The sequence below is a fragment of the Thermococcus sp. 101 C5 genome (genome assembly GCF_009372125.1).
GTDB classification, from domain to species: Archaea; Methanobacteriota_B; Thermococci; order Thermococcales; family Thermococcaceae; genus Thermococcus_A; species Thermococcus_A bergensis.
Genome location: NZ_WHIZ01000005.1, coordinates 1 through 45,801, shown reverse-complemented (window position 1 = coordinate 45,801; position 45,801 = coordinate 1). Strand labels below are relative to the sequence as shown.

The window sequence follows — 45,801 nt, the reverse complement described above, 5'->3', positions numbered from 1 at the left end:
TTCTCCCAGTTGTGGAGGGTTGAGTAGTGAATGTTTGCTCCGAAGAATTTTCTGCCGTAGTGCTGGGCGTCTCTGAGGGGTAGGTTGTAGTATTGTTTAAAGAGGAGTATTGCCAGTATTGTTTTTACTGGAAATTTTTTGGATTTTGGCAGGTTCTTCAGCTTTCCTTCTGATTCGAAGTCTGCTAAAACGTCAAGAATTGTGAATGCCACGCTTTCAGGGTCTTTGAGTCTGTGATCCCATCTGGGGATCACGGCAACCACCTGAAAGAATTCAGCAAAAACCCTAATAAAGGTTACTATAAACACGCCCTCTTGTTCCAAAAGATTTAAATATCCTAATATTAAGATAAAAGGCGATGCTTATGAGGGGGGATCGAGTTCTCCACAGCCTGGCACTCCTCTTATGCTGAGTCTATTAGTTGTCCCCCTAGCTTCGATTCTGAATTATTCTGGTGGCAAACTCTTTTAAAAGACACTTTTAACAACTCCAAGGAGGTTAGAATATGGTAGACTTCAAAGCTATTGAAGAAAAATGGCAGCATAAGTGGCTAGAAGAAAAAGTATTTGAGCCGCAAATAGATGAGAAGAAACCAAAGTTCTACATAACAGTTGCATTCCCCTACTTATCGGGCCACCTTCACGTCGGCCACGCGAGGACTTACACGATTCCCGACGTCATAGCGCGCTTCAAGAGGATGCAGGGCTACAACGTCCTCTTCCCGATGGCGTGGCACATCACCGGCGCCCCGATAGTCGGGATTGCGGAGAGAATAAAGAACCGCGACCCGAAGACCATACACATTTACCGCGACGTCTACAAGGTTCCGGAGGAAATACTCTGGAAATTCGAAGACCCCAAGGAGATAGTCAAGTACTTCATGAAGGCCGCGAAGGAGACCTTCATAAGGGCCGGCTTCTCCGTTGACTGGACGCGCGAGTTCCACACGACAAGCCTCTTCCCGCCCTTCAGCAAGTTCATCGAGTGGCAGTTCTGGACGCTCAAGGATCTCGGTTTAGTCGTCAAGGGCGCCCACCGCGTCCGCTGGGACCCTGTCGTCGGGACGCCCCTCGGAGACCACGACATAATGGAGGGCGAGGACGTACAGATACTGGAGTACGTCATAATCAAGTTCATCCTTGAGGAAAACGGCGAGACAATCTACCTGCCAGCGGCGACGCTCAGACCAGAGACGGTCTACGGCGTCACCAACATGTGGCTGAACCCCGAGGCCACTTACGTGAAGGCAAAGGTCAGGCAGGGCGACAAGGAAGAAACCTGGATAGTCAGCAAGGAAGCGGCCTACAAGCTCTCCTTCCAGGACAGGGAGATAGAGGTCATCGAGGAGTTCAAGGGCGAGAGGCTCATCGGAAAGTACGTGAAGAACCCGGTAACCGGGGACGAAGTCATAATCCTCCCGGCGGAGTTCGTTGACCCGGACAACGCCACCGGTGTCGTCATGAGCGTTCCTGCCCATGCGCCCTTCGACCACATTGCCCTCGAAGACCTCAAGAAGGAGACCGAGATACTGCTCAAGTACGACATCGACCCGCGCGTCGTCGAGGAGATAAGCTACATCTCGCTGATAAGCCTTGAGGGCTATGGGGACTTCCCGGCCGTTGAGGAGGTCGAAAAACTCGGCGTGAAGAGCCAGAAGGACGTGGAGAAGCTTGAAGAAGCGACCAAGAACATCTACAAGGCCGAGTACCACAAGGGCATCTTCAAGATAGAGCCATACGCCGGAAAGCCCGTCCAGGAGGTCAAGGAGCTGATAGCGAAGGAGCTCCAGGAGAAGGGCATAGCGGAGATAATGTACGAGTTCGCCGAGAAGCCGGTCATCTCGAGGTTCGGCAACCAGGCGGTCATCAAGATAATCCACGACCAGTGGTTCATCGACTACGGCAACCCAGAGTGGAAGGCTAAGGCGAGGGAGGCCCTTGCGAACATGACGATATACCCGGAGAGCAGGAGAGCCCAGTTTGAGGCCATAATCGACTGGCTCGACAAGAAGGCCTGCGCCAGGAAGGTCGGCCTCGGGACGCCGCTCCCGTGGGACCCCGAGTGGGTGATCGAGAGCCTGAGCGATTCAACGATTTACATGGCCTACTACACGATAAGCAGGCACATAAACATGCTGAGGGACGAGGGCAAGCTCGACCCCGAGAAGCTCGACAGGGACTTCTTTGACTACATCTTCCGCGAGCCCTTCAGCGAGGAGAGGGAGAAGGCGCTGGCCGAGAAGACCGGAATCCCGGCTGAGATAATACACGAGATGAAGGAGGAGTTCGAGTACTGGTACCCGCTCGACTGGCGCTGTTCAGCAAAAGACCTCATCCCAAACCACCTGACGTTCTTCATCTTCAACCACGTGGCCATCTTTGACAGAAAGCACTGGCCGAAGGGCATCGCCGTGAACGGCTTTGGAACCCTCGAAGGCCAGAAGATGAGCAAGAGCAAGGGCAACGTGCTGAACTTCATCGACGCCATCGAGGAGAACGGGGCCGATGTCGTCAGGCTCTACATCATGGGCCTGGCAGAGCACGACAGCGACTTCGACTGGAGGAGAAAGGAGGTCGGAAAGCTCCGCAGGCAGGTCGAGAGGTTCTACGAGCTGGTAAGCGAGTTCGCCACCTACGAGGCCAAGGAAAGCGTTGAGCTGAAGGACATAGATAAGTGGATGCTCCACAGGCTGAACAAGGCCATTGACGGGGCGACCAAGGCCCTTGAGGAGTTCAGGACGAGGACTGCCGTGCAGTGGGCCTTCTACTCCGTCCTCAACGACCTCCGCTGGTACCTCAGGAGAACGGAGGGAAGGGATGACGATGCCAAGCGCTACGTCCTCAGGACGCTCGCCGACGTGTGGGTTAGACTAATGGCGCCGTTTACTCCACACATCAGCGAGGAGCTGTGGGAGAAGCTCGGCGGAGAGGGGTTCGTCAGCCTCGCGCCCTGGCCTGAGCCGGTTGAGGAGTGGTGGAACGAGACCGTTGAGGCGGAAGAGGAGTTTGTCAAGAACCTCATCGAAGACATCAAGGAGATCATCAGCGTCGCAAAGCTCGAAAACGCGAAGAGGGCCTACGTCTACACCGCCCCGGAGTGGAAGTGGAAGGTCGTTGAGGTCGTCGCCGAGAAGAGGGACTTCAAGGCGGCGATGGCCGAGCTGATGAAGGACCCGGAGATGAGGAAGCACGGCAAGGAGGTCAGCAAGCTCATCCAGCGCCTGATAAAGGAGAGGGCCTTCGAGGTGAAGAGGATCGACGAGGAGAAGGCCCTGAGGGAGGCCAAGGACTTCATCGAGAAGGAGCTCGGCATCGAAATAGTCATCAACCCGGAGGAGGACAAGGGAGGGAAGAAGAAGGCCGCGATGCCGCTGAAGCCCGCAATATTTGTGGAGTGAGTTCTGCTTTTTTCTACCTCTTTTCTCTTAGGAGGTTCTAAAAAGGAGAAAAATCGACATTAACGACTAAGTTCAAAGTTTCCAAATTAGGAATTTACCCGAAGCTTTTTTATCGTGTCAATGTAAAACGGAGCTGTTGCAAATACAGAGACGAGCTCGGGGATTGCTACTCCCTTTGGAATATTGTATGCAAAATGAAGGAGCCATGCTAGTATTGCAACTGTCATGGCTGGAATGGGGAGATAGCTTCTAAAGTAGATTCCATAAGCAACAAGAAACAGCGCAAGTGAAAGGAAGAACGCCACCGAGACTTTGAAGTGCAGCCCACTGTAGATTTCATCAAAAACAGCCACAAGAGTTAATGTAAACCCAACTAAGAACCCCACAGCAGAGAAGACCTTGCTGCTTTTGTAAAGACACAGCGCGGAGGTGTAGATGATAAGAGCGCCTCCAAGACTTAAGCCAAAGTTAAATATCGGTGCAACTGAGCTTTTTGTGGCATGTCCAAGGTCGCTTAGGGCGTTGTTTGTGATGCTGAACCAATCTGAGAGAAGTATTGCTATTGCAATTGATATTAAAGGCACCGTTATTGAGAGTTCTGCCAAAAATAGGCAGGGGTTTTTGTTTATTGCTTTCATGTTCTTAGTTTGTCGCTTAACATAAATAAGGTTTTTTCTGAGAAAGTTAGGGGAACTTTATCATGGGGGAATGTTTAACACTACAGAAACGCCGGAGAAAGTTTTGGCGCCCGGGTCGGGATTTGAACCCGAGTCGCGGGAGTGACAGTCCCGCATGATGGGCCTGGCTACACCACCCGGGCAATTTGAGTGGCCGGCGGCGTCCCCGGTTTCCCGCCCCCTCTCGGAGGGCAGTACACCCGGGATCGCTGGCGGGCTTAACTTCCGGGGTCGAAACGAGTCCGGGTGTGACCCCGCCGCTATGACCGCCGTACCACTAACAACTCCCAGTGTTGGGTTTATAAATTTTGCGGTGGTGCAGAAATCACAGCCTCTGCTTTTCAGGGTGCAATGTTTAGATACACTTCATTTAGTGAAAGACTTAAATAGTAAAAAGGCTTCTTACATAAAAGCGGTGATGAAAAATGAAAGTTAAAAACCTTATGACTTCCAACCCAGTAGTAATTGAGCTTCCGGCAACGAGGAGCTATGCAATGGATCTTTTTAAAAAATATAGGGTTAGGTCTTTTCCTGTGGTGAAAAAAGGCACAAAAGAGCTTGTAGGTATAGTCAGCATAAAGAGTGTTCTTTTGCATCCTGATGAAGATCAGCTTGCAATGCTTGTTAAGAGGGATGTTCCTACTGTACGCCCCAATGATACTTTGAAAAAGGCCGTTAAGCTGATGCTTGAACATGATTACAGACGAGTTGTTGTGGTGGATGAGCAAAACCGTGTTGTTGGTATTCTGACGGTGGGGGATATAATAGGGGGATATCTCTCCAAAAACGAAAAAATGAAGAATATAGAAATTGAGCCGTATTATCAGAGATACGTGAGTGTTGTCTGGAAAGGAACACCTTTAAAGGCTGCGTTAAAATCACTTCTGCTTTCAAACGCTATGGCTTTGCCTGTAATAGATGACGACGGAAACCTTGTAGGTATTGTTGATGAGACAGACCTCCTCAAGGACAGTGAAGTTGTAAGGGTTATGAAGAGTGCTGAGTTAGCGGCTTCCAGTGAAGAGGAGTGGATACTGGAGAGCCACCCGGTGCTTCTGTTTGAGAAAAAAGAACTTCAGCTCCCCAAGAAGCCAGTGGAACAAATCATGACAACCGAATTAAAGCTTGCGACTCCCCATATGAGTGTCTATGAAGTAGCAAACATAATGGCGAGGGAGCACATAGAACAGCTGCCCGTCGTCAAAGGAGAAGGGGAAATAATAGGATTAATCAGAGATATTGACCTCATAAAGGCAATAGTGAACAAGCCATGAGGGAAATTTCCCTCTCTCTTATTGGTTTTGGAAACGTTGGAAAAGGCGTTGCTGGGGTAGTCCTAAATAAGCAGCAGTACTTTAGAGAGAAATACGGGCTTGAGATTAAAGTAGTGAGCATTACTGATTCTACCGCCACGATATGGGATCCAAACGGAATAGACCTAAAAGAAGCCCTTGAAATTAAGAAAAGCGCTGGTTCTCTTAAATTCTGGGGAAATGAGTATGAAATTTATGAGCTGAAACCTTCCGAAGTGGTTAAAGAAGTCGATAGCGATGTGGTGGTTGATGTCACCAACGACAAAAACGCTGCAGAATGGCATTTGGAAGCTCTGAAGAATGAAAAGGCCGTTGTAACTTCTAACAAACCACCCGTGGTTTTTAGATATGGAGAACTCATCAAGGTATCATCTAAAAAAGATGTGCCCTACCTTTTTGAGGCCACAGTAATGGCAGGGACGCCTATAATACACCTCCTTAAAAGTGCTCTCCCCGCTGATTCTATAGAGAGGATCTGGGGAGTTCTCAACGGCACGACGACATTCATTTTGAACGCTATGGAAGATGGCATGGGCTTTGAAGAGGCCCTTAAAAAAGCTCAAGAGCTCGGAATAGCGGAGAGAGACCCCTCAAATGACATTGAGGGAATTGATGCAGGCTACAAGGGGGTTATTTTGCACAACGTAGCATTTCACCAATTTGACTTCAAAAAGGCCCACATAGAAGGTATAGAGGGAATATCAGAGAAGAAGATCAGGGAGAACTTCAAAAGGGGAACAGTTACGCGACTTGTTGCTCTTGTGGAAGATGGAAGGGTGGAGATAAAGCCCAGAGAACTGCCCATTAACAGTCCTTTAGCTGTCAGAGGCACTTCAAACGTTGCTTTGATAGAGAGCGATCTATTGGGGGAGTTAGTTATTAAGGGGGCTGGGGCAGGGATCAAAGAGACCGCTTCTGGAGTTGTGAGTGACATAATAAGGGCATCTCTAAAAACCAAATATTTATAATTCATTCCCAGATTTTTGAGTCGGTGAGAGCGTGAAGCATGTAATAGCCCTTCATCAGGTCTATGGAGAGCTGATATTCAGAGGGCTTAAGTATCACGAGATAAGGAAAGCTCCTGTTTTTAGGGAAGGGGACACTGTCTTTCTTTACATTGCGAGAGGAGACCTAGGTGTCTTAAGAAGGACTCTAGGGAAGCTTGGCCTTACTGAAGAACAGGTTTTGACCAAAAGGGGCAGCATTGTGGGGGGATTTGAAGTTGGGGAGGTAATAAAAGCGGATTTTGAGACACTATGGGATTTAACGAAGGACACCAGCGGCCTTAGGTTTGTCTATGGGGAGGAAGAGGGTAAGAAATGGCTCAAGCAGTATATAAATGAGTACGGCTACGCCTTTACCATAGAAAAGCCGTTTCTCTTTAAAGAGCCCCTCACAAGAGAAAAAATGAAAGAGCTCTATGGAGTTCATGTTGAAGGGATAATCCACCTTTCAAACAGGACAAGGAAGCCGTGGGTTAAAAGCCTCCTTGAAGACCTTACGGCGAGAGAAGTTCAGTATATTTAGTTCTTCTCTTCACCTTCTTCGGGGTAATACACTACATAAGGCCCTGTGCTGAGCTTTTTGATTTCTTCTTTTGTGAGAAGCCTGCTCTTGACTTTTTCACCTATTAGCGCACTGTTTCCAAAGGGATCCATGATCTTTACTGTTAGAGGCTTTTTACCTTCCTTCACGTCTTCAATATAAGCGAGAAGCTCATCAATCTTTTTCACGCTTTCCTCATCATTTTCTTGGTTTTTAAAGTCCCTGGCCATTAGCAGGGTTTCTCTGGTTCTCTCAAGCACACCCTCCACGTTCGTCACAAACCCCTGACTGGCAGGTCCGGGCTCTATTTTGACCCCAATCTCTTCGAGCTCAATGGTACCGCTTTTGCTCCTCACAACCCTGGTAAAGAGGTCTTTTTCTTCCTCGACCTTGACAGTGTAGAGCTTTGGCTCTTTCTCTTCGAGAACCATTACGTCTGCGTTTCTGTACCCGCACTTCTCGCATATTATTGTGGACTCCATTACCTTGCCAAAGTATGGGATCTCGTGAATGTGATTGAGAGCCTTTAATGTGTTCTTTCCCCCGCATATTGGACAATCGCCAAGCTTAACCTCGTGTATCTCATTTGTCTCGTTCATCCCAGCTCACCGGAACTAAAAAGAAGAATAGGATTTATAAAGGTTAAAGAAGCTTCAACCTTTGTATATCTTAATGTCTGATGGAGTAATGAGAATCTTAATCTCGTGTTTTGCTATTTTTGCTGTCTCTCCACCAAGGGCATGGGCAATTCCCTTTAGTTGTTCAACGACTTTGGCAAGCACTTCTGGCTTTGATTCTAACGGCGTTAAATCGGCGATAATAATGTTACCTGCTTGTATTTCTTCAGAAATTTTTTCTAAATCAGTATAACTGGTGACAACAATCTTCTTAATATACCTGATCTCCGGCTCAACAATGGTCTTCGCTATAAGATCCTCCTCCAGAGGAACAACGTCAATATCATGTCTAATATCTCTCTTTTTTCCTGTTCCAAGTTCTTTCTTTGTTTCTTCTTTCTTGATAATCTTGTCAAACAATCCCATATTTTTCACCTCAAAAACATTCTTGACTAAGTTATCTTTTCGTATTAGGTCTTTATATTTCTTATGGATGAGTTCGCTAATAAGTGGCGAAGAGGGGATGTACGAAATAGTAGAGGTACGTCTTTTGTCGATCAATAAATTAAAATAAAATATGTCCCCTAATGGACTATCAAAAAATCATTATGGGCAGTATGACGCATAGCACCCCCTACCTAGGTAAGCTCCCAGATTCTATTGAGTGTTCATATAGAAAAACAGTTTCGAAAGATATGACACATACCTTCTCCCATAGATAGTTCCAACGTATTTATGAGAAAATGGGGGATGAAAAGAGCCAAAACGACTGTTTTTATCGAAAGATTTATATACCTTTAATTCAAAAAATAAGAATGAAGAATTTCCTAAGGAGGTGTTGTGAATGGCTGAGTTGCCAATTGCCCCAATTGACAGATTGATTAGAAAGGCTGGTGCTGAGAGAGTTAGTGAAGAGGCCGCCAAGATACTCGCCGAGTATCTCGAAGAATACGCAATTGAGCTCGGAAAGAAGGCTGTTGAGTTCGCCAGACACGCTGGCAGAAAGACCGTCAAGGCCGAGGACATTAAGCTCGCAATCAAGGCTTGAAGGCCTTTCCCTTCTTTTTTCTATTATGGATATCTCCACTGTGTTTCCCATGGCTTGTAAATGTTGAACCTGAAGCGTTCTCCCGTTATCTTGCCAACGAGAAACGTTGGGTCACTCATTCTTGGAACCGTTGGGGAGCCGGGATTGAGGAGGTGCACTTCTTTTCCCATGTACTCGTAGCTCTTGTAGAAGAACCTGTGTGTATGGCCAAAAATTAGCAAATCAACATCCATGTCAAGGGCTTTGTATTTGAGGCTCTGTTCATCTAAGCTGAGAAACTGATGACCGTGTAGGACTCCTACTTTCAAGTCCTCAATTTTTAGAACTTTTTCTTCTGGAAAAATTGGTTTGTCCAAATTCCCTCTAACGATAATCACCGGTGCTATTTCTTTAAAAATCTCAAAAAGCTCGGGGGATGTTAAATCCCCTGCATGGATTATTAACTCTACCCCTTCTTTCCTAAAAACGTCAAAAATCAAATCTGGAAGATAGGAAGTCTTGTCGGGATAATGCGTGTCGCTGAGTATTCCTATCTTCATTTCCTCTCCCACTTGTCTAAGTGGGGATGCGTATATTAAGTTTATCCACGAGTTCTTTGTATCTGTTCCTTACTGTAACCTCAGTTACTCTTGCAACTTCGGCAACTTCTCTCTGGGTGAGCTTCTCTCCTTCAAGGAGACTTGCTATGTAGATAGCAGCCGCAGCTATCCCTGTGGGACCTTTTCCGCTTGTGAGTCCCTTTTCAATAGCTTGGTTCAGTATCTTTATCGCCCTTCTCTTTGTCTTTTCACTTACTCCCAGCTGGTCCCCAAATCGTATGACGTAATCAATAGGGCTTGTTGGTTTTAGGCGAAGATGGAGCTCTCTCGCCAGATACCGGTAACTTCTCCCAATTTCCTTTTTACTAACTTTTGACACATCTTCTATCTCGTCTAAGGTTCTGGGTGCATTTGCGATTCTACAAGCTGCGTAAAGACAGGCGGAAACCATCCCTTCTATAGATTTTCCCCTAACAAGCTTGTTTATGACTGCCTTTCTGTACAAAACTGCTGCAATTTCCCTTATGTTCCGGGGAAGTCCCAGCTGAGAGCCCATCCTATCAAGCTCACTCAAAGCGAATGCAAGGTTTCTGTCCACAGAGTCGCTTATTCTCATTCTTCGCTGCCACATTCTAAGACGGTAAATCTTTGCTCTCATACTTCCTGAAATGTCGCCCCCGTGGATGTCTTTGTTTCTCCAATCTATATCTGTAGAAAGTCCCTTATCATGGAGCATTACAGTCTCTGGTGCCCCCACTCTAGAACGCTTTTCCCTCTGTCCAGGTTCAAAAGCCCTCCACTCTGGCCCCAAGTCCATAATTTCTTCGTCCAAAACATATCCGCAATTGGAACAAACGATCTCAGCCCTGCCTGGGTCATAAATCAAACTTTCCGAACCACAGATAGGACATCTCCTAATACCCCCAAATTGAGCCAAAAATTCTCACCCCCTCTTTTGGGGGGCAGGGCGCTTTTTCTTGACATTTCTCTTATGCTTTTTATCTTTAGAAGGAGATTTTTTTCTGCGCTCATCGATGTATAAAACCTCTCCCACATATTTCTGAGGATCCTTAACACGAGGCTTTACGGCAACATATGGATGATTAACTGGACCAAAAACATCTTTGACAGTTCCAACAAGCTGAAGATTCTTATCTACTACAGGATCATTTAACGCAGGTGCGAATGTTGAACGGAGTATTAAGAAACCCTGTTTGGCATAATGAGAAACTTTGCCTAAACGCTTCATAGCCCCACCCCAATCGAAAACCTTTTAAATATATCCTCTTCGATCCTTTTAAACTTTTCGCAACACCAAAAGAGTGGTAAAGATTGGCAGAAAAGTTTTTAAGCATAAGCACCTTTTCCGGTGAAATTTCTTTCAACGTTAATCTTTTAAATTCTTGGTCATTTTAACTACAAACGGTTTCTAAAGAATTTGGGGGGTGAGGGGGAGATGCCGCTTGTTGAAGAAGTTGCAACCCACAGATTTGAGAGAATCGGCAGTCATTCTCACATAAGAGGGCTCGGATTGGATGAAACTGGTAAGGCCAAGTTCATTGCAGACGGGATGGTAGGGCAAACAAAGGCGAGAGAAGCAGCAGGTATTGCCGTTAAGCTCATAAAGAAAGGAAAGCTGGCGGGCAAGGGAATTCTACTCGCTGGTCCAACAGGAAGTGGAAAAACTGCCATTGCAATGGGTATTGCGAGAGAGCTCGGAGAGGATGTACCATTTGTTCAAATCTCTGGAAGCGAAATATACTCCGCTGAGATCAAAAAGACTGAATTCCTAAAGCAGGCTTTGAGAAGGGCCATTGGAGTTAGAATAAGCGAAGAGAGGAAAGTTTACGAAGGAAGGATAGAGAAGATACAGCTCAACAAGACGAAGCATCCCTTCAACCCGTACGTTGAAATCCCTGAATCCGTGGTACTTACCCTGAAAACCAAAGACGATGAGAAAACGATCAGGGCGGGGAGAGAGATAGCGTACCAACTTTTAGAAATGGGAGTAGAAGAGGGAGATGTCATTCAAATAGATGCCGAAACAGGCAGAATATCAAAACTCGGGACCACAAAGGAAGAAGAAGGGCTGTTCTTTAAGAAGAAAACAGAAATGCCAAGCGGGCCAGTGCTCAAGATTAAAGAGTTCACATACACAGTAACGCTCCATGATTTAGACCTCGTAAACAGCCGTGCTGGTGGAATATTCAGCCTCTTCTTTGGAGGGGGGCTTGAGATCACAGACGAAATAAGAGAAAAAGTTGACGAGATGGTGAAGCAGTGGATAGATGAAGGAAAAGCTGTTCTCGTGCCGGGAGTTCTCTTCATAGACGAGTGCCACATGCTCGACATAGAGGCGTTTTCTTTCCTCGCAAGGGCTATGGAGAACGAGTTATCACCTATTCTAATCCTGGCAACCAACAGAGGCATTACAAAAATAAGGGGAACCGATTTGGAGTCGCCCCACGGAATACCGATAGACATGCTTGACAGACTGCTGATAATCAACACTGAGCCCTACAAGAAAGAAGAGATCAAGGAGATAGTGAAAATAAGGGCCAGAGAAGAGGGCATAGAGATTTCAGAGGAGGCTTTAGAGTATCTGGCAGAACTCGGAGAAAAGACAAGTTTAAGATACGCAGTTCAGCTTTTAGCTCCCGCAAGTATCTTGGCTGGTGATAAGAAGGTAGAAAAGGATCACATTAAAAAAGCAAGACAATATTTCGCCGACATAAAGAGAAGCATAGAATATGTCCAAAATCTTGAGGGAATGCTTCGCTGAGCTTTTCTCATTTATAAACCTTTTTCAAGTCTAAATATTTTTAAATACTTCATGAATTTTAGTCATAAACTTGCTCAACAAAGCATATATACTCTGATTATAACTTATGAACTGCCCTTCCTCTGGATCATCTGCTTCCAGTGGAAACCTTTTAAACGATGTTAAAATTATTCCGAATTAAGATGAAAAATATAGACAATAAGCACAAAATTTGTGCTATAATGAAAATAAGAAAAACCACAATTGGTCAAATTGTCAAGTCATTAATGTATTTCCTATGGAGGGACAGGGAATGTTACAAGAAGGCCAAACCAATTTAGGATCACTCTTTGAAAAATATCTCCACAAACAGCGAATCTTTAAGAATAAGGATGTTTTGAGACATAGCTACACTCCCCGAGAGCTTCCGCACAGGAGGGAGCAGATAGAAACTCTCGTTCACATACTGGTTCCCGTCTTAAGGGGGGAGACACCTTCAAACATCTTTGTGTATGGGAAGACCGGAACTGGAAAGACGGTCACCGTTAGGTACGTAACTGAGGATCTGATAAAAATATCTCAGAAATATAATGTTCCAGTAGATGTTATCTATCTCAATTGTGAGATTGTCGATACTCAGTATAGGGTTCTGGCGAACATAGTTAACCACTTCAAGGAAGAGAGCGGAGTAGAGGTTCCTCTTGTAGGGTGGCCCACGGATGAAGTTTATGCGCAGTTAAAGAAAGTGCTGGACATGAGAGAGCGCTTTGTGATAATAGTTTTAGACGAAATAGACAAGCTGGTGAAGAAGAGCGGCGATGATATACTGTATTCCCTAACAAGAATAAACACGGAGCTTAAGAAAGCGAAGGTGAGCATAATAGGTATTTCAAACGACCTCAGGTTCAAAGAATACCTCGACCCTAGAGTTCTCTCAAGTCTAAGCGAGGAGGAGGTAGTCTTTCCGCCCTACGATGCCAACCAGCTGAGAGATATCCTTATGCAGAGAGCTCAGGAAGCATTTAATGAGGGTGTATTGGATGAGGCAGTCGTTCCTCTCTGTGCTGCTTTGGCAGCGAGGGAGCATGGAGACGCAAGGAGAGCTCTCGACCTGCTCAGAGTTAGCGGGGAGATAGCAGAGAGAGAAATGGCTCCAAAGGTTACCGAAAAGCATGTATGGAAGGCTCAAGAAAAGATAGAGCAGGACACCATGGAAGAGGTAATTAAAACCCTTCCACTGCACTCGAAGATTCTGCTTTATGCAATAGTCCTCCTTGACGAAAACGGGGAATTGCCAGCAAACACGGGCGATGTTTACTCCGTCTATAAAGAGCTCTGTGATTATCTCGACTTTGAACCTCTAACTCAAAGGAGAATAAGCGACTTGATAAACGAGCTGGATATGCTTGGTATCATCAATGCCAAGGTCGTCAGCAAGGGCAGATACGGAAGAACGAAAGAGATAAGGCTCAACATAACACCCTATAAAGTTAAAAACATCTACCGCTTTGAAGAGACATTGAGACCGTTAATATCTGTAAGCATGCTTAAGCAGAGGAGGTTGTTCTATGGATGAATTCGTGAGGGGATTGATGTCAAACAACTATCTGATAACTCCCCCGGCATATTTTCTTTTGTCTGAACACTACAATAGGGACTTCACACTCCCAGAGCTTATAAAATTCGCAAAGGCGAGAGGAACGTTCATAATAGATGATATTATTGCAGAAGAATTTCTGGAGTCTAAGGGAATTATAATAAGACCAAAACATCTTGAAAAGTTTATGACTAGTAAAAAACCTGAAGAGCAGTACTCGAAAGAATCGGAAGAAGGGCAGACGCTAGAACTTCCAGAAGCTGAAGAAACCTCAGAAACTCCAGCGTTTGCGGGAGAAATTACAAGCGAAGTCGCGGAGGATAATGCAGAAGTTGAAATTTCTGAAAGCCAAGAAGCAGTGCCCTCTGAAATTCCTGCTGCCGAAGAGCCCCCAATAGAGGAGAAGGATGAAGACGCCGTAAGTGAATTTGCAGAAGAAGTTGTAGAAGAAGTGGAGACAGTAGAGGAAGACGAAGAAGCTGTAGAGGAATTTGTAGAAGAAGAGTCAGAAGAGATGGAGGAGTCTTTTGACACCAACGGGGAAGAGAATGGAGAAAATGGGGAAGTTAAAAGGAAAGTCGTTTTTGAGGAGTATGGTGTTCCGCTCGTAGCTGAAGAAGAGGTGCCCGAAGAGGAAGAGAAGGCTTATTCTATTTATGCTGATTTTAAGGTTTCTCCAAAGGAAGGATTTGAGTTTATTGCCAAAGAGATAGAAGCGGACTTCAATGTTAAATTTGACGTAAGAAACGTTAAGCTCAAGCCCCCAATGGTTAAAACTGGTACAACTAAAGAAGGAGAGATTATTGTTAGAGTTTATGAGAACTACTTCAAAAGCAGGCTGAAAAAGATAAGAAAAATACTGCGCGAGAATCCGGAGGTTTCTGGCGTTATTGATATTGGAAAACTCAGCTACATAAACCCGGAGGGAGACGTAACAATCATAGGGCTTGTAAACTCAAAGAGGGAGACAAGAAACGGTTACATGTTTGAGGTTGAAGATGCAACAGGGATAGTAAAGGTCTTCATAGGAAAAGATAAGGAGGATTACAAAAAAGCCTTTGAAATAATGCCCGACAGCGTAGTGGCGTTTAAGGGAAGGTACTCAAAAAGAGGAATGTTTTTTGCAGAGCACATTTACCTCCCCGATGTGCCGATGTATAAGAGGGAAAAGCCTCCTCTCGAAGAGAAGGTGTACGCTGTTCTGATGAGCGATATACACGTTGGGAGCAACAAATTCTGTGAAAAAGCGTTCATGAAGTTTTTAGAGTGGCTAAACGGAAACGTGAACACGAAGGAAGAAGAGGAAATAGTCAGCAGGATAAAATACATAATAATAGCCGGCGATGTTGTTGATGGAATCGGTATATATCCGGGCCAGTACAACGAACTAAGCATACCGGATATTTTTGACCAATACGAGGCCCTTGCTAACTTGCTCTCCAACGTTCCGGAGCATATAACCATGTTCATAGGGCCAGGAAATCACGATGCTGCAAGAACTGCTTTGCCGCAGCCAGAATTTTATAGGGAATACGCAAAGCCCATCTATGACCTTAAGAACGCTGTCATAATAAGCAACCCGGCCGTTATAGATTTACATGGAAGAGAGTTTCTTATTGCCCATGGTAGAGGAATAGAAGACGTTGTGAGTTACGTTCCAAATATGAGCCACCACGAGCCTGTAAAGCCTATGGTAGAGCTTTTGAAATTGAGACACCTGGCGCCAACTTTTGGAGGAAAAGTGCCCATAGCCCCGGACTCAGAGGATTTGCTTGTCATTGAGAGCGTTCCAGATGTGGTTCAGATGGGTCACGTCCACGTTTTGGACTATCAAATATATAGGGGAGTTTTCTTAATAAACTCGGCAACCTGGCAGGGTCAAACAGAATTCCAGAAGATGGTTAATATCGTCCCAACTCCGGCTAAAGTTCCGATTATAGATATCGATACCGCCCGGCTAAAGACGATAGTTGACTTTAGCAAGTGGTGTGATGTTTGAGGTGAAATAATATGGAGCTTTACAGTGAAGAAATGAAAAAATATTTCGAATCCTTGCAGAGAGAGATTGATAAGGCCTATGAAATAGCTAAGCAAGCTAGAGCTCAAGGTAAAGACCCCGTGAGAGACATTGAGGTTCCCCAAGCGACCGATATGGCGGGAAGAGTTGAGAGTCTTGTGGGTCCAAAGGGTGTTGCGGAGAGGATAAGAGCGCTTGTGGAGGAATACGGGAAAGAGCTCGCTGCCCTCAAAGTTGTTGATGAAATAATAGAAGGAAAATTCGGAAAGTTTGAGAGCAAAGAGAAGCTTGCCGATCAATCCGTGAGAACCGCGTTGGCTATTCTTACTGAAGGTATTGTTTCCGCTCCGCTCGAAGGAATAGCTGATGTTAAAATAAAGAAAAATTCAGATGGAACTAATTACTTGGCAATCTATTATGCTGGGCCAATTAGAAGCAGCGGAGGAACGGCACAGGCTTTGAGTGTTCTTGTTGGAGACTACGTTAGAAGAAAGCTTGGTCTTGACAGGTTTAAGCCAACTGAAGAGCACGTGGAGAGATATGTTGAGGAGATAGACCTCTATCACAGGGCTGTTACAAGGCTGCAGTATCATCCATCACCGGATGAAGTTCGTTTAGCTGTTAGAAACATCCCAATAGAGATTACCGGAGAAGCCACGGATGATGTAGAGGTGAGTCACAGAAACGTCCCAGGAGTTGAAACAAATCATCTGAGGGGAGGAGCGATCCTTGTTTTGGCGGAGGGTGTCCTCCAGAAGGCAAAGAAGCTCGTAAAGTACATAGATAAAATGGGTATTGATGGCTGGGAATGGCTGAAGGAGTTCGTTGAGGCGAAGGAGAAGGGTGGCGAAGAAAAGAAAGAAGAAAGGAAAAGTGAAGAAATAAAACGGGAGACGACAGAAGAAAAGGCCTCTGTGAAAGTTGAGAAAGGCTTCTATTACGAACTCTACGAGAAGTTTAGAGCAAACATCGCTCCAAATTCAAAATATACAAAGGAGATAATAGGTGGAAGGCCTCTATTTGCTGAACCCTCAAGAAACGGTGGCTTCAGGCTTCGCTATGGAAGGAGCAGAGTAAGCGGATTCGCAACGTGGAGCATAAATCCAGCGGTCATGATAATGGTTGACGAGTTCCTAGCTGTAGGAACCCAAATGAAGACCGAAAGACCTGGAAAGGGCGCCGTTGTAACTCCAGCCACTACCATTGAAGGTCCTATTGTAAAGTTAAAAGATGGAAGCGTAGTGAGAGTTGACGATTATCACAAGGCCCTTGAGCTGAAGGATCAGGTGGAAGAGATTCTGTACCTTGGAGATGCGCTAATAGCTTTTGGAGACTTCGTGGAGAACAACCAGACACTTTTGCCTGCCAATTATGTTGAAGAGTGGTGGATTCAGGAGTTCGTTGAAGCGGTAAACAAAGTTTATGAGCTTGACCTCAAGCCCTTCCAGGAAAACGAGCGGGAAACCGTGGAAGAAGCTGCAGATTACCTCGACCTAGACCCAGAATTTCTGGCAAATCTTCTTTATGACCCGATTACCGTTAGGCCCTCAATTGAAGATGCCATACATCTCTCCCGCATCCTCAAGATACCCCTCCACCCATACTACACCCTTTACTGGAATACTTTGGAGGCTGAGGAGCTAATTTCCCTTCAAAACGCTCTAGTAAATGCCAGCATAGAGTGGGGAGAGTATAGAGGGTTCAAATACGCAAAGAGGGTTGAAATTTCCATAGACTCCCTTGGAAAAGCCAAGAGGTACCTGGAGCTCCTTGGGGTTGAGCATAAAGTCTCTAATGGGCTTGTTATAATTGAATATCCGTGGTCAGCCGCGCTGCTAACTCCTCTGGCAAATTTAGAGAAAAAAATCGAATTCAAAGAGTTCCACACCCCCATAGACTTGATAAACGAGATAAGTGAGGTTAAACTCAGGGACAGGGGAATCAGCTGGATAGGAGCAAGAATGGGGAGGCCGGAAAAGGCAAAAGAGAGAAAAATGAAACCCCCAGTTCATGTTCTTTTCCCGATTGGATTAGCAGGAGGAAATTCGAGAGATATATACAAAGCAGCCCAGGAAGGAAAAACAGCTGAAGTTGAAATAGCGCACTTCAAATGCACAAACTGCGGCCATGTGGATATCTACCCCACATGTCCTAAATGCGGAAGCGAGGCTAAGCTACTCTACCACTGTCCCAAATGCGGCTTTGAATCGACAATCGACACGGAATGTCCTAAGTGTAATATAGAGATGAGAGCATACCGCAAGAGAAAAATCAGCCCTTCAGAGCTTTTGAACAAGGCAATGCAGAATGTCGGAATTTATACCCTCGACAAGCTCAAGGGCGTAATGGGTATGAGCTCCGCCCATAAGATAGCAGAACCTCTCGAAAAAGGAATACTAAGGGCAAGAAACGACGTCTACGTCTTTAAAGACGGCACAATAAGGTTTGACGCCACGGATGCGCCAATAACCCACTTCAAACCCAAGGAAATAGGGGTAAGCGTTGAGAAGCTAAGGGAGCTCGGTTATACACACGATTTTGAGGGCAAGCCCCTTGTAAGCGATGAACAAATAGTTGAGCTCAAGGTTCAGGATATAATCCTCTCAAAAGAGGCTGGAAACTACCTTGTCAAGGTTGCTAAGTTTGTTGATGATTTGCTCGAAAAGTTCTACGGACTGCCGAGGTTCTACAACGTTGAGAAGATGGAAGATCTAATAGGACATCTCGTGATTGGTTTAGCCCCTCACACTTCAGCCGGAATTATTGGACGGATTATTGGGTTTGTTGACGCTCTTGTAGGCTATGCTCACCCGTATTATCACGCTGCAAAGAGGAGGAACTGCTTCCCCGGAGACACAAGAATAATGGTACAAATCAACGGAATTCCGCAGAGAATCACTCTGAAGGAGCTGTATGAATTATTCGAAGAGGAACATTACGAAAACATGACCTACGTGAAGAGAAAGCCAAAGGTCGGCATTAAAGTGTATTCCTTTGATCCCAAGGAAGGTAAAGTGGTTCTGACAGACATCGAGGACGTTATAAAAGCACCAGCCACCGACCACTTGATTCGCTTTGAGCTTGAGCTGGGAAGAAGCTTTGAGACAACCGTGGATCATCCAGTCCTTGTATACGAGAACGGAAAGTTCGTGGAAAAGAGAGCATTTGAGGTTAAGGAAGGGGACATGATAATTGCACCAAATACCGAACTTCCCGAAAATGAGATTGAATACTTTGACCTTCTTGAGGCATTTGCTACAGATGATTTCAAGAATTTGTGGAATAAAATAATGGTACGTGGGATTGCAAATTGGCTCTCTTCAATTGGAGCAAAAGTTAAATGGGACTATATAAGACGCGATTCCATTCCCTTGGCTGAGTTGATTAAAGTACTCCATGAGAAGGGACTCAAGTTTGAAGATGTTCCAGAATGTTACATCGGGTTCAAGCGAGATAAGGTCAAGATAAAACGCTTTATACCAATAACGTCCCTTATGAAAGTTCTTGGCTACTACCTCGCAGAAGGCTACGCGAGAAAAAGTGATAGTGTTTATCAGCTCAGCTTTTCAATTGCTGATAAAGAAGCAAGAGAAGACCTTAAAACAGCACTAAGAGAGGCTTTTGACGATGGCTTCGGAATATATGAAAGAAGAGAGAAAATTACAGTGAGCTCAAGAGTCTTATACCTCCTCTTTACTGAGGTTCTCAAAGCAGGAAGCAACGCTCACAACAAACGTGTTCCACCTATTGTATTCACCCTTCCAAAAGAAGTCGTGGCAGAGATGCTTAAGGCTTATTTTGAAGGTGATGGAAGTGCTCTAAAAACAGTGCCACGTGTCGTAGTTTATAGTGTGAACAAGACTCTCCTTGAGGACATTGAAACTTTATTGATATCCAAATTCAAGATAAGAGGGTATTACACTATTGACGAAAATGCAAACAGAGGGAACGCCCGGGCTAGAGTATATTATATTGAACGCGGTACCCAGCCTCCAGTTTCAAAAGTATATGCCCTTAACATCGCCGGTGGACATTACCACAGGTTCTTTGAAGAGATTGGCTTCGTGACTAAACGTAAGAACTTACCATACCAGCAGTATTCCTCAAGAAAGCCGAAAGGTGACAAGTACCTTCTTGGGAATGGGTGGGCAGTAAAAGTTAAACGTATTGAATATCGGAAACCAACTGAGGACTTTGTATTCTCTCTCAACGCTAAAAAATACCATAACGTGATAATTAACGAAAATATTGTAACACACCAATGTGACGGTGATGAAGATGCTGTTATGCTCCTTCTTGATGCTCTGCTCAATTTCTCGCGCTATTATCTCCCAGAGAAGCGTGGTGGAAAGATGGACGCTCCGCTGGTAGTTACAACTCGCTTAGACCCAAGGGAAGTTGATAGCGAAGTTCACAACATGGATGTTGCCAGATATTATCCATTAGAGTTCTACAGGGCAACTTACGAGTTTAAATCTCCAAAAGAGCTCGTTGGGGTCATTGCAAGGGTAGAAGATCGCCTGGGTAAACCAGAAATGTACGAGGGACTAAAGTTCACCCATGACACCGACGACATCGCCTTAGGCCCAAAAATGAGTCTCTACAAGCAGTTGGGTGATATGGAAGACAAAGTTAGCAGGCAGTTGGCTCTAGCGGAACGTATTAGAGCGGTAAACGAGCACCACGTCGCCGAAACTATAATAAACTCCCACATAGTGCCGGATTTAAGAGGAAACCTGAGGAGCTTTACAAGGCAGGAGTTCAGGTGTGTGAAATGCAACACCAAATACCGGAGACCACCTCTGAGCGGAAAATGTCCGAAGTGCGGTGGTAAGATAGTGCTTACAGTCTCAAAGGGAGCTATTGAGAAATATCTCCCGACAGCAAAGATGCTGGTTACCCGCTACAATGTTATAGACTACACAAGACAGAGAATCTGCCTGACGGAGAAAGACATAAAGACGCTCTTCCAAAACGTCTTCCCGGAAACTCAAAGAACACTCTTTGGTTTTGGAGCTGACATTTGTGAGAGAATGATAGCGGAAAGAACGGGAAAGGTAATAAAGAAGAATGGATATCTCGATGAGCTAAAAGAAAACGGTAAATTAAACAACTCCAAAAAGGAAGAGAACAAAAAGGAAAAAGCTGCAAAACAAGAAAGAAAAGAGGAAAAAGAAAAGCCCAAGCTCAAGAAAAAGACCAAGAAGGTCATTAGCCTTGAGGAGTTTTTCGGCAGCTAATTATCCATTATTTTTTCAATGTCTAGACAAAAAGGATAAATACTTCAAGTGACAATATCTTTTGAGAAAGATGAAATTAGTGCCTAGTGTGGCTTACCTTAGAATCCAGCGGCAGTTTTATGTGGGTTATTCGATGGCATTAGCCGGATGGATAGGGGAGCATCTGGTTATTCGTAAGGCCCTTCCGAAGCCTTCTTTTGTTGACAGGGCTTTGAAAAAGCTTGGCTTTTCTCTCGTGGGTGAAGACATTGGTGATGATGAATATTCCTATTTCTTTAAGAGAAAAGATATAGGAATTTCTGCATTTTTTGAACCCTCAAACGACCTGCTGTTTCTTCAGGTGTATCCCCTCAAAAAGAGGCTTTCCTCTGGTGTGAGCGTAAGGGCCCAGTACATAGAGTTCTACGACCAGTTCGTTGTTTCAATCGAGCCCGCACAAAAGCTTCCGCCTGGAATACGAAGTCTGGGCATTAACCCCTTGATCCTTGAGGACTACTACCCGGTATCAACCCCCTATTGGGGGATGGTGCACGAGGACTGGGAAAACGACTTAAAGATACTGGTTATGAGAGATGAGATATTCGAAGAGCTCGAGAGAAATGAGTACCGCTGTCCAATTTGCTTTTCTGAGCTGAGTGTGGAGGACAACTATCTAAAATGCCACACCTGCGGATTCCTATATACGGCCGAAAGCGAGTTTGAGAATGTCATATCAAAGTTCTCATTGGGTATTGGAGAGGAAGAGATTATCTTTTAGCTTTTCTTTTGCAGTAAAATTTATAAATGAGACCATAAAGTAGTGATTGGGTACAGCCCCGTGGTGTAGCGGCCAAGCATGCGGGACTTTGGATCCCGCGACCGGGGTTCGAATCCCCGCGGGGCTACCATACCATGGGCTCCAGACCAAACCTTTTTTTTAAAACAATTATCACACGAAGTTTTCCTATGAATGAACTTTTCACTTGCAAATACTTTCTGTGTTTTCTCAATTTCAATAGGAAGAGTTGAATCTCTCCGAAATACTATCAATGCTGATTAGTAGTGAAAAGTCCTCGAAAACCGAAAAAGATAAGTTGAAATTTGTGCTATTTTTAAATGAGGGTAACTTGTTGGGGGAATACGTAGGATGGAAAATAGTGAAGCAAAAAATGTCCTTTTAGAGTTACCACTTGATGAAGATAGAAAATATCGACTAAAAGGCAAAATAGGTGTAGTAAACGATACAGTATACCTTTTTGAGTGGCAGGAATATAGGGTTATTGGGAAGCGAGAATTCAGCATAAGGATTGGGAATGAAAAGGAAACGACTAAGGCTGAGGAAATCAACGAAAATACCTACATAGCGACTTTTCAGTTCAAAAACTACATCGGAAAGACCAATATCGAAATTTTAGAAAATGGGAAGGAAGTTTCTCTACGGTTTAAGGATTTTGAAGTGCTTTCAGAGAAAGTGGGGAAAATTTACAACGTTAGCCTTGAGAATGCAGAAAAGCTTGTACAAAAGCATGAAAAACTCTACAATGCGCTCGTCAAATACATAAGCGAAAAATCAATTTTGCTCCCATTCTCGATTACCGCTCCCACAGGCTTTGGAATTGAGGAATCTGAAGAACCTATAAGTGAGCTCTTTGTGTATCACTTTCTCGTAAACAACAGGGAGAGAATAATCTCAGCTTACGAGGACATCATAAAATGCCCTCACAGAAAGCTCGTTGAGAAACAAGAGTGGCTAAACTTCTGGGAAGTAAGTGAAGTCAATGAAGATACTGTCATTTCAGTCATTACTCATCCTGAATACCTAACAAAGGCAAAAGGACTATCTTTTGCAGTTGCAGAATCCCTAAGCGGTTATGTCCCTACCAAAGTCGCTCAAGAAATTAAGTACGAAAGCTTTGATACCCATGAAAACAGGTTTGTTAAGCACTTCCTCAACGAGCTGATAGCATGGGGCGAGAAAACTCTCAATGCCATTATGACATCTTCATACTTAACAAAGGATCAAAAACAAGAAGCAACCTCCAAGCTGAAAATAGTTCTTGGCGATCTGGAATACTACGCTGTAAGTGACATCTTTGATGACGTTAGTGAAATGGTAATCTTCCCATCCACATCTCAGGTGCTCCTTAAACGTGAGGGGTACAGGGATTTACTTCAGCTCTGGTGGGAGTTTAAAGCTTACTCGCCCTTTTTCGGTGAAATGAAGAGAGCAATAGCCAACAAAGACATCGCTAAGCTCTACGAGTACTGGTGCTTTTTTAAGCTGGTTGAAGAGCTTGGGGATATACTTGAGAATAAGAGGCTTAAAATTCACGTAACGCCAGCGGGGGAGCTCTCTGAAAGCGGAGACGTTTACGCTGAGTTTGACAACGGCTGGCGTTTGTACTATAACAAGCGACTCGCCCCTAAGAAATGGAGCTATTCCGTGACGCTGAGGCCAGACTTCTCACTCTTCACGGGAAATCCTGGCAACAGAGATACGGAGCTCGTTGGGGTCTTTGACGCAAAGTTCAAACTCGACGTGGTGGATGAAAATAGAAGAAAGGAATTCGATGAAGAAAGTGAGATTGCTGAAAAAACCGGGAGCTACAAGACTTGGGCGAAGCTGGAGGACATTTATAAGATGCATACTTACAGAGACGCTTTGGGAGCTAAGTTTGCTGTGGTGCTGTATCCTGGAAGTAAAAACGTATTTTTTAAGACAGACAAAGAATGCCTTGGTGACTTAAAGGGTTGCAAGAAAGAAAAATTCAGTCTTAGTAGGTTAATAAGGGAACTGATAAAGGAAATGGGAAAAAATAATGATAAACAGCAGAAGCTTAGTGGAGTTGGGTATCTAAGTTTTATCCCGGAGGTGAATAAACATGATTGATGCTATTGGGATAGTTGCAAAGATCGCTTGGGCCCACAATAGATGGAAAGGTTTTGACGAAGAAGGATTTAACAAAAAAGAAAAATATGGATATAAATACGTCAATGAAACAGGCATCGCCCACGAATGGTGGAACTTTTATGAAAGATTCTCTAATGACTATTATTTTGGCCATGTAGAGCAGAAAGGAGAGTTCACCCATTTCGACCAAGGCCTGATAGTTTTTATCTCTAAGAACATAAACGACAATAAATTTTATTTTGTTGGCTTTTATGGAGAGGGTGAATATTCAAAGAACGGATTTAGCACGGGTAAAACTCTTGCAGAGATAATTCCAGAACATGCCAAAGAGAAACTGAAGAAAGCAATAGCTGAAGGCAAAATAAGTCCAAAATTTGCTGAGTATTTACAAAAGGCAGTGTTTGAAGCACCTGAAGAAATTAAAAGTAAGTTCCGGGCAAAAAAGGCTTACAGTACAGTTTTTATGGAAGATTGTTATGTTCCAGTTACTGCTTCCGACTTCGGGATATCGAAGTTTGGTCAAAACAATGTAATGTACATAGGAGAGAATGAAAAAATTAAACCCACCAAAATACGCGATCTCCTTATAAAAGCAAAGAAAAGACACAAGCAGATATTAGAAGACCCTAATGTTCCTGATGACAAAAAAGAAGAGGCTGAGAAGATTGTTGAAAAAATCGAGTGGGTCTTGAAGAGTTATTTCCCTTCTAATTACAATGAAGGTGATAATATGGAGGAACTTGTTAAGTACCTAATGTTCCAGGGTTACTACTACAATCCTCATCTTGTCTCTCAGTTCTATACTGCCCTAAAGACAAAGGGTTTTGTAATCCTCTCTGGCTTAACGGGGACCGGTAAAACGAAGATAGCTCAGGAGTTAGCCGAATTAACGAGTTCAATATGGGCTAGTGAGTTACCCAACGTTTTCTCCAAGTGGGAAGAGACGGATGATGAGTTTGAAAATGCCCTCAGAGAAATTCAGAGAGCCATAAAGGAGAATGGATTCGCGACATTAGTATGGGGGCCTGAGGGAGAAGTCCGCAACGTTGAGCCGCCGTTTGTCTTTTGGATAGGGCACCAAAATAAGCTCAAAGCTGCAGCATTGGTAACAGAGAAATACTCGGCCGAAGAAGCCCTCAGAGAGGCGCGTGAGCTCTCCCGGGGATTCGAGTGGAATCTTGGGAAATACAACGAAACATTTGAGAGTGCTACTAAGGATCACCAATCAAAATATGGAAGTGCCGTGGTTTTCAAAGTGGCTGAGATAATCCTACTAAAAGAACCTATTGATGCCTCGGAAGTGTTCCTGAGAGTGGGATTCAAGAAGGTGGCCCCCTTCAAAAATGTGAAATTTAGGGATCCAATGAGCAAAAACTTCCTCTTTCTCTCCGTCCGCCCGGACTGGCGCGATTCCAAGGCACTCTTGGGGTATTATAACTCGCTAACCGGAGAGTACCAAAGAACCGAGCTCCTCGATTTCCTCCTAAGGGCTCTGAATGACTACCAGAGAAACGGTGCTAATGCGAAGCCTTATTTTATCCTCCTCGACGAGATGAATCTTGCCCACGTTGAGTACTACTTCGCAGACTTCCTCAGCGTCCTTGAGAGTGGAAGAGATAAGAATGGCTTCACAAGGGAGAGCATAAAGCTTCACGATATTTATGACATTGCAGAGAAGCAGGGGATTCCAAAGGAGCTTAAACTCCCGCCGAATCTCTACATAATCGGCACCGTTAACATGGATGAAACAACTTATACCTTCAGCCCGAAAGTCCTCGACAGAGCCTTCGTGGTGGAATTCCACGACGTTGACCTTGAGAACTATCCGCCCGCTAATGGAAACCTCTCGGAGGACTTTGAAAGCCTGAGAGAGACATTGCTGAATGATCTTAGAGGCTCCAACGGAAAGTTCCTAGCCCACTCGAAGGGAGAGATAAACAAGGCTGTTGAAGAGCTTAAGGCAAAAGATTACTGGCAAATTCTCCAAGACCTCAACAGAGCCCTTGAACCCTACGACTTGCACTTTGGCTATAGAGTAATTGATGAGATTGCATTGTTCTTCAAAAATGCAAAGGAGAGCGAAGATAATGGGATAGTAAAGTTTGAAAGTGAGGACGAAATATTTGATCTGGCGTTGCTCATGAAGGTTCTTCCCAAGTTCCATGGCAACAGAAAGAAGCTTGAAAAGCCGTTGAAAGAAGTTCTACGAGAATGCATTGGGTCTAGCAATGAATTTGAAATTAAATTCAAGGAAAACAATACAGAGAAAACAATAAAGTTGCCTTCTCAACTGGAAAAATTAAACAGTTTCGCAATTGTTGAAATTCTTAGAAACTGGGAAAGCTATAACAAAAACTTCCGATTCAAACACACTGCCAAAAAAGTCTTCCGCATGCTCCGCCAGCTCTACGAGATAGGCTTCGCAAGTTTTAGTTAATTCTTCTCTCTTTATCTCTTTGCCTTAATTGTGCTCACCACTCCATTGCTTACCTTTTATCCCATAGCAAATTTATTAATCCCTTTCTCCAACACCTTAGGGGTGGTAGCGATGATAAGGCTGATCTCTTTTGACGTCTGGAACACCCTTCTCGACATAAACGTTATGATTGAAAACCTTGTAAAAGCCCTATCAGAGCTTCTGGGAGTTTCTGAGAAGGAGATTATGGAAAATATCCTCAAAACAAGGGAGGAAATAAAAAAGATTAGAAAGTCCCAAAGCGGCAACCCGGAAAAAGCCCTTGAAGAAAGTCAGGAGCTCCTTGCAAAGGTCCTCGGAGTCGACGTTGAAATAGTGAAGAGGGCTGCGGCAAAAGCAACTCTAACCGTTGATGAAAGCATAGTGCTCCCGGGCATTAAAGAGACCCTTAAAGAGCTCCACGGAAAGTACATTATAACAACAACGGGCAACGTAATGTTCTGGCCCTCAGCATATACGAGGCTCATTTTAGAGAAGTTTGGATTAGCCAATTATATAACCAAGCAGTTCTACTCCGACGAGATTAACGCCTACAAGCCCATGAAAGAAGCCTTCTTAGCCCCATTGAAATATTTCAACGTCTCTCCAAGCGAGGCAATACACATTGGCGACACCAAAGCAGAGGATTTCGAAGGAGCATTAAAGGCTGGAATGTATGCATGCTGGATAAATCCAGAAGCAGAAAAAGTCGAGAGGATTCACGAGAGGGGCTTTGTAGTTAGAGAAACGAAGGATTTGCTGAAAGTGCTCTCTCAACTTTGATCTTTTAATATTGTTGTCAATTCCCCGGTATTTTTCAGCAATTTAAACTAAAAAGCACAAAGAGAAAAAGAATAGAAATTTCAAACCTTTATGCCGCCCATTATAAGAGCCATGGCTGCCTTTTGAGCATGTAACCTGTTCTCTGCTTGATCCCAGACCACGCTGTTTGGTGAGTCTATGACGTCGTCGGTAACTTCCTCTCCCCTGTGTGCCGGGAGGCAGTGCATGAAGATGTAGTCCTTCTTTGCGTGCTTTACGAGCTCTTTGTTAACTTGGAATGGCATGAATATCTTTCTCCTTTGCTCCGCCTCTGCTTCCTGTCCCATTGAGGCCCAGACATCGGTGTAGATTACATCGGCACCTTTAACAGCTTTAATCGGGTCGTGGAGGAGCTCAAAGCTTCCACCGCTTTCGGCGGCATTTTCCTCAGCCCATTTGATAACTTTTGGATCTGGCTCGTAGCCCTCTGGGGTGGCAACCACCACATTAGCCCCAAGCTTGGTTCCGGCTATCATTAGGGAGTGAGCGACGTTGTTTCCATCGCCAACGTAGACAACTTTGAGACCTTCAATTCTTCCCTTCTTTTCTTTTATGGTCATGTAGTCAGCCAAAGCCTGGCATGGGTGTGCAAAGTCGCTGAGACCGTTTATGACTGGAACACTAGCGTATTTTGCAAGGTCAACAACGTCCTGGTGGTCAAAAACTCTCGCCATTATTCCGTCCACATATCTGCTTAGAACTCTCGCGGTGTCTGCTATCGTTTCTCCCCTTCTCAACTGCAAATCTTGGGCATTTAGATATAACCCATATCCACCAAGTTGGTAGATTCCAACCTCAAAGCTTATTCTTGTTCTTGTGGAAGGCTTCTGGAAGATCATAGCGAGGGTTTTACCCTCAAGAACGCGATGTGGCTTTCCAATCTTGTTCCAGATTTTCATCATTTCAGCTGTTTTGAGAATTGTCTCAATTTCTTCTCTTGTAAAGTCTTGAAGGCAGAGGATATCCCTTCCGGCTAAGCTCACTACCATGTGCATCACCGTCTAAAGTTGGCATTTCCGTTAATAACTATTTCGTCGTTAAAAAATATCCGGCGGCGAAAATTTTCAAAAAATTTCTGAAAACTAGTGGATAAACGTAAACTCAAACAGGGGTATGCTTTGCTAAAGTTTTCAACAAGGCTAATAAGGAGAGTCCCCTTTCTATTCCGGGTGTGTGTGATGGACGGTTTGAAAGTCAAGCTAGTGAACTATACCCCAAAACCCTTAGAAACAGTAACCTGGGCTGCGTTGATAAGCTACTGGGAAGAGTGGGAAAGTGAAGCTTTTGAAAGAGTAACGAGGACAGACGTGGAGAATCATTTGCCGAGAGTTCTGGGCTACGGGCATGAGTCGATTTTGGAGCATGCTGTTTTTACCTTTGCGATTGAAGGGATAAGCAGAGTTGCCTCGCATCAGCTAATCCGCCACAGGATAGCCAGCTACACACAGCAGAGCCAACGCTATATCAAGCTTAACCCTGAGGATGTTGAAGAGACGTTTGTTATCCCGGAGGGAGTTAAAGAAAATCCAGAGCTGTATGAAAAATGGAAAAAGCTTATGCGAGAAGCGATAGAACTTTACGAGGAGACTTACGCCAGGGGTATACATCAGGAAGATGCACGCTTCATTCTGCCTCAGGCAGTGAGAACTAAAATCGTAGTCACTATGAACCTTAGAGAGCTCAAGCATTTTCTGGGTCTTAGAGCGTGTGAAAGAGCACAGTGGGAAATAAGAGAGGTTGCGTGGAAAATGCTCGAAGAAATAGCTAAAAGGGATGACCTGAGGCCAATAATAAAATGGGCAAAGCTTGGGCCGAGGTGTATTTCCTTAGGTTACTGTCCGGAAAGGGAGCTAATGCCTCCTGGATGCCTGAAGATGACAAAAGAAAAGTGGAAAAGCATAATAAGTAGAAAAATGTAAATGGGAAGCTGAACCTCTATTTGTAAATTTTAGAACCAGGGTGCAAAACTTAGAAAAATATTTGTATAATACAAGCCAGGAAATTTCACTAATGTTAATTTAAGGTCTTTTTAGTTATTTTTTTGACAATATTGGTACGCTAAATTGCCAAAAAGTCCAAAAAAGTTCTAAAAAGGCTTTTATATAGGATCAATGTAGTTTTAATGAATGATGTACCCCCTACGACACACCCAGAATATAATACCGGAGGTTTGAAATATGGGTGATTTTGGTATATTGTCTCTCTTGCCGCCTCTTGTGGCCATTGGACTAGCAATATTGACGAAAAGAGTGCTCTTTGCTTTGTTCTTTGGAGTCTGGGTTGGAGGACTGTTAGTTGCAGGCGGAGACCCAGTAGGAGCAACGACGCAGACATTGAAGTGGATAGTGTTCAACATAGCCTCCGCATGGGAAGAGAACGGCCAGATAGTGACCGACCTATGGAACACGAGAATACTGCTCTTTGATGCGTTGATCGGTGCGGGTGTTGCACTAATCTACAAATCCGGCGGAATGAACGCCATCGCGAAAGCCGTTACAAGGAAGATTAGAACCAGCAGAGCTGCTTCATTAATGGCCGCAATTTTCGGAACCATAATCTTCTTTGACGACTATACCAACACCATCATCGTTGGAAATACAATGAGGCCGATAACAGATAGGGCGAGAGTCTCAAGAGAGTTCTTAGCCTATGCTGATGATTCCACGGCTGCACCAGTGGCGGTTTTGGCTGTTGTTTCTACATGGATAGGCTATGAGCTCGGACTTCTAAAGGATGCAATCGCAAGTGTCGGAGAAAGCATAAGTGCGTACTCTGCTTGGTTTGCAAGCTGGCCCTACAGGTTTTACCCAATCTTAGCTATAATTCTTGTTTATCTGGTAGCAATTACCCACAGGCACTACGGTCCGATGCTCAAAGCAGAATACAGGGCAAGAAAAGAGGGTAAAGTCCTTCGTGATGGGGCACAGCCAATGATGACTACTGAAATTGACGTGGGAATGCCCATTGAAGGCAAGGAAAGCGTGTGGACATTCATACTTCCGGTGCTAACACTGGTAGCATTGACATTCATCGGTTTATGGGTTACCGGTGGGGGAAGTGCCACCTATGCCGAAGGAGGCTTCCAGGCAGTTCTGTCTAACGCAGACTCAACATGGGCACTTGTTTGGGGTTCCTTTGGAATGGTCGTCGTGGCGATGGCACTCGTGATTGGAATGAAAATAATGAGCCTTAAGGAAGTCGAGGAGACTGTAGTTGCGGGTATGAAGCAGATGCACTTTGCAATGATGATACTTATTTTAGCATGGAGCATTAAGAGCGCGTGCGATGCCGTTGGAACAGCAGACTATGTAGTAAGCGTTGCATCAAAAGTCCTTTCTCCGGGATTGGTTCCACTGGTGGTCTTCCTGGTGGCAGCGTTCATCTCATTCACAACAGGAACATCCTGGGGAACCTTTGCCATAATGATGCCGATTGCCGTCCCGCTGGCCTATGAGTTGAGTGGAAGCTTTGGTCCTGTGGTCTATGCGAGCATCGCCTCTGTCTTTGCCGGAGGTGTTTTCGGTGACCACTGCTCGCCGATAAGCGACACCACGATCATGAGCTCAATGTTCTCTGGCTGTGACCACATAGACCACGTGAGCACCCAGATTCCATACGCGCTCACAGCGGCGGCCGTCGGTGCTTTAATGCTCGTGCTGTTTGCCACTGGCCTGACTAATGGATGGATACTTTTGATAATAGCAGTGCCCCTCCTGATAGTGGCCCATCACGTCCTAAGCGAGTGGTATGGGGCAAAAGTTGGAATCCCACACGGCAAAGTGCCGATATATGTTGTGGAGGAAAATATCGAAAGAACTGGTGGGGCAACTCCGAGAGGAGCTGTTCTCGGAGAGGAATGAGCCCTTTTCTATTTTTCCATTTTAAAAAGTTAAAGCTTTAGAGAAAAGTCACTCTTTTAAAACCTCCTCCAGAGTCTTTTTCAACTCCCTATATGCTTCTTCGAGGGACTCTGGAATGACTTTCGTGTCTGCTATTACAGGCATAAAGTTAGTATCGCCGTTCCACCTCGGCACGATGTGGAGGTGAACGTGGTCGTCTATGCCAGCTCCCGCCACTCTTCCAAGATTTACTCCCATATTAAACCCGTCTGGATTCATAGCTTTCTTCAAAACCTTTATCATAAGTTGGGAAAGCTTCATAATATCCAGAAGCTCCTCATCGGTGAGGTCTTCCCATTTTCCAACGTGTCTGTAAGGGGCTATCATAACGTGGCCGGGATTATAGGGATAGTTGTTCATGATAACGAAGGCATGCTCGCCCCTGTACAGGATTAGCCTCTCTTCATCGCGGTTTTCTTTTGGGAAATCACAAAATATGCAGCCGTTGTGTTTTGGGGAACGGATGTACTCGATGCGCCACGGTGCCCAGAGTATCTTCATGCTCTCACCTCAATTGGGGGAAAACACTGGGATTAAAAAAGTTTCTCATAAACTTTTTAATTCTCCTTGGATATTCACTTCAGGTGGTATTGTATGAAAAGAAAAGGGATTCTTATTATTCTCGATGGGCTCGGAGATAGACCGGTAAAGGAACTCGGTGGAAAAACGCCACTTGAGTATGCAAACACCCCAAACATGGATAAGCTCGCAAAAATGGGGATTCTGGGCCAGCAAGACCCAATAGCCCCGGGCAAGCCCGCAGGAAGTGATACCGCACATCTTGCCATCTTTGGCTACGACCCCTATCAAACCTACAGAGGAAGGGGCTTCTTTGAAGCTCTTGGCGTAGGACTGGACTTGGATGAAGACGACCTGGCATTTAGGGTTAACTTTGCCACAATCGAGAACGGAATAATAACTGACAGGAGAGCTGGAAGGATAAGTACGGAAGAGGCCCACGAGCTTGCGAGAGCCATTCAGGAGAACGTTAAGATACCAGTGGAGTTCGTATTTGTCGGAGCAACAGGCCACAGAGCAGTTCTCGTGCTCAAAGGCATGGCCAAGGGATATAAGGTTGGAGAAAACGACCCACACGAAGCTGGAAAGCCACCGCACAGGTTTGAGTATGCCGATGAGGAGAGCAAAAAAGTTGCAGAAATTTTAGAAGAATTCGTGCAGAAAGCCCATGGGGTTCTTGAGAAGCACCCTATAAACGAGAAGCGCAGAAAAGAAGGAAAACCAGTCGCAAACTACCTCCTCATCAGAGGGGCTGGAACATATCCAAACATCCCGATGAAGTTCACCGAGGAGTGGAAGGTTAAAGCTGCTGCCGTTGTTGCGACTGCCCTAGTTAAAGGCGTTGCGAGGGCTATAGGCTTTGACGTCTATACTCCAGAGGGAGCTACCGGTGAGTACAACACCGACCCGATGGCCAAGGCAAAGAAAGTCGTTGAGCTCCTGAATGACTACGACTTTGTGTTCCTCCACTTCAAGCCAACCGATGCAGCAGGTCACGACAACAACCCCACGAAAAAGGTTGAAATGATAGAAAAAGCCGATGAAATGATAGGGTACATAATTGAGAATATCGACCTTGAGAATACCGTAATAGCAATCACTGGCGATCACTCAACACCTTGCGAAGTTAAAAACCACAGTGGCGACCCCGTGCCTCTCCTAATCGCCGGTGGAGGAGTTAGGGCAGATTACGCGGAGAGCTTTGGCGAAAGGGAGTGCATGCGCGGAGGAATAGGAAGGGTCAGAGGAAAATACATAGTGCCAATGATGATGGACTTAATGGGGAGAACTGAAAAGTTTGGAGCTTAGCTTCTTTTTACTCTTCCTTGATTTTTGAAAGCCCTTCTCTTGGCGTCAATATCTTCATTTAGCAGCTTTGACTTGTATTGTATTCCATAGTTTCTAGTAGTCTTTAAGAGGTTATTTCTTAATTTCTCCTCATCCTTGCTTCCCAGCGAAGGAAAATAAACAGAAATATCATAAAAATCGTGATATAGTAGCTGATAGCAAAAGGCAGAACACCCATAATGCCCAACGTGTAGAGGATAGCCAAAATTATAACAACTGGAAGCAACAACCTATAGAGGCGTTTCCTCTCCATTCCTTTCACTCCGTGTTGGTATTCTCCTTGATTTTTAAACGTTTTGGAAAAAGAGTATAAAATCAGCTAACATTGGACTTCCTTCACTTGTCGAGGTGCTTTAAAGCCTCTATTAGTTTGTCATTTTCCTCTTTTTTCCGAATGCTGAATCTTATGTGGCCAGGCAATCCAAAACTTGAGCAGTCTCTAACGAGTATCCTCTTCTCCACAAGCTTCTCAACCGTGGTTTTTGCATCTCCAACGTATTTGATAAAGAAGTTTGCATCGCTTTTTACGTTCAATTCACGTTCTACTCGCTCTTTTTCTTCCCAGATTAGTGGCATTGTTCGTTTTAAGTGTTCAAATTCATCCGCTATGACAAACTCTAAAAACGCATAGCCAAGGGACCCAATGCTCCAAGGCATCCTTACACTTTTGAAGGCCTCCTCAAACCCAACAACATAGCCAACTCTAATTCCTGGCAAGCCATAGCTCTTTGTAAATGTTCTCAGCTTTACTATGTTTTCACTTTCGGGACTTTCTGCATCTTTCACGAAATCTATAAAAGCCTCATCTAGAACGAGAAGTGAATTTTCATCCTCCACTGCTTGGATTAAGGGCTTAAGATCTTTCACCCCATAGAATTTCCCATCAGGGTTGTTGGGATTGCAGAAGAAGATAATACTACCTTTATCAACTTTCTCAGCCATTGTTCTTGGATCATTTGGAGTCTTTATGATCTCAGCCCCAAAAATTTTTGCAATTCTCTCGTATTCTCCGTAGGTGTGCTCTGGAATGATCACTTTTCTTTTTCCTTTCATTGCGAGGATGCCAACTAGGTATAAAGCTTCGGTTATTCCAGCCGTGACCGTTAATGGTTCCCCCACAATGCTCGAAAGTTCTTCTTCAAGCCCTTCCCAGTAGAGGTAGCGATTGCTTAGGGTTTTAGCACGCTCAACCATCTCATCTATCCATTCTGGAAGATAGGGGTTCAATGAGGCTGAAAAGTCCAACAATCCCTCCCTTCTAGCGCCTCCATGCTGAGTTTTAAATTTAACAGGCTTAAGCATTCTACCACCTCCACATAGCCAAAGCAGATATAAGTATCCATTCACCCACAACAATCCAGTAGATTCTAAGAGCTCGTTTTATATCCTCAAGTTCTGGTGCTTTGCCATCAAAATGGTATGCCCCGTATTTCTCAAGCCAGACTCCTAAAACGGCGCTCATTGCCGCAATCGGTTTATCCCCATTTATTTTGAATTTGGCCTTTTTATAATGAGACAACACCTTTCTAGGGCCGAAAGGAAGAAACAAAAGAACGGTAAAACGTGCAGGAATAAAGTTTACAAGGTCGTCCATTCTAGCTGCAAACTTTCCAAAAAACTCGTATCTCTCATTCCTATATCCAATCATGGCATCGAGAGTGTTTATGGCTCTATACACCAATGCCCCGCTTAACCCAAAGAGGAGAAAATAGAAAATTGGAGCAACCACACTATCCACGATGTTCTCGGCGAGGCTCTCGATTGCTGCTGAGTTAAGATGATACCTATCTAGGCTTTTCACATCTCTGCTCACAATCAAACCAACGTACTTTCGCTGTTCTTCGATGTCTTCTCTTATGGTGTTCTTTACATGCCAGGCAAGGCTTTTTATAGCAAAGGAGGTCTTTAAAAGGTAAGCACCCAAGGCAATGCTAAGCCATCTAGGCAAAAAGTAAGGAAGTTTTGAAAGGAAAAAGGCAAAGCCAATCACAGCCATCGCCCCTAAAGACCCTATAACAAGGTCTAGAGCTGGACTTCTCCTTCTGTAATGTTTATCAAAAAATTCAATGAGCTTGCCAAACCACACTACAGGGTGAATTAAGGCAGGTGGTTCTCCTATCATCAAGTCCCACACCAAAGCAAGGAGAAAGATTATCGGCTTCATTTCGGCATCAACAGTGTTGGATATTTTATCCTTTTAACTCTTTCCGGAGCTCAATTTAGGGAGAACTAGAATTATCAAAAACTTTGATGGCAATATTTTGCCACGTTTCAAAATACTCCACCATGAATTGAGACAAATGCCTTTCTTATCTCTTCATACTCTTCAAGAATATCCTCATTTGGTTCTTTTATTCCTCTCCTAACGTACCAAGCGGGGTGTTTAAGATAAATTGCATCAAGACCAAGCTTTTTCAGGGCTTTCTGAGCGGTTCTGCCAACGGCAAAAATGGCTTTAGGCTTGAGGATATCGAGCTCCCTCCCCAAAAGCCCTAGCTCCTTTTCCCCAAATCCTTTCAGCTTGTTTTCCGGAGGATTGCACTTAACAACATTGGTGATGTACACAAAATCCGGGTTTATGCCGAGAGAAAAGAGGGTCTTCCTAAGAAGCATTCCCGAGGCATCTCTGTAGAAGCATATTCCCGTCAAGCCACATCCTTTCCTTCCCGGGGCCTCTCCAACTAGAGCAACTTTAGAACCAACCCATCCGTTTGCAAAGGGCAAGCCTTCAAAGGCTTTTATTTTCATCTGGTATTTGTAGTATTCCTCATGACAGAATCTCAGAGGATTTTCGATAAAAGTTGAGTAGAGACGGACGAGCTCACCTGCAGTTTTTTCATCTTCTCTGGTTTTAACTAAAAATCTTTCCTCGGATTGTAAATGGTTTTAGCATAAATCCCATAGGTTTTTTCATCCAGAGAAAGTAAATCCCTCCACGTCTTCAAGAATAGCGGCATGGTTTTGAAGTTTTTTGGATTTATATAAACCTCGCCAATCCTTTTAAGGCTCTCAAATCTCAGCAACATAAATAATAAAACATCCAGCGAGTTTATAATTTTGGTGGTATTATGGAGACAAAGACGTGTCCTTTTTGTGGGGGAACGATGGTAAAAGGAAAAAGCCCACAGGAGGGTTATGCACTATACTTCTGGAAGGCTCCATGGAAAAGGGGATTTAAAGGAGCAATTAGCGGAGCTATAAGAGCTTATCCATGGCTATGCCTTAACTGTGGTGCGATAATTCCTTACGTGGAGGAGGCAGAGCTTCAAAAAGTCAAAGAGGAATACGAAGAGGCAAAGCTGGAGGGAAGGCTTTGAGGGGTGTAACTTTTTTCTCAGGTGGAAAGGATGGATTATACGCCCTCTATCTTGCCGAAAAGAGAGGTATCAAAGTTCCCTATTTACTTGCCCTCAAGACTTCAATTGGACTATCTCCCCACTGGGAAAATTTTGATGCCCTTAAGATCATTGCAAATGCCATGGGGAAAACTCTCCTTACCTTTGACATGGCAGAAGGAGGAGATTCTTTAGCCAGATTCATAGCATCCCTTGAAGTTGATTATCTCATAGCAGGGCTGTTTCATAGGTAGTGATAAATGGAACTTTTGAATTCTTTTGTTTTCCGTAATTTTTAAATAGTCTCTAATTATACTTCCTTGTGGTGAAGCAGTTCCCAGAATGTGGGGTTTGTCAAGCCCGAATGGGGACTGTCGAGAGCCTTGAAGATGTGGGGAGTCTCCGTTCCCCCCGAAAGCCAGCCAATGAAGACGGGAGGCTGGAAGCCTACCCGTTATGAAATTAACACTTTACACACACTTTACGGGTAGGCAGAACGGACATATTCCTAGAAGAACACCTAAAGTGGGTGGAGTGGCTTGCTGAAAAAGCCGGTGTTAGAAGCTTAGAACCCCTGTGGGGACGAAATACGCTTGAGCTAGCCGAAGAGATTCTTAATACTGGCTTTGAATATGCAATAATTGCAGTAAATAAGGAAAAACTTGGAAAAGACTGGTTAGGATATAAGTTTTCCTCCCTGGAAGATTTAGATGTATTCTTAGACAAGAACCCCGCCGTAGATCCGCTCGGTGAAAGGGGAGAGTTCCACACGGTAACACTCTCCGGCCCACTCTTTAGGGAGCGTTTTAAGCTTGAAAAGCTTTCCATTGAGAAAAGCGAAAAGTATTGGTGGTTAAGGTTTAAGGTGATGAGGGATGATTGAAAAGCTTAATTCCAAGGGAATAACCCTTGAAAAAATGCTCGATACTGCCCTGGAGCTCTACATCGGAGAAGAGAGAGAAAAGGTCAAAGAAAAACTCAAGGAAATCATGCTCCACTATCTAAACGATATAAATATCCAAGCACTTTTGACAGCTGCTCTGCTCTTGGAAGAGGACTTCAAAGTTGAAGGTGATCCGATAAACCTAGTTGCCGATGAGCTCATCGGGATTAACATAGCTGAGTATATTGGGGGCAAGATGGCTCTGTTCAACTTCTTTTACTACGACACAAAAAAGCCCGGGATTTTAAAGGAGCTCCCTCCTTTCCTAGATGATGCCATAGGAGGATTCATTGCCGGATGCATGACAAAGCTCTTCGAGCTCACTTCATCCGGGACTCCCAACGAAGGGGGAGGAATAACAATCTAATCTTCCCTGAACTCGATGGTAAGAATCAATACCAAGCACAAAACTAGCCAGAACACTAATGATGCCATAGACAAACCCCCATATTGCGGATGCTCATATGCTATCAGGTGGGAAGCACTGACGGTGGGTATCAGGAGGAGAACATAGCGTAGTTTCTCGGGTGCGAGAGTTATGGGGTAATAAACCGGAAGAAAAACCGTTAGTATGGTTGTTAAAACCGTTGACAGCCTCATAACCGTAAGGGGTTCCCTCATTTTGACACCGATGTACATTCCAATGGTCGTGCTCCATATCCACAGAGAAACCACACCGAAGGCTACATATCTTATGTGAGAAAGCCCAAACTTTGCGAGGAGAGTGAGGATGAGTATCGCCAAGTAAGGCGTAGCCGGCAAACTCATGCCTATCGATATTCCGAGCATCTTCTCTGCTGAATTCCCAGGTAAAGACATCATTATATCGTAAAATTTTGAACGAACTTTCATCCCCACCAGCTCTATTGGAAGATCTGCCATCCCAACCCCAATGATGAAGCTGATGATGGCTCCTGCAATGGCAGATGAAAGAAATCTGCCCTCACTAATCACATAGACGATAAAAATAAACGAAAGTGGTTGTATGGCAAAACTTAAGATTGAGCTTTTGCTCTTCATTAATGCGTTCCCATAATACTCAATTATTGCCCAGAGGTTCATCTCAAATCCCCCACAAGGAATATATCTTCTATGGTCAGTTCCTCTCTTTTAAAAGGGATTCCAGTATCTTTTAGCTCCTCAATCACCTCTCTTTCCTCTGATTTTGACTTGGTATAGACGAAAGTGTTCTTCCCTGCCCTCCTTGTTGTATAGTCCTCCTTGGTAAACTCCCCAAAAACAACTATCTTCGAATGGAACTGTGATAGATACTGCCGTGCAATTTTCTCGGGTTTACCAAAAGCAACCACCCTTCCTTTTTTAAGGAGAAGCACGTTGTCGCATACGCTGGAAATTTCGTTCAAATAGTGGCTTGTTATTACTACGGTGGAGTTCTTGCTTTTTTCTCTCAATATTTCCCACAACTTCAGGCGATTTTCAACGTCGAGCCCCACAGTAGGCTCATCCAGATAGTAGATTTTAGCATCAGCCGACAAAATCATGGCGAGCAGAGTTTTCCTCACCATGCCACCCGAAAGCGTTGACATTATCTTATCGGCATAGTCAATGCCAAACTCCTCCACAGCCTTTCCAGCCCGAATCTTGGCATCTTTCCTTGAAAATCCACGCATCCTGAGGTAGTGGTAAATGTACTCGAAAGGCGTGAGGGTGTAAAAATGGGACTTTGCCTCTTGAGGCAGGAGCGCAAAGAGGTTTTTAATTTCGCTTTTGCGGGAATTAACCTCATGACCGTACAGGAGTATTCTGCCCTTGTCCGGTTTAAGCAGTAAACTGAGAATTCTCACTAAGGTTGTTTTTCCCGCACCGTTCGGCCCAATAATCCCGAGAATGCCCCCTTCCTGCACTGAAAAAGTTAAGGAATCGAGGGCTTTGATTTCTCCATAGCTCTTGGTGAGATCTTCAACTGCTATTGCTTCCATTCTTCCCCCTCCAACTTGGAGGTGTACAATTGGTTTAATGGGGAGCCTGGAATATCTTTTGTGCAATACAGTTCTCGGGGTATGGCCTTGCAAAACGTGTTGCAATATCCTTTCTTATAAAGAACGCATTGTCTGCATTCAGGAGCAACCAAGTTGAATTTATCCTTTTCAGGATCATCAATGCCGATCCTGAAGTATTCTGCAAGGGGAGATGCCAATATGTCTTTTAAAGAGTTTTGAAAAATATTGCCTAATTTAAACTTTTGATCCCTAAGAAAGACGCAAGGATATACATCCCCATTTGTATGTATTTGTATTTGAAAATTAACTGCGCCGCATCTGGCAGTTGGTTTTGTAGGGGGCGGATTAAGGGGTGTCACACCCGCTAAAGACTTCAACACAGTTACATTTTTTGCTTGTTTTGATCCTTGAAGTATCAAGTGGTATGCCTCTACTAGTTCGTTAAGGGAGAGCCCTTCGGATTTTATGAATTTTCCTCTACCAATAGGGATTAATGCTCCATAAACCCAGCTATCCGCTCCTAATGAATCAACGAGTTTAATAATATCGGGCAATTCATGCAAGTTTCTTTTACCTATGGTAGTGCCAACAACGATCATTGTTCTATGATGGTTCTTATCTCTGGCAAGGTTTTTGATAGCCCAAATTACTTTATCATAAGTCCCATACCCCCGATAAAATTCGTGAGTGTCTCGTGTTGCTCCATCCAATGCTATCTGGATTTCATCAACATACTCCTTAACAATGGACAACAATTTTTGATTCTTATACAATGGAGTTCCATTAGTGGCAACTATCACATAAAATCCACGATCTTGAGCATCTTTTAGTATTTTGTCAATCTCTGGATGAAGAAGGGGTTCTCCTCCAGTAACCCATAAAATTGGGATTCTAAGAGTTTCAAGTTCGTCAAACACATGCAAAACTTCATCAAAACTCATGTACAGATTTGTGTGAGGTCCAGAATTAGCATAACAGTATTTGCAAGCCAAATTACAGTAGGATGTAATCTCTACTGCTGCTAGATGAGGAGCAGAGTATGAGTATGGGTGTGCTTGGGGATATGGAGAAAGGAATTCTGTAGTAAATCCCAGCAATTTGCTTAGGCGTTCGTAGAGCATAGCCTCGGCATTTTCTCGAGTCATTCCAAAAGCATTTTGCATCATTGAAACAATTTTTTCATAAGGTACATGTGACTTAGCAAGTTCAAGTAGTGCAATAGTTCCAAGGTCTGTGTAAACTTCAAAACCTTTTGTATCCTTTTTGCTACTAATCTTGTGAAGTACTAATCCCCGTCCTTCCTCTTTTCTCCAGTAGAAAACTCCTGAGTCAACAAGCCTCTGAAGCTTCAAATACAAATCTTCAGTGTTCATTTTACTCCCTCCTTTGACTCATACACAAAAATTAAAAATACAATAGGGGATCAAAAACCACTTATTGACCATGCCCTTGAGTTGCACTGTCTGCCTGCACACAATGGGGGGATTTGGGAGTAGTTGAATTCTGGCTTGGTCTCGACTATGTTTTTAACAAGTTCCAAAATTTCCGCTTCTTGCTTGGCGTCCGCCACGCAAATCACCAGTAGTATATTTAAACACAAAAATTATAAATTTTACTTTTGATACTTCAATATTGTCCAGGATAATCAGTAGGACGTTAGAGTTAGACTATCTTAAGTTAAGATTCCATAAAAAAGATGAAAAAAGATTAAGACTGAACCCACCTAGTAAACAATGATTTCAGCCTTTATATTCCCCTCAACTTTTTCTGATTTTCTCAAGTAGTATTAGTGATTTAAATCGCCCCTACTGCTTATCCTGGCAGTATTCGTACATGGGGCAGACTTTTTAAGCTTTCTTGCAATTGGATTAATTAGCCAGGTGGTTGCATGAGAAACATCATCCCGTTTATGACAAGAGTCCCAATAAGGGGAGACTTCGAAAAAGCTAGGAATGAAATATGGGCCTTTCCTCTGCTTGCTACCCTTACCTCCTCTCTGCCCACTTTGATTTTATACCTTGACCTTCCTATGAAAAACATCTTAGCAATTCTCTCGCTTTACTCCACAATAGGCCTACTCCACTTGGACGGGCTAGCCGATTGGGCCGATGGAATTATGGTTAAAGGAGACAGAGAAAGGAAAATTGAAGCCATGAAAGATCTGAACACGGGTATAGCTGGAATTTTTGCTGTTGTAATGGTACTTTTTGTTCAGATATACTCTCTAAACTATCTCCCATTTTATGCAATATTTCTAGCTGAGCTGAACTCAAAGTATGCAATGCTCCTTGCTTTAGCCACCAAAAAACCACTTGGATCAGGATTAGGATGGTATTTTATGGAAAAGATGAACAAAAGGCAATTGGCTGTTGGCACCTTGTTATACTCGATCCTCATCTTCCCTATAGGATTTTATAACCCAAAGGCCATTTTTTCAGTTGTTGGACTTTTGGTTAGTGCATACGTCATGAAGGTTAGTATAGACAATTTCGGAGGTTTAAATGGGGACTGCATTGGAGCAATAGCAGAGATAACAAGAGCCGGAACACTTTTACTTATGGCTTTTGTCTGGTGGTGTCTATGATAATCATCTTAGCGGGTGGAAAATCTACCAGAATGGGAAAAGAAAAACCAGTATTGAAAATAGCAGATAAAGAAATGCTCCTCTGGGTTTACAATGAGAGCTCAAAGATAGATGAAACCCTTGTTGCTCTCTCGAAGAACACACCAAAAACCAGGGAACTATGCCTCCGGGAGAGGATTCCCTTCGTCAACACGCCAGGAAGAGGATATGTTGAAGACGTTCAGTGGCTCTTGAAGGAGTTTGGGCCATTTGTAAGCGTCTCAGCCGATCTGCCTTTCGTAAAGGCGTGTGATATTGCCCTCATAAGAAGCGAGCTTGAAAAGAAAAAAACCAGCATCACTGGAGTTTTACCTTTAAACATAGTCCCAAAAGACCTTGGAGTTGCAACTTACAGAGGATACGCAATTGTAGGAATTAATGGAGTTTCCTATGAGGGAGAAGAATTCGTTAAGCTAAGAAACCCTCTTTTGGCAATAAACGTGAACACACCAAGAGAGCTTGAACTTGCAAACAGAATTGCCAAGCTCCTACACTCCAAGTTCACTTAGGATGTAATTGAGGTCTAAGTTTTCTTCCACAACTCTGGAAAATCTTTCAATTTCCTCCTCTAGACTCCACTCCTTGAGGCTTAAGGACTCAAGACCCTTCTCCAAGCGAAGCATGTTTAAAAGCCGCTCTGTGAATGCGAAGTTGTGAAAGATTCCGTGGAGATACGTTCCAAAGCTTCTCTCACCTATAGCTCCCTCGGGCTCGAAGGCTTTGGCACCGTTTATCTCCTTTATTATTGAGAACGGCCTCTCACTTGTGGAACGTCCCATCCTTATCTCGTAGCCCTCAACTTCCATTTCCTTGGCTTGCTCCCACAGTATTTTCGATTTCAGGTGGTTGGTTCTCTTTTCCATCGTGAAGATCGTTTTAGCTGGCAGAAGACCGATGCCCCTAACCTTGCCTCTCTTTGACTCGACATTGTCTATTATCTCCTTCCCAAGCATCTGAAAGCCGCCGCAGATTCCCACAACGAATGAACCCTCGCGGTGGGCCTGAATTATGGCATCTTCAATCCCATTCTCCCTCATCCAGAGCAAATCTTCCACCGTGTTTTTGCTCCCTGGAATAATTATTAAATCTCCTTCAATCTCGTCGGCTTTTGTTACATAATCAACACCGTTGGCCCACTGAAGGGGCTCGAAATCGGTGAAGTTGCTTATATGTGGAAGCTTGATGATCTGTATGTGCAGGTCACCTTTAACTTTAGGAAACTCTGCTAAGGAATCTTCCTCTGGCAGTTTGTGATCCACATAGGGGATAACTCCCAAGACCCTCTTCCTATATCTCTGCTCCAAATATCCAAAGCCGGGTTCAAGGAGAGATTTATCGCCCCTAAACTTGTTAAAAACAAATCCCATAACTAGCTCCCTTTCCTCCTCGCTTAAAAGCTCCATCGTGCCTACTATTGAAGCAAAACTACCTCCCCTATCTATGTCAGCCACGAGAATAACTTTGGCATTTGCATGCCTTGCAACCCGCATATTTGCAATATCATAATCCTTCAAGTTTATCTCCACAGGGGAACCCGCTCCCTCAATTACTACAACATCATGACTATGCATAAGCTCATCTAGAACCCTCATGGCTCTTTTAAAGAGCTCCTCCTTGGTGGAAAGCATGTATTCTCTGGCTGAGACACTTCCGATGGGCTTTCCCATAAAAACTACTTGACTTCTCATGTTCCCCTCAGGTTTTAGAAGAATAGGGTTGAACTTTACCGAGGGCTTTTTGTTGCATGCCAACGCCTGTAAATATTGGGCCCTGCTTATTTCTCCACCCTCCACAGTTGGGGCAGAGTTAAGGCTCATGTTCTGGCTTTTAAATGGAACCACATCATAGCCGAGATTTGTAAGACTCCTGCACAGTGCAAGGGCCAATAAAGATTTTCCGGCTCCTGAAGAAGTACCTTGAATCATCAAAGCTCTACCCATAATCATCACCAAAAAGAGAAAAAAAGAATCAGCCTGCCGTAGCTTCACATACGAGAGGCTGATATGTGAAGTTAAACACATCTGGATGTAAGAACTTTGCGATTTCCTCCAATCCCTCGACTATCCTTGGAGTTGGCCTTGAGACAATGTCATCACTGCTTAGAGTGTAAACTCTCCCAGTTTTTACGGCATCAGTGTTCACAAGCTGAGTATTGCAGAGATCCTCTGCATTCATTCCCGCATGTGGAGGAAGGATTATTACTTCCGGATTTCTTGCCAAGACTTCTTCAACACTTACTTGCGGCCAGCCCTGAGTATCTCCAAAGATGTTTTCTCCCCCTGCCAATGTTATGAGATCGTTGATGAAAGTACCGTTACCAGCGGTCATCAGAGGATCGCTCCAGACTATATAAAAGACCTTTACCCTCTGTGCGTCTTGAACCTTGCTCTCTATTTCCTCAATTTTGTCCTTCGTTTCAGTTACAACTTCTTTGGCTTTTTCCTCTTTATTCGTAACTTTTCCTAAAAGTTCAACTGCTTTGTAAATCTCCTCTATACTCTTTGGGTCAATGATTATAACTGGGGCTATCTTTTCAAGTTGTTCTAAGTATTTGAGATGCATTGACGTACCAACTATAAGGTCTGGATTCAAAGATGCTATCACCTCTATATTGGGATCAGAAAATCCCCCGACAACGGTTCTTCCTTCCTGAACATTCTCCGGGTAGTTGTCGAATTTTGTCACTCCAACAACTTTGTCAAGAGCACCTATAAAGTAAAGGGTTTCCGTGATACTAGGAGCTAAAGATACTATTTTTTGAGGCTCTTTCTCTATGGTGACTTCCCTTCCGGCAAAATCAACTATAGTTAATGGATATTTAGGAGCAGGAGTTTGGGTTTCGCTTACTGTATTTGTTGTGGTTGTCGTGGATGTCACTTTTTCTTCAGTAGTTTCTGTTGTGGTAGGGGTGGTTTGAGTTTGCCCGATGCAACCTGCTATAACAACTCCAAACATAAGCAGTACCAGCACAATGGCTACCTTTCTCATGTACCTCACCTGGATAATTTGTCCAGCAATAATAAAAGGGGAAGGTATATAAACCTATTGGATAATTTGTCCAAGGTGATATCTATGATGCTTGTTGTATTGGGAAACACCGAGGTGTCTCTAATACCAGGAATAAGCATGGCAGGAGCAACACCGGAGCTAACAAAACTAACTCCACCGGCAGATGCGGAATACCTTTTTTACGAAAGGCCGAAAATAATAGATGCAATACCCGTAACTCCTGAGGGACATCCAACCCCTGCTATAATCACGAAAGCCGCAAAAGAACTTGCAAACTTTCCGATTATTGTTGTAAGGGGAGGTACTTATTTAGCCCCTCTCGTCCCCCATGTGCACATAAGCAGCTATGTGGGAAGAGATTTTAGAAAAGAGAAAGCTTTACCAGAAACTAGGGAAATAATAGACAGAGCAGCCCTTTTTGGGGAAGAACTAAACAAGCTAAATCTGGGAGAAGTAGTTATTGGAGAATCAACACCGGGAGGAACAACAACAGCTCAAGCGGTTTTGTGGGCTCTTGGATACGATGCAAAAACTTCCTCGGCTTCTCCCGACAATCCTCAACCCTTAAAAGAGAAAGTAATAGCAGAGGGGTTCAAAAGGGCGGGTATAAAAGAGGGAGAGCTTAAGGACAAACCATTAACAGCCTTGGAAGAGTTTGGCGACCCGATGATGGCCACGGTTGTAGGGATTGCCCGAGGATTCAAAGGAAGAGTAATACTTGCTGGTGGAACACAAATGCTGGCTGTTGCAGCATTGTTAAGAGCTATGGGGGGAGAACTCGAAAGGTTCACGATTGTAACAACAAAGTGGGTAATAAAAGATAAAAGCTCAACTTTTAGGGAAACAGCAAAGGAACTAGAGATAGAGTACCAATATGCAAACTTGGACTTTTCAAAGAGCAGATTCAAGGGGCTTAGAGACTACGAAAAGGGCTACGTGAAAGAAGGGGTTGGAGCCGGGGGAGCTGCATGGCTAGCACTAAAGAGGGGATTCACTGAGATAGATATCGAGAGGAAAGTAGAAGAGCTCTACGAAAAACTCACAAAGAGTCCTTAGTTTTTTCCCACTTCTTCAAACTTTCTTTCAGAGCTTTCCTAACTGCCCTGCCTATGTCTATTCCAAGCCTTGTGGCGGTTCCTGCCCACTCCTGTTCTCCCTCGAAGGCAAACACCGTTCTGCCTACCAGTAAAGTGCGTGTAGGGCGTTAATTTCGTAACGGGTAGGCTTCCCTCCTCCCGTCTTCATTG

General features: G+C 44.2%; 43 protein-coding genes, 2 tRNA genes, 1 rRNA gene and 1 pseudogene. 24 read left to right on the top strand and 23 right to left on the bottom strand.

From position 1 onward, the window contains the following. Positions 1-308, bottom strand: a 308-nt coding sequence (locus GBV73_RS01445; protein ID WP_152878814.1) for a hypothetical protein, incomplete at its 3' end; no start/stop codon positions are given. A 197-nt stretch (positions 309-505) separates the two neighbouring features. On the opposite strand from GBV73_RS01445, the gene leuS reads away from it, so the two are divergent. Next, positions 506-3,397 carry a leucine--tRNA ligase gene (gene leuS / locus GBV73_RS01440; RefSeq protein WP_152878813.1) on the top strand — a complete coding sequence of 964 codons (2,892 nt, stop codon included), beginning with the start codon at positions 506-508 and terminating at the stop codon, positions 3,395-3,397. An 86-nt stretch (positions 3,398-3,483) separates the two neighbouring features. On the opposite strand, the gene GBV73_RS01435 is transcribed toward leuS, so the two are convergent. The 3 genes from GBV73_RS01435 to rrf all read right to left on the bottom strand — a co-directional run bounded on the left by GBV73_RS01435 (position 3,484) and on the right by rrf (position 4,348). Further along, positions 3,484-4,035, bottom strand: a complete 552-nt coding sequence (locus tag GBV73_RS01435; protein WP_042697772.1) for a DUF998 domain-containing protein — start codon at positions 4,033-4,035, stop codon at positions 3,484-3,486. Positions 4,036-4,139: 104 nt separating this feature from the next. Beyond that, positions 4,140-4,217: transfer RNA gene (locus GBV73_RS01430), tRNA-Asp, on the bottom strand. Positions 4,218-4,226: 9 nt separating this feature from the next. After that, positions 4,227-4,348 (bottom strand): 5S ribosomal RNA (gene rrf, locus GBV73_RS01425). A 151-nt stretch (positions 4,349-4,499) separates the two neighbouring features. Here rrf and GBV73_RS01420 point away from each other — a divergent pair. Genes GBV73_RS01420 through GBV73_RS01410 form a run of 3 tightly spaced genes read left to right on the top strand, consistent with a single transcriptional unit; the run spans position 4,500 to position 6,914 of the window. Further along, positions 4,500-5,348, top strand: a complete 849-nt coding sequence (locus tag GBV73_RS01420; protein WP_042697778.1) for a CBS domain-containing protein — start codon at positions 4,500-4,502, stop codon at positions 5,346-5,348. Next, positions 5,345-6,355 (top strand): homoserine dehydrogenase, encoded by a 1,011-nt coding sequence (locus tag GBV73_RS01415; protein ID WP_042697780.1) that lies wholly within the window; start codon positions 5,345-5,347, stop codon positions 6,353-6,355. The genes GBV73_RS01420 and GBV73_RS01415 overlap by 4 nt, the downstream gene beginning before the upstream one ends. A gap of 31 nt (positions 6,356-6,386) precedes the next feature. Next, positions 6,387-6,914 (top strand): ASCH domain-containing protein, encoded by a 528-nt coding sequence (locus tag GBV73_RS01410; protein WP_042697783.1) that lies wholly within the window; start codon positions 6,387-6,389, stop codon positions 6,912-6,914. Here GBV73_RS01410 and GBV73_RS01405 read toward each other — a convergent pair. Then, positions 6,911-7,531, bottom strand: coding sequence for a ZPR1 zinc finger domain-containing protein (locus GBV73_RS01405; RefSeq protein ID WP_042697786.1), 621 nt, complete (start codon positions 7,529-7,531; stop codon positions 6,911-6,913). The genes GBV73_RS01410 and GBV73_RS01405 overlap by 4 nt on opposite strands. A gap of 54 nt (positions 7,532-7,585) precedes the next feature. Continuing rightward, entirely contained in the window at positions 7,586-7,975 is a 390-nt protein-coding gene (locus tag GBV73_RS01400) for a cell division protein SepF (protein ID WP_042697789.1), read from the bottom strand. A 418-nt stretch (positions 7,976-8,393) separates the two neighbouring features. Here GBV73_RS01400 and hpkA point away from each other — a divergent pair, with 418 nt between their 5' ends. Further along, entirely contained in the window at positions 8,394-8,597 is a 204-nt protein-coding gene (hpkA, locus tag GBV73_RS01395) for an archaeal histone HpkA (RefSeq protein ID WP_042697791.1), read from the top strand. Between the two features lie 23 nt (positions 8,598-8,620). On the opposite strand, the gene GBV73_RS01390 is transcribed toward hpkA, so the two are convergent. From GBV73_RS01390 to GBV73_RS01380, 3 genes are read right to left on the bottom strand one after another with little or no spacing between them, the layout of a single operon-like run. Beyond that, complete coding sequence (locus GBV73_RS01390) at positions 8,621-9,136, bottom strand: metallophosphoesterase (RefSeq protein ID WP_042697794.1); 516 nt, start codon at positions 9,134-9,136, stop codon at positions 8,621-8,623. Positions 9,137-9,152: 16 nt separating this feature from the next. Beyond that, the gene (locus GBV73_RS01385) at positions 9,153-10,073 is read right to left on the bottom strand and encodes a transcription initiation factor IIB (RefSeq protein WP_152878812.1); all 921 of its coding nucleotides are present in this window, start codon (positions 10,071-10,073) and stop codon (positions 9,153-9,155) included. 6 nt (positions 10,074-10,079) lie between these two features. Further along, the gene (locus GBV73_RS01380) at positions 10,080-10,385 is read right to left on the bottom strand and encodes a Gar1/Naf1 family protein (RefSeq protein WP_152878811.1); all 306 of its coding nucleotides are present in this window, start codon (positions 10,383-10,385) and stop codon (positions 10,080-10,082) included. Positions 10,386-10,592: 207 nt separating this feature from the next. On the opposite strand from GBV73_RS01380, the gene GBV73_RS01375 reads away from it, so the two are divergent. The 9 genes from GBV73_RS01375 to GBV73_RS01335 all read left to right on the top strand — a co-directional run bounded on the left by GBV73_RS01375 (position 10,593) and on the right by GBV73_RS01335 (position 26,879). Next, positions 10,593-11,918, top strand: a complete 1,326-nt coding sequence (locus GBV73_RS01375; protein WP_152878810.1) for a RuvB-like helicase — start codon at positions 10,593-10,595, stop codon at positions 11,916-11,918. A 292-nt stretch (positions 11,919-12,210) separates the two neighbouring features. Next, the gene (locus GBV73_RS01370) at positions 12,211-13,473 is read left to right on the top strand and encodes an ORC1-type DNA replication protein (RefSeq protein WP_152878809.1); all 1,263 of its coding nucleotides are present in this window, start codon (positions 12,211-12,213) and stop codon (positions 13,471-13,473) included. Then, positions 13,466-15,493 (top strand): DNA-directed DNA polymerase II small subunit, encoded by a 2,028-nt coding sequence (locus GBV73_RS01365; RefSeq protein WP_152878808.1) that lies wholly within the window; start codon positions 13,466-13,468, stop codon positions 15,491-15,493. Before GBV73_RS01370 ends, GBV73_RS01365 begins: the two co-directional genes overlap by 8 nt. A gap of 11 nt (positions 15,494-15,504) precedes the next feature. Next, positions 15,505-20,751, top strand: coding sequence for a DNA-directed DNA polymerase II large subunit (locus tag GBV73_RS01360; protein WP_152878807.1), 5,247 nt, complete (start codon positions 15,505-15,507; stop codon positions 20,749-20,751). A gap of 70 nt (positions 20,752-20,821) precedes the next feature. Next, positions 20,822-21,508: a hypothetical protein gene (locus GBV73_RS01355; RefSeq protein WP_152878817.1), complete on the top strand. Its 687-nt coding sequence runs from the start codon at positions 20,822-20,824 to the stop codon at positions 21,506-21,508. 54 nt (positions 21,509-21,562) lie between these two features. Next, positions 21,563-21,638 (top strand) — tRNA-Gln (locus tag GBV73_RS01350). Positions 21,639-21,877: 239 nt separating this feature from the next. Further along, positions 21,878-23,620, top strand: a complete 1,743-nt coding sequence (locus GBV73_RS01345; RefSeq protein WP_152878806.1) for a DUF2357 domain-containing protein — start codon at positions 21,878-21,880, stop codon at positions 23,618-23,620. Beyond that, positions 23,613-26,078, top strand: coding sequence for an McrB family protein (locus GBV73_RS11260; RefSeq protein ID WP_052315958.1), 2,466 nt, complete (start codon positions 23,613-23,615; stop codon positions 26,076-26,078). The genes GBV73_RS01345 and GBV73_RS11260 overlap by 8 nt, the downstream gene beginning before the upstream one ends. Positions 26,079-26,192: 114 nt before the next feature. Then, the gene (locus GBV73_RS01335) at positions 26,193-26,879 is read left to right on the top strand and encodes an HAD family hydrolase (RefSeq protein WP_371716965.1); all 687 of its coding nucleotides are present in this window, start codon (positions 26,193-26,195) and stop codon (positions 26,877-26,879) included. Positions 26,880-26,959: 80 nt separating this feature from the next. On the opposite strand, the gene argF is transcribed toward GBV73_RS01335, so the two are convergent. Continuing rightward, positions 26,960-27,907, bottom strand: coding sequence for an ornithine carbamoyltransferase (gene argF / locus GBV73_RS01330; protein ID WP_152878816.1), 948 nt, complete (start codon positions 27,905-27,907; stop codon positions 26,960-26,962). A gap of 189 nt (positions 27,908-28,096) precedes the next feature. Between argF and thyX the strand changes: the two genes are divergently transcribed. Together thyX and GBV73_RS01320 are read left to right on the top strand one after the other, a co-directional pair. Next, positions 28,097-28,837, top strand: a complete 741-nt coding sequence (gene thyX / locus GBV73_RS01325; RefSeq protein WP_152878804.1) for an FAD-dependent thymidylate synthase — start codon at positions 28,097-28,099, stop codon at positions 28,835-28,837. Between the two features lie 258 nt (positions 28,838-29,095). Next, positions 29,096-30,778, top strand: coding sequence for a Na+/H+ antiporter NhaC family protein (locus GBV73_RS01320; RefSeq protein WP_152878803.1), 1,683 nt, complete (start codon positions 29,096-29,098; stop codon positions 30,776-30,778). 48 nt (positions 30,779-30,826) lie between these two features. On the opposite strand, the gene GBV73_RS01315 is transcribed toward GBV73_RS01320, so the two are convergent. Beyond that, positions 30,827-31,318 (bottom strand): HIT domain-containing protein, encoded by a 492-nt coding sequence (locus tag GBV73_RS01315; protein WP_152878802.1) that lies wholly within the window; start codon positions 31,316-31,318, stop codon positions 30,827-30,829. Between the two features lie 93 nt (positions 31,319-31,411). On the opposite strand from GBV73_RS01315, the gene GBV73_RS01310 reads away from it, so the two are divergent. Beyond that, on the top strand, positions 31,412-32,644 hold the full coding sequence (locus GBV73_RS01310) for a 2,3-bisphosphoglycerate-independent phosphoglycerate mutase (protein WP_152878801.1): 1,233 nt from the start codon (positions 31,412-31,414) through the stop codon (positions 32,642-32,644). A gap of 118 nt (positions 32,645-32,762) precedes the next feature. On the opposite strand, the gene GBV73_RS01305 is transcribed toward GBV73_RS01310, so the two are convergent. The 5 genes from GBV73_RS01305 to GBV73_RS11510 form a co-directional block, all read right to left on the bottom strand. Continuing rightward, positions 32,763-32,945 (bottom strand): hypothetical protein, encoded by a 183-nt coding sequence (locus tag GBV73_RS01305; protein ID WP_152878800.1) that lies wholly within the window; start codon positions 32,943-32,945, stop codon positions 32,763-32,765. Positions 32,946-33,019: 74 nt separating this feature from the next. Then, positions 33,020-33,985 (bottom strand): aminotransferase class I/II-fold pyridoxal phosphate-dependent enzyme, encoded by a 966-nt coding sequence (locus GBV73_RS01300; protein WP_152878799.1) that lies wholly within the window; start codon positions 33,983-33,985, stop codon positions 33,020-33,022. A gap of 1 nt (position 33,986) precedes the next feature. Continuing rightward, the gene (gene cbiB, locus GBV73_RS01295; protein WP_152878798.1) at positions 33,987-34,847 is read right to left on the bottom strand and encodes an adenosylcobinamide-phosphate synthase CbiB; all 861 of its coding nucleotides are present in this window, start codon (positions 34,845-34,847) and stop codon (positions 33,987-33,989) included. 107 nt (positions 34,848-34,954) lie between these two features. Further along, a complete protein-coding gene (locus tag GBV73_RS11515) occupies positions 34,955-35,431 on the bottom strand; it encodes a uracil-DNA glycosylase family protein (protein WP_371716963.1) in 477 nt (158 codons plus the stop codon). 107 nt (positions 35,432-35,538) lie between these two features. Further along, positions 35,539-35,709 carry a hypothetical protein gene (locus tag GBV73_RS11510; protein WP_371716962.1) on the bottom strand — a complete coding sequence of 57 codons (171 nt, stop codon included), beginning with the start codon at positions 35,707-35,709 and terminating at the stop codon, positions 35,539-35,541. 78 nt (positions 35,710-35,787) lie between these two features. On the opposite strand from GBV73_RS11510, the gene GBV73_RS01285 reads away from it, so the two are divergent. The 4 genes from GBV73_RS01285 (at position 35,788) to cobZ (ending at position 37,328) form a co-directional block, all read left to right on the top strand. Beyond that, positions 35,788-36,000, top strand: a complete 213-nt coding sequence (locus tag GBV73_RS01285; protein WP_253910273.1) for a hypothetical protein — start codon at positions 35,788-35,790, stop codon at positions 35,998-36,000. Next, positions 35,997-36,272: a hypothetical protein gene (locus GBV73_RS01280; RefSeq protein WP_371716961.1), complete on the top strand. Its 276-nt coding sequence runs from the start codon at positions 35,997-35,999 to the stop codon at positions 36,270-36,272. The genes GBV73_RS01285 and GBV73_RS01280 overlap by 4 nt, the downstream gene beginning before the upstream one ends. A gap of 248 nt (positions 36,273-36,520) precedes the next feature. Continuing rightward, positions 36,521-36,901 carry a hypothetical protein gene (locus GBV73_RS01275; RefSeq protein WP_371716964.1) on the top strand — a complete coding sequence of 127 codons (381 nt, stop codon included), beginning with the start codon at positions 36,521-36,523 and terminating at the stop codon, positions 36,899-36,901. Next, positions 36,894-37,328: an alpha-ribazole phosphatase CobZ gene (gene cobZ / locus GBV73_RS01270; RefSeq protein ID WP_042702071.1), complete on the top strand. Its 435-nt coding sequence runs from the start codon at positions 36,894-36,896 to the stop codon at positions 37,326-37,328. The genes GBV73_RS01275 and cobZ overlap by 8 nt, the downstream gene beginning before the upstream one ends. On the opposite strand, the gene GBV73_RS01265 is transcribed toward cobZ, so the two are convergent. Genes GBV73_RS01265 through GBV73_RS11090 form a run of 4 tightly spaced genes read right to left on the bottom strand, consistent with a single transcriptional unit; the run spans position 37,325 to position 40,501 of the window. Further along, positions 37,325-38,023 (bottom strand): hypothetical protein, encoded by a 699-nt coding sequence (locus tag GBV73_RS01265; RefSeq protein WP_042702069.1) that lies wholly within the window; start codon positions 38,021-38,023, stop codon positions 37,325-37,327. The genes cobZ and GBV73_RS01265 overlap by 4 nt on opposite strands. Next, positions 38,020-38,901 (bottom strand): ABC transporter ATP-binding protein, encoded by an 882-nt coding sequence (locus GBV73_RS01260; RefSeq protein ID WP_042702066.1) that lies wholly within the window; start codon positions 38,899-38,901, stop codon positions 38,020-38,022. Before GBV73_RS01260 ends, GBV73_RS01265 begins: the two co-directional genes overlap by 4 nt. Next, on the bottom strand, positions 38,889-40,295 hold the full coding sequence (locus GBV73_RS01255) for a radical SAM/SPASM domain-containing protein (protein WP_042702064.1): 1,407 nt from the start codon (positions 40,293-40,295) through the stop codon (positions 38,889-38,891). The genes GBV73_RS01260 and GBV73_RS01255 overlap by 13 nt, the downstream gene beginning before the upstream one ends. Before the next feature lie 50 nt (positions 40,296-40,345). Then, positions 40,346-40,501, bottom strand: coding sequence for a hypothetical protein (locus tag GBV73_RS11090; RefSeq protein WP_158508491.1), 156 nt, complete (start codon positions 40,499-40,501; stop codon positions 40,346-40,348). A 309-nt stretch (positions 40,502-40,810) separates the two neighbouring features. Here GBV73_RS11090 and cobS point away from each other — a divergent pair, with 309 nt between their 5' ends. Together cobS and GBV73_RS01245 are read left to right on the top strand one after the other, a co-directional pair. Next, positions 40,811-41,506, top strand: a complete 696-nt coding sequence (gene cobS, locus GBV73_RS01250) for an adenosylcobinamide-GDP ribazoletransferase (RefSeq protein ID WP_042702063.1) — start codon at positions 40,811-40,813, stop codon at positions 41,504-41,506. Further along, complete coding sequence (locus GBV73_RS01245) at positions 41,503-42,054, top strand: NTP transferase domain-containing protein (protein ID WP_042702061.1); 552 nt, start codon at positions 41,503-41,505, stop codon at positions 42,052-42,054. Before cobS ends, GBV73_RS01245 begins: the two co-directional genes overlap by 4 nt. Here GBV73_RS01245 and GBV73_RS01240 read toward each other — a convergent pair. Beyond that, positions 42,034-43,485: a cobyric acid synthase gene (locus tag GBV73_RS01240; RefSeq protein ID WP_152878815.1), complete on the bottom strand. Its 1,452-nt coding sequence runs from the start codon at positions 43,483-43,485 to the stop codon at positions 42,034-42,036. The two genes, GBV73_RS01245 and GBV73_RS01240, sit on opposite strands and share 21 nt — an antisense overlap. Positions 43,486-43,513: 28 nt before the next feature. After that, the gene (locus tag GBV73_RS01235) at positions 43,514-44,533 is read right to left on the bottom strand and encodes an ABC transporter substrate-binding protein (protein WP_152878796.1); all 1,020 of its coding nucleotides are present in this window, start codon (positions 44,531-44,533) and stop codon (positions 43,514-43,516) included. An 84-nt stretch (positions 44,534-44,617) separates the two neighbouring features. Here GBV73_RS01235 and cobT point away from each other — a divergent pair, with 84 nt between their 5' ends. Next, positions 44,618-45,610 carry a nicotinate mononucleotide-dependent phosphoribosyltransferase CobT gene (gene cobT / locus GBV73_RS01230; RefSeq protein WP_152878795.1) on the top strand — a complete coding sequence of 331 codons (993 nt, stop codon included), beginning with the start codon at positions 44,618-44,620 and terminating at the stop codon, positions 45,608-45,610. On the opposite strand, the pseudogene GBV73_RS01225 reads toward cobT, so the two are convergent. Further along, a pseudogene (locus tag GBV73_RS01225) lies at positions 45,594-45,734 on the bottom strand (adenosylcobinamide amidohydrolase); the annotation flags it as partial. The gene cobT and the pseudogene GBV73_RS01225 overlap by 17 nt on opposite strands. Between the last annotated feature and the right edge of the window lie 67 nt (positions 45,735-45,801).

Excerpts from the sequence above, each read along its gene's own strand:
- leuS (WP_152878813.1), top strand. The coding sequence starts at position 506 with ATGGTAGACTTCAAAGCTATTGAAGAAAAATGGCAGCATAAGTGGCTA.
- GBV73_RS01435 (WP_042697772.1), bottom strand. The coding sequence starts at position 4,035 with ATGAAAGCAATAAACAAAAACCCCTGCCTATTTTTGGCAGAACTCTCA.
- GBV73_RS01420 (WP_042697778.1), top strand. The coding sequence starts at position 4,500 with ATGAAAGTTAAAAACCTTATGACTTCCAACCCAGTAGTAATTGAGCTT.
- GBV73_RS01415 (WP_042697780.1), top strand. The coding sequence starts at position 5,345 with ATGAGGGAAATTTCCCTCTCTCTTATTGGTTTTGGAAACGTTGGAAAA.
- GBV73_RS01405 (WP_042697786.1), bottom strand. The coding sequence starts at position 7,531 with ATGAACGAGACAAATGAGATACACGAGGTTAAGCTTGGCGATTGTCCA.
- GBV73_RS01400 (WP_042697789.1), bottom strand. The coding sequence starts at position 7,975 with ATGGGATTGTTTGACAAGATTATCAAGAAAGAAGAAACAAAGAAAGAA.
- hpkA (WP_042697791.1), top strand. The coding sequence starts at position 8,394 with ATGGCTGAGTTGCCAATTGCCCCAATTGACAGATTGATTAGAAAGGCT.
- GBV73_RS01390 (WP_042697794.1), bottom strand. The coding sequence starts at position 9,136 with ATGAAGATAGGAATACTCAGCGACACGCATTATCCCGACAAGACTTCC.
- GBV73_RS01380 (WP_152878811.1), bottom strand. The coding sequence starts at position 10,385 with ATGAAGCGTTTAGGCAAAGTTTCTCATTATGCCAAACAGGGTTTCTTA.
- GBV73_RS01375 (WP_152878810.1), top strand. The coding sequence starts at position 10,593 with ATGCCGCTTGTTGAAGAAGTTGCAACCCACAGATTTGAGAGAATCGGC.
- GBV73_RS01370 (WP_152878809.1), top strand. The coding sequence starts at position 12,211 with ATGTTACAAGAAGGCCAAACCAATTTAGGATCACTCTTTGAAAAATAT.
- GBV73_RS01365 (WP_152878808.1), top strand. The coding sequence starts at position 13,466 with ATGGATGAATTCGTGAGGGGATTGATGTCAAACAACTATCTGATAACT.
- GBV73_RS01360 (WP_152878807.1), top strand. The coding sequence starts at position 15,505 with ATGGAGCTTTACAGTGAAGAAATGAAAAAATATTTCGAATCCTTGCAG.
- GBV73_RS01355 (WP_152878817.1), top strand. The coding sequence starts at position 20,822 with ATGAAATTAGTGCCTAGTGTGGCTTACCTTAGAATCCAGCGGCAGTTT.
- GBV73_RS01345 (WP_152878806.1), top strand. The coding sequence starts at position 21,878 with ATGGAAAATAGTGAAGCAAAAAATGTCCTTTTAGAGTTACCACTTGAT.
- GBV73_RS11260 (WP_052315958.1), top strand. The coding sequence starts at position 23,613 with ATGATTGATGCTATTGGGATAGTTGCAAAGATCGCTTGGGCCCACAAT.
- argF (WP_152878816.1), bottom strand. The coding sequence starts at position 27,907 with ATGGTAGTGAGCTTAGCCGGAAGGGATATCCTCTGCCTTCAAGACTTT.
- thyX (WP_152878804.1), top strand. The coding sequence starts at position 28,097 with ATGGACGGTTTGAAAGTCAAGCTAGTGAACTATACCCCAAAACCCTTA.
- GBV73_RS01320 (WP_152878803.1), top strand. The coding sequence starts at position 29,096 with ATGGGTGATTTTGGTATATTGTCTCTCTTGCCGCCTCTTGTGGCCATT.
- GBV73_RS01315 (WP_152878802.1), bottom strand. The coding sequence starts at position 31,318 with ATGAAGATACTCTGGGCACCGTGGCGCATCGAGTACATCCGTTCCCCA.
- GBV73_RS01310 (WP_152878801.1), top strand. The coding sequence starts at position 31,412 with ATGAAAAGAAAAGGGATTCTTATTATTCTCGATGGGCTCGGAGATAGA.
- GBV73_RS01300 (WP_152878799.1), bottom strand. The coding sequence starts at position 33,985 with ATGCTTAAGCCTGTTAAATTTAAAACTCAGCATGGAGGCGCTAGAAGG.
- cbiB (WP_152878798.1), bottom strand. The coding sequence starts at position 34,847 with ATGAAGCCGATAATCTTTCTCCTTGCTTTGGTGTGGGACTTGATGATA.
- GBV73_RS11515 (WP_371716963.1), bottom strand. The coding sequence starts at position 35,431 with ATGAAAATAAAAGCCTTTGAAGGCTTGCCCTTTGCAAACGGATGGGTT.
- GBV73_RS11510 (WP_371716962.1), bottom strand. The coding sequence starts at position 35,709 with ATGTTGCTGAGATTTGAGAGCCTTAAAAGGATTGGCGAGGTTTATATA.
- GBV73_RS01285 (WP_253910273.1), top strand. The coding sequence starts at position 35,788 with ATGGTAAAAGGAAAAAGCCCACAGGAGGGTTATGCACTATACTTCTGG.
- cobZ (WP_042702071.1), top strand. The coding sequence starts at position 36,894 with ATGATTGAAAAGCTTAATTCCAAGGGAATAACCCTTGAAAAAATGCTC.
- GBV73_RS01265 (WP_042702069.1), bottom strand. The coding sequence starts at position 38,023 with ATGAACCTCTGGGCAATAATTGAGTATTATGGGAACGCATTAATGAAG.
- GBV73_RS01260 (WP_042702066.1), bottom strand. The coding sequence starts at position 38,901 with ATGGAAGCAATAGCAGTTGAAGATCTCACCAAGAGCTATGGAGAAATC.
- GBV73_RS01255 (WP_042702064.1), bottom strand. The coding sequence starts at position 40,295 with ATGAACACTGAAGATTTGTATTTGAAGCTTCAGAGGCTTGTTGACTCA.
- cobS (WP_042702063.1), top strand. The coding sequence starts at position 40,811 with ATGAGAAACATCATCCCGTTTATGACAAGAGTCCCAATAAGGGGAGAC.
- GBV73_RS01245 (WP_042702061.1), top strand. The coding sequence starts at position 41,503 with ATGATAATCATCTTAGCGGGTGGAAAATCTACCAGAATGGGAAAAGAA.
- GBV73_RS01240 (WP_152878815.1), bottom strand. The coding sequence starts at position 43,485 with ATGGGTAGAGCTTTGATGATTCAAGGTACTTCTTCAGGAGCCGGAAAA.
- GBV73_RS01235 (WP_152878796.1), bottom strand. The coding sequence starts at position 44,533 with ATGAGAAAGGTAGCCATTGTGCTGGTACTGCTTATGTTTGGAGTTGTT.
- cobT (WP_152878795.1), top strand. The coding sequence starts at position 44,618 with ATGATGCTTGTTGTATTGGGAAACACCGAGGTGTCTCTAATACCAGGA.